This is a genomic window from Nocardiopsis deserti, from assembly GCF_008638355.1.
GTDB lineage: Bacteria > Actinomycetota > Actinomycetes > Streptosporangiales > Streptosporangiaceae > Nocardiopsis > Nocardiopsis alborubida.
Genome location: NZ_VWVS01000028.1, coordinates 1 through 57671, shown reverse-complemented (window position 1 = coordinate 57671; position 57671 = coordinate 1). Strand labels below are relative to the sequence as shown.

Here is a 57671-nt window from a genome sequence, read left to right as displayed (position 1 = left end):
GCTGGGCGAGGCTGGAGTAGGAGGACAGGATCATCAGCGGCAGGAACAGCTGGACCAGGCCGAGCACGATGGCGGTCTCGGTGTAGAGCAGCTGGACCCGGCCCATGCCCAGGGCCTCGCTGATCCCGCTGATGAGGCCGTTGCCGCCCAGGACCATGATCCAGCCGTAGGTGCGCACGACGGTGTTGAGCAGCAGCGGGAAGATCGCCAGCGCCAGGAGGCGGCCGGGCCAGCGGCCGGGGGCCCGGGAGATGAGGTAGGCCACCGGGAAGCCCATGAGCAGGCACAGTCCGGTGGTCACCACGGCGACGCGGACGGTACGGGCGACCACGGGAAGCAGGTAGGGGTCGCTGAGCAGGCTGCCCGTCTCACGCGCGACCGTGGCGGGATCGCCGTCGGGCGGCCAGGCCAGGGTGGCCACGACCGGGTAGCAGAAGGCGAACAGGACCACGGCCAGCCCCGGGACCAGCAGGACCGTGACGGGTGGTCGTGGAAGGCGGCCGCGGCGCGGAGCGGCCGCGTCGGCGCCGACGGTGGGTGACGGGCGGGGCAATTCCACTCCCGGTCGCTGTCGAGGGGACGGTCTGGATCTGCACGGCGCTTGAGCTGCGCGGCGCTTCGTCTGCGCGGCACTTCATTCGCACAGTGCCTTATCCGCATGGTGATTCATCTGCGGAAATACCTGCAAGCGCTTGCACAAGCGCTTGCACACCGTAGCCTGTGTCGGGGACATGAGCCAACCCCCGGGTCGCGAGTGTGACAGGGGGCACCATCGGGTGTGAGGAGCTGCAATGGCGAGTCTGGACGACGTGGCCAGGGAGGCCGGTGTGTCGGCGTCCACCGTTTCGCGGGCCCTGTCGCGGCCGTCCATGGTCTCCGAGCCCACCCTGCTCAGGGTGCGCGCCGCCGCGGAGAGGCTGGGCTTTCGCGCCAATCCGGCCGCGCGGGCACTGACCACGGGCCGCAGCGGCTTCTTCGCCCTGCTCGTCCCCGACCTGGACAACCCCTTCTACTCCACCACCGCCACGGCCGCGCAGGAGCTGGCGGGCAGGAGCGGGCGCCGGGTGATCATCGCCGTCACCGGGGGCGACGCGGAGCGTGAGGCCGAGGTGCTCGGCGAGCTGGAGAGCCAGGTCGACGGTTTCGCGCTCCAGTCACCGGTGGGCTCGGCAGCCGACCTGAAGCAGGCGCACCGGCGCAAGCCGCTGGTGGTGATCAACCGCCGCGTCCCCGGACTGACCTCGTTCACCGTCGACACCCCCGGCGGCCTGGGCACCGTCTACGACCGCCTGGTGGAGCTCGGGCACCGCGACGTCGCCTACCTGGCGGGACCGCCCAGTTCGTGGATGGACCGGCGCAGGCGCGAGGAGCTGGTGGAACACGCCGCCCGGTCCCGGCTGCGGGTGCGGGTCTTCGGGCCCGTGCGACCGGCCTTCGCCGAGGGGGCCGCCGCCGCGCGGGAGATCGTGGACTCGGGCTGCACGGCGATGCTCGTCTACAACAGCCTGTTGCTGCTGGGAGCCATGTTCGAGTTCGGCCGCATGGGGGTGCGGGTGCCCGAGGACATCAGTGTGGCCGCGGCCGACGACATCGCCCTGGCCGACCTGCCGGGGCCACCGATCTCGGCGGTGCTGGCCCCGGCGGACGAACTGGGCCGCGCGGCGGTGTCCGCGCTGGTCGAGATGGTCGACGGGCCCGCGGGGACCCGCCCCCGGGGGCGCAGGCTGCCCACCGAGGTGCGGATCACCGACTCCCTCGCGCCGCCGCGCGCGGCAGGCGGTTGACAGCCGTCCGGCTGTCCCGCGGCCACCGGTCGGGTTCGGGCCCCGGGGATTCGGCGCCGGGAGCTGGGCACCGGGATCTGGGGCGTCAGTGGCTCAGGAGCCCCACAGCGGTTCGCGACCGGCCCGGGAGCCGAGGTCCGCGGCGGGAGCGGTACAAGGGCCTGGTCCGGTCACCGGAAAACCGGGCGAGAGCGCGCCCCCGTACGGAATCCTGGGCGGGACGGAGCAGTGATCGACCGGAGCGCAGGAGACGACTGTGGACAGATCAGTTCTGGTGACCGGCGGAACCCGGGGCATCGGGCTCGGTATCGCCCGAGGGTTCGCCGAGGCTGGGGACCGGGTGGTGATCGCGGGCCGCGACGAGGCCAGGACGCGCGAGGCCGCCCGGGGCGTGCCGGGGGCGGAGTGGGTGGTCGGCGACGTGGCCAGGGCCGACGACTGCGAACGCGTCGTGGAGCAGGTCGTGCGGCGCACCGGCGGCCTGGACGTGGTCTGCGCCAACGCCGGGGTCTTCCCCTCGTCCCCGTTGGTGTCGATGGACCCCGACGAACTCGACCGGGTCGTCGACACCAACCTCAAGGGCACCGTGCTGACGGTGCGGGCCGCGGTGGAGGCCCTGACGGCCTCCGGGCGCGGACGCGTGGTGATCACCTCCTCCATCACCGGACCCGTGACCGGATACGCGGGCTGGTCGCACTACGGAGCCACCAAGGCCGCCCAGCTGGGGTTCATGCGCAGCGCCGCGCTGGAGCTCGCTCCTCGGGGCATCACGGTCAACGCGGTGCTGCCCGGGAACGTGCGCACCGAGGGCCTGGAGGAGTTGGGGCCGGACTACCTGGAGCGCATGCGCGCGGCGATCCCGCTCGGACGCGTCGGCGAGGTCGAGGACATCGCCGCGGCCTGCCTGTTCCTGGCCGGTCCCGGCGCCTCCTTCATCACCGGGCAGACCATCGTCGTCGACGGGGGCCAGGTGCTGCCCGAGGACGGCCAGGCATTCATCACCGGGCCGGGGTGAGGATGCGGGTCCTGGTGATGCGGGGTTCGGATGTTGTCGGTGTGCGCTGTGGAAGGTGAATGCCAGAGACCACTACCTTTACGGTGTAGATTCTCATCGTCGTCCGTGGACACGGAACGGCGGCGCGGTCCCCACACGCTTCGGCACCGCTGTCGCCATGCCCCCTCCCCGCCGTTCCGCTTCGATGACGTGACAGTAGGGGCCCGAGCACCAGCGAACCGACGCAGTGCCCGGAAGGGGACCAAGGAACTTTTCTTCTCCGGCGGAGGGAAGTATCCCTGGCCTCTATGAACGACAGCAGACAGATCGCCTGGGACGGATTCTTCAACACCCGAGACCTCGGCGGCCTCCCGAGCCGGGACGGACGGACCACCCGGCCCGGGGCCTTCGTCCGGTCCGCCGACCCGCGCTTCGTCACCGACAGGGGTTGGCGGGCCGCCTACGACGCGGGTGTGCGCACCGTCGTGGACCTGCGCAATCCCGACGAGATCCGACCGACTCCGGGTGAGGGCCTGACGGGCCGGGGCGGGTCCGCCGCGTTCCCCGCGGAAGCGGCCCCGACTCCCCTCCCCGCGGGGATGACACGCCTGGAGGTGCCCCTGGACGATGTCGAGGACGTCGGGTTCTGGCAGCACGTCAACCGTCGGCGGCTGAACGGGAGCCTGCTCTACTACCGCCCCTTCCTCGAACGCAAGGGTGAGCGGTGCGCCGCGGTGGTCACCACCCTGGCCCAGGCCGGGCCCGGCGGCGTCCTGTTCCACTGCGGAGCCGGACGCGACCGCACAGGCCTGGTCGCCCTGCTGCTGCTCGCCCTGGCCGAGGTCGAGGTTGCCGCGATCGCCGACGACTACGAGCTGTCCACGGCCGAGCTCGTCCCGCTCTTCGCCGCGATGGGACTCAAGGACCAGGGCCCCGTGATCGAGGCCCTGCTGTCCGAGCGCGGCCTGACCCTGCGCGACACCGTCCTGAACGCCCTCCACGGGCTGGACACGCACGCCTACCTGTTGGATGCGGGAGTCCGGGAGGAGGACCTGGACACCATCTGGAAGCGGCTCCTGGACTGACCACCGCCTTCGCACGGCACCCCGCCGGTCGGCCGACCGGCGGGGTGAGCGGGCCTCCCCCGCCCGGTCGGTGCACGCCCGCCGCCCTCAAAAGGCGCGTTCAGCCGCGCAGCCGCGCGTTGAGCCGTGCGGCCTGCCGCGTGAGGTGGTCGCGTTCGGGCAGGTTGGGCGCTGAGCGGGCGGCCTCGGCGTAGAGCCGCGCCGCGGTGGCCGGGTCGCCGTCGCGCTCGTGCAGGTACGCGGCGGCGGCGCTGTGGCGGGGCACGGAGGGGTCCAGCTCCGCCAGGGCGGCCAGACCCGCCCGCGGACCGTCGGCCTCACCGACCGCGACGGCCCGGTTGAGGCGGACCACGGGGCTGCCGGTGAGGCGCACCAGTTCGTCGTACCACTCGACGATCTGCACCCAGTCGGTCTCCGCGGCCGTCCGGGCGTCGGCGTGGAGCGCGGCGACGGCGGCCTGGGCCTGGAACTCGCCCAGGCGGTCGCGGGCGAGGGCTGCCTGGAGCACGTCGACGCCCTCGGCGATCATGCGGGTGTTCCACAGACCGCGGTCCTGCTCGGCGAGGGGCACGAGCCTGCCGTCGGGACCGGTCCGTGCCGGGCGCCGCGCGTGGTGGAGCAGCATGAGCGCGAGCAGCCCCGCGACCTCCTCGTGGTCGATTCCAGCCGCCAGCTGGCGGGTGAGCCGGATCGCCTCACCGGCGAGGTCGACGTCTCCGGAGTAGCCCTCGTTGAAGACCAGGTAGAGCACTCGCAGCACCGTGGCGACGTCACCGGGCTGGTTGAACCGGACGCCCGAGACGGTCCGCTTGGCCCTGCTGATGCGCTGGGCCATGGTCGCCTCCGGCACGAGGTAGGCCTGCGCGATCTGGCGCGTGGTCAGGCCGCCGACCGCGCGCAGGGTGAGTGCGACGGCCGAGGCCGGTGTCAGGGACGGGTGCGCGCACAGGAAGTACAGCTGGAGCGTGTCGTCCACCGCCTCGCCCGGGCCGGGCGCGGGTTCGGCCTCGACGTGTACCTCGCGGTGTCGCCGTGAGGTGTCGGCGCGGGCGGTGTCGAGGAACTTACGCCAGGCCACGGTGACCAGCCAGCCCCGGGGGTTCTGCGGCGGGTCGTCCGGCCACACGCGCACGGCCTCGACCAGGGCTTCCTGCACGGCGTCCTCGGCCGCGGCGAAGTCGGCTCCGCGGCGGCCGAGGATCCCGATCACGGTGGGGGTGAGGGTCCGCAACAGGGCCTCATCCATGGTGTGTCACTCCGTGATGGTCGGGGGCGCGGTCAGGAACGGGCGCACCTCGAGCCACTCGTGGATCGGCTTCCCGCCCGCCCCGGGCGCGGCCGACAGCTCCCCGGCCAGTTCGATGGCCCGCTCGTAGGTCTCGACGTCGATCACCATCCAGCCGGCGATCAGGTCCTTGGTCTCGGCGAACGGGCCGTCGGTGACCGGCGGCCGTCCCTCGCCGTCGTAGCGGACGAACGCGCCCTCCGGGGAGAGCGCCTGGCCGTCGACGAACTCGCCGGTGCTCTCCAGCCGATCGGCGAAGTCCTGCATGTACCGCATGTGGGCCGAGACCTCCTCCGGCGTCCACTGGTCCATGGGCACGTCGTTGACCGGTGCCGGTGCGCCGCGGTAGTGCTTGAGCAGCAGGTACTTGGCCATGATGTCCTCCGTGGGTCGCTTTCGTGGCCCGTGCGGGCCGGGTGCGGTGCGGCCCGTTGCGGGCCGTGTTCACTCCGGGGACGGAGCCGCACGTGGGTTCTCGACATCCCACGGCGACATTTTCTGACGGATTTCACGGTGTCCGCTTCTTCCATGGTGCCTGTCGGCGCGTTTCGCGGTGCCGCAGAGCCACCGACGGGTACGGGAAGCACTTCGCGCCGAATGCGCCGGACGAAGCCGGCCTCACCCCCGGCAGGAGCCGCCCGCACCCGCCGGACGGGGCGCCCCGGCTGCGGAACCCCTCCGCGCCCGCCCCTCCCCCGCACAGACACCAGACGGGAAACGCTGTAAGTCGGGGCACCCGAACGAACACCCGAAACCGGACCTGACCTGCCCTGTCAGCCCCGCCCACCCTGTTCGCACGCTTAGCCGAACACCCTGGCGAACACCCGACGCCCCCTTGAACGCGGCGAACAGCCGTCCTCCCCCTGGCTGACACAGTCCCTCCCGGGGCAGCGCGCCACGGCTGTCAGCACCGCGTCGGCCATGCTGTCAGCCGCGGTCAGGAGCGCTTCGGAGGTCTCGCCGCCTCGGGGGACGGTACGCGACGGCGGGAGGACGGGTGGCGGGGGGACGGGGCGGTCTCACGCCAGGACCGCGACCGACCCCCGCTCCACCAGGCGCACGGGCAGCCGCACGGCGGTGCCGGGGCCCTCCACGAGCAGGTCCATGATCCGCTCCCCCAGGGCCTCGCGCTCCACGGCGATCGTGGTCAGGCCCGGGTCCAGCAGGGCGGAGGTGGGCAGGTCGTCGTGGCCCACCACACTGACGTCCCGCCCCACGCGCAGGCCCAGGGAGCGGGCGGCGTCGTAGACGGCGGCGCTCAGGTGGTCGGAGTTGACGACCAGGGCGCGGTGCCCGGGATGCGTCATCATCTCCGCGGACCTGCGGGCCACCGCGTCGTAGTCCAGGGGGCCGCGCGCCACCGAAGCGGTCACTCCGTGCTCGGCGCAGCGGCGGTGGAAGGCCTCCTCGCGCCCCCAGTCGGCGGCCAGGGACTCGGGGGCCATCAAAAGCGTGGCCTCGCGGTGGCCCCGCTCCGCCAGGTGCGCCACGGCCCGGGCGACGGCCTCCTCGTCGTCGGGGCCGACCGTGGACAGGCGGCTGGCGGCGCCCTCCCGGTCGGGTTCGGGTGTGCAGTTGAAGGCCACCACCGGAACGTGGGAGTGGCGGTCCATCCACTCCAGGAGGCGGCCGCGCCGTCCGATGGGCGCGATGGCGATCCCCGCGACCGCCTCGGCGGCGAGCCTGCGCAGCGCGGCGCTCTCCCGTTCCTGGTCGTAGTCCGAGCTCATGATCAGCAGGAGCGCCCCCTCGCGGTGCGCGACGGTCTCCATGCCGCGCAGCACGTCCAGGAAGAAGGGGTTGCGCATGTTGCGGATCACCACGCCGTAGGCGGAGCGCCGGCCGGTGCGCAGCGCCCGGGCCCGGCCGTCGGCCTGGTAGTCCAGTTCCGCGGCGACCCGGCGGACCCGCTCCGCGGTCGCGGCGGCCACGCGGCCGGTGCCGTTGAGGGCGAAGCTGGCCTGGGCGACCGAGACTCCCGCCCCGGCCGCGACGTCCCGCAGGGTCGCGCGCTTGGTCGGTTCCGGCATGGCTCTCCTCGGGGGGACTGTGGCCGTGGACTCGAAAGTACCGTGCTCCCGCTCCGGCCGGGCACCGGCGGGACGACGGCGCGGGACGCTGTTCCACCAGCGTTCGGCCTCCGGTCACCGTTTGCGAAACCTCAGGTCACCGCACTGATTAATCGTTTAATCACGCACTTCCGCACAGCGGTGCCCGGCGGGTACCGCAGCCGACCCCGGAGTCCCCATGACCCTCACCCACGGCCGCGGCGTCCTGAGCGCCGCCGCGATCACCTGCGTCCTCGCCCTGACCGCCTGCGGCAACGCCGACCTGCCCCCGGCCTCGGCCACCGGCGACGGCGGCACCGTCATCACCTACAACTCACCCGCCGAGTGGGGCAACTACGGCGAGGTTCTGGCCGCCTTCACCGAGGAGACCGGGATCCAGGCCCCCAACGACCCGAAGAACTCCGGGCAGGCCCTGGCCGCGCTCCAGGCGGAGAAGGGCGCGCCCGTCGCCGACGTCGCCTACACCGGCATCGCCTTCGCCGGACAGCTCGTGGAGGCCGGGGTCCTGGAGTCCTACGTGCCCGAGGGCGCTGAGGAGGTCCCCGAGGACCTGCGCGACCCCGACGGGAACTGGACCGCCGTCCACACCGGCACCATCGCCTTCATCGTCAACGAGGACCACCTGGACGGCGCGCCCGTGCCGAGCAGTTGGGAGGACCTCCTCGACCCCGCCTACGAGGGCAAGGTCGGCTACCTCGACCCCACCCAGGCAGCCGTGGGCTACTCCGCCGCGACGGCGGTCAACCACGCGCTCGGCGGCGACCTGTCCGACTGGCAGCCGGGCCTGGACTACCTGGCCGAACTGAAGGACAACGGCGCCTCCACCTCGGCCCAGACCGCCACCGCCAAGGTCGCCCAGGGCGAGATCCCCATCCTCATCGACACCGACTTCAACGGCTACAAGCTCCGTGACGAGGGCGTCGACGTCAGCGTCGTCATCCCCGAGGAGGGCTCGCTGCAGATCCCCTACATCGTCGGTCTGGTCGAGGGCGCCCCCAACGCCGAGAACGGCAGGGAGCTCCTGGACTTCTACTTCTCCGACCAGGGCCAGGGCCTCTTCGCGGACGGGTACATGCGCCCGGTGGTCGGCCAGATGCCCGAGGAACTCGCCGACCAGGTCCTGCCCGAGTCCGACTACGAGCGCGCGATCACCATCGACTACCTCGAACAGGGCGAGCGGCAGCAGGAGTTCATCGACCTGTACCAGAGCGAGGTCGGCTTCTAGTGCCCCCCGGTACCGCGCGCGTGCGTCGCGGCACACCGCCCCCGTGGTTCGCCGCGCTCCCGGCCCTCATCCTCATCTGCCTGTTCAGCGCCTACCCGGTCGTGGTGCTGGTGGCCAACTCCCTCGGTCTGGGCCGGTCCCCGGCCGACGGGGGCCCCACCCTGGCGCACTACGCCGACGCCCTGGCCTCGGCGGCCGTCCGTGAGTCCCTGGCCGCGTCGGCGCTGGTCGCCGGGGTGGCCGTCCTGGCCACGCTCGTGATCGCCGTCCCCGTCGTCCTGCACCAGGCCCGGCAGGACCGCGCCGGGGGCGGCGGGGCCGCCACCGACGCCCTGCTCACCCTGCCGATCGCCCTGCCCGGCATCATCATCGGGTTCTTCGCGATCGTGCTCAACGGCAGGACCGGGCTGCTCGCGCCGCTGTGGGAGGGCTTCGCGGGGCTCGCCTACACCCTGCCCGGCCTCCTCGTCGCCTACGTCTACTTCTCGCTGCCCCGCGTCCTGGGGCCGCTGCGCGCCGCCGCGGCCGGGCTGGCGCCCTCGCTCACCGAGAGCGCCCGCACCCTGGGCGCGTCCAGGGCGCGGGTGCTGTTCACGGTCACCCTGCCCCTGCTGCTGCCCGCGCTCATCGAGACCGGGGGCACGGCGGCGGCGATCGCCCTGGGCGGCTACGGCACGGTCGCCACGCTCTCGGAGGGGATCCGCCTGCTTCCGCTCAACGTCGCCAACGAACTGACCACCGGCTACCGCCTGGCCGCCTCCTCCACCCTGGCGGTGCTGCTGGCGGCCATGGCCGTCGCCGCGCTGGTCCTCGGCCGCGGCATGGGTCGCCTGGTCGGACGGGCGGTGGCCTCGTGAACCGCGCCGTCACATGGGCCGTGTGCGCCTTCGTCCTCGTCCCGATCCTGGCGACCCTGGTGGTCGCCACCAGCGTCGACTTCTCCCAGGGGCCCTGGGGCGGAGGGGCCACGCTGGACTGGTTCGCCCACGCCTGGCCCCCGCTGGCCCCCGTCATCGGCCGCAGCCTGGCCGTGGCGGCGCTGGTGGTGGTACTCAACCTCGCCCTGGGCGGTCCGATGGCCTGGTGGGTGGCCCGCCACCCCTCGCCGCTGACCCGGCTGACGGGATACCTGGTCAACGTCCCCCTGGCCGTGCCGGGCATCGCGTTGAGCGTCGCCCTGGTGAGCGCCTACGCGGCGCTGCGCCCCAGCGGGCTGCTGCTGGTCATGGGCCACGTGGTGTTCACGCTGCCCTTCACCCTGGCCGCCCTGGTGCCCGCGCTGGCCGACGACGACCTGCGCCTCAACGAGCAGGTCGCCCGCAGCCTGGGTGCCGGCTCGGCCAGGGTGCTGGCCACGGTCACCGTCCCCGGCTGCCTCATCGCCCTCACCCAGGCGATGACGATGGTCTTCGCCCTCTCCTTCGGCGAGTTCAACATCTCCTTCTTCGTCAACCCGCCCGCCACGCCCACCGTGCCGTTCGCCCTGTTCGACTCCTACTCCACCCAGAGGCTCGAACCGGCGTCCGCGCAGTCGATCATCTTCATCGCCTTCGTCGCCCCGGTGCTGACGGCCATCGTGCTGGCCCGGCGGCACGCCCTGAGGAGCACTCCGTGACCGATCTCCGTGAACCCGGGACCCGCGCGTCCGACCCCGCCGCCCGCGCGTCCGGCCTCACCGTGTCCGACCTGACCATCCGCTACGGCGACACCGAGGCCGTCAGCGGGGTGTCCATGGAGGTGCTGCCCGACGAGACCGTGGCCGTCGTGGGCCCCTCCGGCTGCGGCAAGAGCAGCACCCTGCGCGCGGTGGCGGGGCTCACCCCGGTCGCCGCGGGAGGCATCGGCCTGGGCGGGCGCGACATCACGCACCTGGACCCGGCCCGCCGGGGCGTGGGCCTGGTTCCGCAGAACTACGCGGTGTTCCCGCACCTGAGCGTGGCGGGCAACATCGCCTACGGCCTGCGCGCCCGGCGACTCCCGGCCGACCGCAGGCGCCGCCGGGTGGCCGAGATGCTGGAGCTGACCCAGCTCACCGAACTCGCGGGGCGACGTCCCGACCAGCTCTCCGGCGGCCAGCGCCAGCGCGTGGCCCTGGCGCGGGCCCTGGCCGTCGAACCGGACGTCCTGCTCCTGGACGAACCCCTGGCGGCGCTGGACCCGCAGTTGCGGGGCGGCCTGCGCAGGGAGCTGTCCACCATGCTCTCCTCCTCGGGGTGCGCCACGCTGATCGTCACGCACGACCAGCGCGAGGCCCTGTCCCTGGGGTCGCGGATCGCCCTGATGCGCGAGGGTGCCCTGGTGCAGTTCGGGACGCCCCGGGAACTCTGGGAGGACCCCGCCGACCCCTTCGTCGCGGACTTCCTGTCCAACGCGGTCCTGCTGGACGCCGAGCGCTCCCAGGGCGAGGCCGCGGTGCTCGACGGCCGGTGGAGGATCCCCGTGGCGGACCTGCGGACGGGGCCGACCGAACACGGCCGCACCCGCCTGCTCCTGCGCGACGACAGCCTCACCGTCACCGACCGCGACGACGCCTCCGCCGTGACCGCTCAGGTCACACACGCCGAGTTCGTCGGCGACGCCGTCCGCCTCACGGTCGACGCGCACGGCCACGTGTTCGGCGTGCGGGTTCCACCCGACGCCCGGATCGGCCGTTCCGTGTCGCTGGCGGTCGTTCCCGGCCGTGCCACCCTGCTGGTCCCCACCCCCTGAGACCGCTCCCGGAAGCCGCTCCCCGAGGCCACCGCCCCGGCCCCGCCCTCTGAGATCAGCGCCCCGACCCCCGCTCCCGGGGGCCACCGGACCACCCCACCACGGAGGAACCATGCTCGAACTCGAAATCCTCGGATCCAACGCCACGGCGCCCACCGCGGAGGGCCCCGCCTCCTGCTACCTGCTGCACACCGACGAGGGCGTCCTGCTGGTCGACGCCGGACCGGGATCCCTGCTGGCCTACTGCGCGCGCTACGGGCTCGACCGGCTGCGCGGGATCGTGGTGACGCACCTGCACGCCGACCACAGCCTGGACCTCATGGCCTGGGCCTACCGGTGGACCTTCCCCGAGGTCCTGCCGCGCATCCCCCTGTACTACCCCGCCGGGGAGGCCGAGCGCCTGGCCGCCTTCGACGCGGTCTTCGGCATCCCGACGCTGCCCACGATGAACAGACCGATCGCCCAGTCCTTCGAGCCCAGGGAGATGGCCATGGACGGGACCACGCGCTATGAGGTGGCCGGGACGGCCTTCCGCTCCTTCCGGGCCCACCACAGCGTCCCCTCGGCCGCGCTCCGGTTCGAGGGCCCCGACGGCAGGGTGGTCTCCTTCTCCTCCGACACGGGGTACTGCGAGGCCGTCGTGCGCGCGGCCGAGGGGGCCGACCTGTTCGTGTGCGAGGCGACCTACCTGGAGGCCGACGACCAGGCCCTGACCGGCCACGGCCACCTCACCGCCGCGATGGCCGGGGACCTGGCCGCCGAGGCCGGGGTCGACCACCTGGTCCTCACCCACTTCGCCGACCCCGGCATGTGGGAGGAGGGCGCCCGGGCCGCGGCCCGCGGTTTCTCCGGCACGGTGAGCGTGGCCAGGCCCGGCAGCCGCTTCTGAGGGGACGACCGGGCCGGGCCGGACCGCGGGACGCCCGGGCGGCCCGCGGGCTGCCCGGGGACTGCCCGGGGGCACAGCGGCACCGTCCTCGGGGCGTCCCGTCGTTCCGGTACTCATCCCGCTCGCCGCATGGTCGGCCGACCATACCCAGGGCCTGCGTTGTTCCCATCGAGCTCATCTGCGTGCCGAGGAAAGGAGGGCACCGGATCCGGCCTTCCAGCTCCTCTGCGGGAAGCCGCCATGGTGGGGATCTTCTAATCCGATGGTCGCAGGTTCGAATCCTGCCGGGTGCGCCACAAAACCCCAGGTCATACGGGGTGCACGAGGATCTCGAAGGAGGTCCTCGACGCGTTTCGGGCCCTGAAATGCTCCCCGTGTGCTCCCCAGTGCAGGGTCCAGTACAGGTGGGCACCCACCTCGCGGAGCACTTTGCCGTTCCGTGACCCAACGACCCCACTCTTGATGCGTCCCTGTGGCGCCACACAGCCCCGCAGGACACACCACTCGGACACGCCCGGGAAGATTCAGTTCCTCCTGGGTGTTGACTGCCAGCACCTCAAAGGGTCTCGGGCGATCGCGGCCCGGCCGGGTCTGTCGCGTTATCCGCAAGTGCGCGTATCTCCACGGCGACGGTGTGCCACATCGCTGCGGGGATCTCGTGCCCGACACCCGGCAGCGTGACCAGGCGCGTGCCGGGGATACGGGCGGCGATCACGGTGGCCGCGCGCGGTCGGATTAGAGGGTCGCCCTGGCCGTGCAGCACCAGGGTGGGAGCCGTGATCGTGCTGATCGCCGAGCCGTGCCACTGAGCCCCGATCTGACGGCTCTGCGCCGGGGTGTCGCGGGCACCAGCGTCGGCGAGGCGTTCGGCCCTCGCTCGCTCCTCATTCTCGTCGAAGGGGTAACCGGGCGAGGCGCAGAACCGGCTGACAGCGAAGGCGGCCTGGACGGCGCCCTCCCTGGTGTCGGGGTAACGCATCCGACTGAGGCGGGCGAGGGACCGGAGGTTGATGTAGCGCAGGGTACGCAGCCCCGCCGTGTCTCCGGGCACCGCCGACATGGAGGTCAGAGTGCGGACACGGCCCGGATGCCGAACCGCGACGCGCTGGGCCACGGCCCCACCGAGGGACATTCCGAACAGGTGCGCCGAGCCCCACCCGAGTTCGTCCAGCACAGCGACGGCGTCGTCGGCCATGTCCTCGGCCGTGTAGGCCGTGGCCCGTCTGCTCAACAGGGCGGTGACCGGCAAGCGGGTCCTCGTCGGCGGTAGGTGCGTGGACTCGCCGGCGTCGCGCTGGTCGTAGCGGGCCACCGCGAAACGCTGATCTGCCAGGGCCTGGCACAGGCCGTCCGGCCACCACTGTCGGCTGACGCCCAGGCCCATGATGAGCAGGAGCGGCTCCCCGCTGTCCGCCCCGGTGAACGTGTCGAAGGCCAGCCGAACGTCACCGTTGCGCGCCCACCTGGTCGGGGTCCACTGTCGTCGGTCCACTCTCCCACTCCTTCCAATACTGCGATCAGCGTTCTCAGTATTAGGATAGGCGACACGTCCCAACATGGAACAGGGGGGTCGGTGGCCGAGGAACCGAGGACCGTGTGGAATCGCCCAGAACGGGGGGCACGGGGCCCCGCACCGTTGCGCGACCGGGCGCAGATCACTGCCGCCGCGATTGAACTGGCGGACGGGGGCGGGCTCGCCGCGGTATCCATGCGGCAAGTGGCCGAACGACTGGGCACCGGTCCGGCCTCGCTGTACCGCTACGTCTCCACCAGAGGGGACCTGCTCGATCTGATGGCCGATGCCGCTGCTGGGGAGATGGAGCTCGGCGACCCGCTGAGCGGGGATCCGGTCGAGGACCTCGCCGGGCTCGCAAGCCGAGCGAAGCAGGTGTACCTGTCCCATCCGTGGCTGCTCGACCTGCCTACGGAACCCGTCCTCGGACCTCGTGGCATGGATTACCTGGAGTGCGCGCTGCGTGCGCTGGCCCCGACTTCGCTGTCCTACACCGCCCAGTTGGAAACCATCGGGTTGGTGAACGGTCTGGTGGCCCTGTTCGCCCGAACCGAACTCAGCCGCCGGAACCCGGCCACCGATCCCCCACACGCGCACGCGTCCCACCTGGCCGCCGCCGCAACCGAGGAGCGGCACCCGCTCATCACCGCCGCGTTGGCGTACAGCCCCGAAGCCAAGGCGCCCCAGGACGCACACGTGCTGTTCGAACGGATGGTGCGCCGGGTGCTCACCGGCCTCGTCGACACCCCCTGACCCGGCCACGGCCGCAGTCGGCTCGCCAGGTGCCTGTCCCCGGCGGCACGTCTCCTCGAGAGTACGTCCTGGACCAGGGGACCTTTGATCCGGTGGGTGACTGGACCCGGGCATGAGGAAAACCCAGGCCAGTCGGGGTGAACCCGTGCACTGGCCTGGGGTCGGTGGTGCCGTGTGGCTCCTGGTGTGCTCGCCGGTTCGGCTACCCAGCCCTCACCGGAGCCGGGCCACGCAGCAGCGCGGCGGTGGCCTCGGCCGCCGCTTTCGCCACGTCCGGGAACACCGACTGATAGGTGTCCTGCGTGAAATGCGTGGTCGCATGCCCCAGCTCACTGGAGACGATCTTCACGTCCGTTCCTGCGGCCAGCGCGAGCGAGGCGGCTCCGTGGCGGAGTCCATGCAACGTGATCGGCGGCAACCCGGCGGCCCTGGCAATGCGCAGGAACCAGTCACTGACCTGCCCCGGATGCCATCCTGCGCCATTCTCCTTGGTGAAGGCCAAGCCACTGTCCACCCAACCCGTACCGGCCTTGAGCCGGGCCTCGTTCTGGAACCGCCTCCAGGCCCGCAGCACCTTGATGGTGTCCGTATCCAGGGTGATCGTGCGCTGGCCCGCTGCGCTCTTCGGGGTGGAGGTGATCGTCTCCCAGGCCAACTGCACGACCTGGATGCGGATGTCGATCTGCCCGTCCGTCAGCCGGGTGTTGGACCAGGGCAGTCCGACCGCTTCTCCTCGCCGTAGGCCCTTGACCGCGATCAGGTGAAACATCGGGTACAGCCACGGATACTTCTTAGCGTGCACCAGGAAGGCGCGGGTCTGTTCCGGGGTCCACACCATGACCTCCCCCGGCACCGTGCCGTCCTTGGTCCAGTGGCGTACCCGGTCCGGTGTCCATACCAGCGGACGCTTTCTGGGGCAGGAGGGCAGCCGTACGTGTGAGGCGATGTTCACCGACACCGGTAGGTCCGGACGCCTGACGGCTTCGGACAACGCGCTCCGAAGAGTCGCGCGGATGCGGTGTTTGGTGGACAGCGAGATCACTCGCCGACCGCGCACGGAGGCCCGCACTTGGGGGTTGTCGGACTCGCGGCATTCCAGGATGTGGTTGTTGGTTTCCTCGATGGCCGCGAACATGGTCTCGACGTGGCGGGCCTGGAGCTTGTCCACCCGCAGCCGGCCCAGGTGTGGGGCGAGGTAGGTGCGGATGTGCCCGGCGTAGGAGGCCCTGGTCCCCGCGGCCAGATCGGGCTTGCCCGCCAACCACTCCCCCAACCACACCTCGACCGTGGGTGGTTCGGCGCGCACGTCCACCGCCATCGCCACCCGCTTGCGCACCTCCTCCAGATCGGGGAGTGGGCGGCGCTGCTTCAACGCCGCCTGGACCAAGTCAGCGATCTGTATCTCGACCGTGGGATCCTTCTCCGCCAAGCCGATCAACGCCTTGACGCGCGCCAACCCTTTCCGTGCCTGCTCCTGGGAGGCCAGGCCGACCCTGCGGGCTTGGCGGCGCCCACCCTCACCGGTCGGGGGAAGCTCGTACTGAAACGCCCACGCCCCATGGGCCGGGTTCCAGCCCCCGGTCCGGCGCTTGAGCTGCGGACACCTTGCCCCCAACGCCCTACCGGTGCTCTCGTCGCGGCATCCACACCGTTTGAACGTGGACCCCTCACGCGCGGCCATGCACGGCCTCACCTTCGTCTCGCTCCCCACGCACACCACACCCACCACACCTGCCGGTCATCAGCACTCCGAGGGGGTCTAGGACTCCGGTGATGGACACCACCGGCAGCGAACCAATCTCGGCCACCGCGACCGGAGTACTCACACCCACACGACCCACCTCGCTACCACCTCTGAACTGGACGAATACGGCGTACGGCCCCGCATGTGGCGGGGCACCACGCATCCACGCTCGACCTCGTAAAGGTGGTCAAGCGGATTCGACACAACCGCCGTCCGATGGGCGCACACCCCCGCCCGACCGTCCGATACGCCCGGCTTCGCCCTGTTCCTGCCATGGCCCTGACCAGGGCCGTTCCAGGGGCCAGCGACGCGGGCCCTACCGCGCCCACCACGCGGCCCGTCCGCCCCTACCAGCCCGCCTTAGGCCCCTTGGGACATCACGGCACGGTGGGGCCGACGTCGGGGCGCTGACAGCCCCACGCCCCCGGGGCCACACCATGAGCCTGGAACCCGCCCCGGATCGCCCCGTCCTAGAGCAGTGCTTCTCCTCGCCACCACGCCACAGCCCTCCCCCGACGTCGTCTTGGGCCTCTTCGCCCCGATGAACCCCTATGAAGACGCACCCAACGAAGATGCGACACCCAACCTCAGGGCCTCACACGGCTCAGCATCCGCCACCTCTCACCGCTGACAGACGAGGTCACGCGAAGCGCGGACCGGGACAACAAAAAACACGTGGCAGGAATCAACAGGGAACGCTGTGATGCAGCGCCTGGAGCTGGGCGATCTTGGGATCTGCACAGGAACAAGGGATCAGCTTTATCTCTCACTATGAAGCCGAAAGACTTTCACTGAGAAAAAGGCGAAGAAAGAAGGGACGCCACACGAGCAGAGCACCCGTGAAGGCGGGCGGGGCGGGCGCACTCACGCCTGAGCGAGGGCGCCCGCCCGCCTACGTGACGAGAACTATCCACTTGGGTACAAGTCTGGACGGCCGTTGGCCCACCCACAGGGGCTTTGACCTGCACAGCAGCACGATTAAGGGTGGGCCAGCTAAGAGTGGCCCACCCGCTGGCCCAGTCGGTGGCCCATGCACTGGCCCGGGGTTCACTTCGGGTTCAGTGGAGGTTCACACCCCACCTTCCCACTTCCAAGGAAGCCGCAGGGAAAGCGCGCATGCGCTTCTCACAGGCACAGGAAATCGCGCTTTGCCACTCGATAGGCGAGAGCGCTCCGACCACCTCGATCGCACCAGAGCGACTCTTCATGGGAAGGGATCGCGATTGCCATCCGGGAGGAGAAGATCCTTTTTCCATGGCTTCTCGGCCAGGGGAAGCCTGCGCGTGGCAGGTGACAGAACTCGCGTGCCCCTGGTCTGGTGAGAGGAAGAGAGGGCAGACCAGGCCGTCAGGAAGGAGGCGCAGCGGAAGAGGGGGCAGGCGCAGGTGAGCTGAGGCCACGGTAGACGTAGGCGGGCGGGTCCGCCCCCGCTTGTCGGGGCGGGCCCGCCCGCCTACGTGAAGAGGACTACCCACTGGGTATAAGTCTGGCTTTCCAACGGCCCACCCACAGGGCCTTTGACCTGCACTGATAACGCGCACGAGGTGGGCCGATCAAAGCGGCCCACCCACGGGCGGAGGCACAGGCGGAGTCACAGGCCCCCGGAAAGGCCCCGTCACCGGCGGAGTCACAGGCCCCTCAACGGCCCACGCCCTGACACGACGTACGGGCGAGGCCACCTGCCCGGCTCTGGTGTCGAGGTCACAGGCGCAGGTGTTGACGACTACCCGAGAGGTTCTTCTGGTCTCCGCCACGTGAGGCCGGGGCGGCGCCAATCCGTGATCACGGTCAGCACCACCCCGGCGTGGGTTCTTCCTTCTCAGGTGGAGATCGCCTGCCAGCGCCGCACCAGGTGGACCAGCTCAGCGAACTCACCCTCGCCACCGCCCCCAGGAGCAAAAGGCGGTGATGCCGCCGGGCCTCGAACACCCGCCGTTTCCTCACCTCGGTTCGCCTGCACGCCTCCCCTGCTGTGGGCACGGACGACGCGGTCCTCGTGCCGAGCGAGGTAGGGACGCACCCCGCGCACCCCCTCGTCGTCCTCACACCACCCACGCGGCCCCGTATACGGAGTCCGCTGCGGCGGCACCCGCACCGGAGCCTCCCTCGGCTGCTCCTCTCCGGGCCGGGACCGAGGAACATCCGTACGTTCCTTGGCCGCAGCCAGTACCGAGGCTGGTTCGCGGTCCTTTCGCGCACTCCGCGAGCGCAGCGGTGGGCGGACCTCGGTCGCCGGTCGCGTACTCGTGCCGGTGGGGCCGCAGAACAACGCGGCGAGCACCACCCCGAGAACCCAGCGCACCTGTTCGCCCCAACCCTGACGGCGCCTGCGGTGCCGCCCGCTATGCTTCTCCACGGTTTCCTCCTGGTGTACTCAGGTGGGAATCACGCCCCGGGCCGGTGTTCACAGCACCAGCTCGGGGCTCCCTTTTCTCTTGTCAGCGACCCCGCGAACGAGGCCGGTTCTTCCTGTGTGCTCGCGGATGAGTGTCAATAGCCCCGGGGCTGTACGCTCCCGAAACCGCGCTTCTCACCCACTCTGCACAATTAGTCACAAAGCACCCCAAAGCCCAGCGAATAGGTGCCCTTTTCGCTGAGGGTGGTCGATGTTCCCTTGGGTGGGCGAGCACCTTCAACCCCAGCCACGAAATACGCCCCGCCCCTGTTCGCTGGCCATTCGTCACTGCTGGCTACGCGTGCGTCCGGACCGGTCGAAGGCCGCGCGAACGGTCAATCCACCGCTGCAGCTCACGGAGAAGTCCCAGTACAGGGCCATCGCGTCGACCAGGGCCAAGCCGTAGCCGCTCTCGGCCAACATTGGCCCCGCGCCCTCCGGTGAGGAAGGAGGAGCCGATCGGGGCACGGTTGCCGCCGCACTGGGGCGAGGCCCGTCGTCGGTCACGCGCAGGATGAAGAGGAGACGGCGCCGCTCGATCTCGATCCGCACCTGCCCGCCCGGCAGACCGGAGGCGGTGTGCCGTAGAGCATTCGTGTGCAGCTCGACCAAGGACACGACCAAGGGATGCGCGGCGGACGGTGTGGTCCGGGTGGCCTGAGCCGCCCATCGGCGGGCTTGGGAGAGGTGAGTGGTGTCGGAACCGCACAGCAGTCCCGAGGTGTTCGGGTCATCGAAGCTGATGCGCCGAGGCAACAACACCGTTTCGTCCCGAGATGAGCGGGGGGAAGGAAGACGTCGCATCAGCCCTCCGCCGGAAAGCAGTAACCCGAAGGAAGCGAGCTATGCGTTGAGATACTCATGTACTCACTGTCTGGAGAAACACCTGACATCGCTATGACGGAGCAGGCATGGTGGTTATGACAGGCCGGTCATGGTTCCAAGATCCGGTGTCACCGTAGGATTCGGTGCCACTCCACTCCCCCTCCGGCGAAGCGATTCGGAAGGTATGCCGTGTTCTGCGGAAACTGCGGTCGTGCACGAAAGCCCGGTGACTGCTCGTGCGTTCCAAGCCGGTTCTGGAGCATCCCCGAGGTGCGGCGAGCGGTCGCTGACCGGGACCCCAACGCGCTGATCCGGCTGCTGCTGCGGCACACCGACCTGGCGCAGGACGCCATCGCCCGCATGTGCGACCTGTCCCAGGCCATGGTCTCCCGAGTCCTGAAAGGCAGCCGCGAGATCCGCAAGCCCGAGTCCAGAATCCGTGCGTTCGACGGGATCACGCACGGACACGACATCCCGACGCCCGAGATGGCGCGGGTGCCCGCCGAGCTCGCTCTGAGGTTGAACGACTCGGGTGAGGAGGCCGCCTCGGTCCTGCGACGGCTGGCCCAGGCGGACGTCGAGCACACACCGGGTATGGAGGAGGGAACCGGGACCTCAGCGACCAGCCCGGCCGTGCTCTCCTGGCTCGTACGGAACACGGCCTCCTCCGAGGAGACCCCTCTGGTCGAGGAGGGCCCGGTGGCCGCGGTTCGCGCCGCGACCGCGGCGTTCGGCGCCCTGGACAACCGGTTCGGTGGCGAGAATGCCAGGACCACAGCGGTGCACTACCTCAACGACACGGTCGTCCCTCTCCTACGGCGGTCGCACGCGGAAGCGGTACGGCGGTCGTTGTTCACGGTGGCGGCCGAGTTCGTCCTCTCCATCGCCTGGATGTCCTACGACGCCCAGCGCAACGGCGCCGCCCGCCGCTACTTCGTCCAGGCCCTGGACTTGGCCGCACACGCCGAGGACCGGCTGCTGGGGGCGAGCGTGTTGTCCGCGATGAGCCACCAGGCCAACTACCTGGGGGCGCACGCCGAGGCCCGCGACTTGGCGCGTGCCGCCCTCACCGGAGCTGGAACTCGCGCGACGGCGACGATGCGCTCCCAGTTCCTGATGATGGAGGCCCGTGCCCACGCCGCCCGCAAGGACAGGGGTGACTGCTTCCGGGCTATGGGCGAGGCCGAGCGGGCGTTCGGAAGCCGCGAACCCGCCACGGACCCGGAGTGGATCAGGTACTTCGACCACTCGGAGTACTCCGACGAGGTCGCGCACTGTCACCGGGACCTCGGACACGCACACGTCGCCCGCCGCCTGGCCGAGCAGAGCCTCGCCGCCTCCACCGGTGAGGAGTACGCGCGCAGCCGGGTGTTCACCCGCCTGGTGTTGGCCGCGGCCGTCCTCGGCCAGGGTGAGGTGGAGGAGGCCAGCCACATCGGCGAACAGGTAATTCCTCTGGTCCGGGCAACCTCGTCGGCGCGGTGCGCCGGGTACCTGGACGACTTCGCGAGGCGGGTACTACCCCACCGGGACCAGCCCGGGGCGGCGCGGTTCCTGCGGCAGGCGCGCGCCATGGTGGCCGCCGGTCAGTAGGGGTGCCAGGACCGGGGGCGCTCGGGATCGCCCAGGTCGGTGACGCGCCGGTCGATCTCGGCGTCGATCTCCGGGCTCTCGCCGCCCTTCTGTGCGAGCCAGGTGGTCATGCGCAGCTCGCGGATCGCCTTGTGGAGCGGGTAGCCCTCCCATGCGGTGACGTCGAATCCGTAGGCGTCGCAGAAGTCGGCGTACTCGGCGTCGGTGTGCCAGCCCAGGTCCCGGTACAGGGCGGTCAGGACCAGGTCCCATTCGGGCGGACCCCAGCAGATGCCGTCCAGGTCGAAGAGCACGACCCCGTGGTCGGTGGCCAGCACGTTCCCGATGTTGGCGTCGCCGTGGATGACACGCCGTCCCAGGACGGAGCGCACCGTGGGAAGGCGCTGGGCCAGGTCGTGGTGGACCTGGTGCAGTTGGTCGCGCTGGGGACCGGTGAGCCGGGGCACGGTGTCGATGCGCTCGCGGATCCGGTCGAGGGGGTCGAGGTCGGGCAGGTCCAGGTCTGGCGGCGGAGTGAGCCGGTGCAGGGAGCGCAGGAGCACGGCCAGTTCCCGGGGGACGGTCCACTCCCCGTCCACGGCCTCCCAGAGGGTGACGACGGTGTCCTCGGCCGGAACGGGCTGCTCTCCGGGGAGGGGGCGGCTCACCGGTAGGCCCTGGTCGGCAAGCCAGCGTGCGGCGCGCACCTCGCGGGCTGCCTCCGGGGACCGGTCGGCGGAGCGCTCGACGCGGGCGATCACCCTGCCGCTGTCGAGGCGGAACACGGCCCGCTCCCCCGCCCGGATCAGCTCGGGTTCCTGGGATGGGGTGAGGCCCATGGAGTCGGCGGCGGTGTGGACGGCGCGGGTCGCGCGCCGCACGAAGTCCTCGGTGTGAACCACGCGCCCCAGCCTACGCCGGGGCGCCGGTTCCTCCTTCGTGGGCGGGGATTGGGTGTCAGCCCGCGGCAAGGAGGCTGCTCATGCGGTGGACCCGGTCGGTCTGGGGGAAGGTGAGCCAGTCCCATTCGCCTTCCTCGGCGCCCATCCAGGAGGCCAGGCAGCGGCGGAAGAACTGCGAGGGCGCTCCGGTGGCGGTGCCGATCCAGTCCTGTCCGGGTGTGCCCAGGGCGAGGTAGGAGCGTTGTCGGTCCTCCACCAGGTGGCGGGCGGCAGCGATCCAGTCCGGGCAGGGGCGCATGGTGACGGGTGCGGGGATCTGGTCGAGGAAGGCTTGGGGGGCGCGGTCGGTGGCCACGACGTGGATGTGGGTGTGGTCGTAGCAGGCGCCGCCCTTGTCGCGGAAGTCGAGGCTGCCGTGTTCGAAGACGAGGCTGTCCAGGCCGCTGCGCCTGCGGACGAGGTCGGTGACCTGCGGGATGAGGGCGCGCAGGTCGGCGCGTTCGGTGTCGTCGAGCCAGCCCACGGACAGGGTGTGGCGCTTGGAGACGATGAGCAGGTACCAGTCGGTCAGGGCGCCGATGCAGGGCATGACGGCGAAGTGGTCGCTCTCGTGGATCACGTAGTCGGAGCGGGCGTGTGCCAGGCCCAGGTCGTAGAAGAGGTTGGAGTCGTCGCCGCCTTCGACTTCGCAGCAGAAGGTGCAGATCTCGCTCAGCGTGTCGTCCACGGTTCTCCTTTTCGCAGGCAGGGGCGGGTTCAGAACAGGGTCGGGGCGCTGCTGGGCGCGTCCTCGGGGGTGGCGGGGACGAGTCGGCGGCCGATGAGCGCGGTGAGGTCGGCGCAGTAGCGGGCGGCGTCGGAGTCGGGTTCGGTGGTGAACAGGGCGACGGGTCCGCTGGCTCCGGTAACGCGCAGGTGGTGGGTGCCCTCGGTGAGGGCGGCGGGGTAGGCCAGGACCGGGACGGCGTCGAAGACGGTGGTGGCGCACGCGGGGCGGACCCACGGTTCCGGGTCGGGGAACACCTCGGTGCCCGGCTGGTCCGCGGTGATCGTGGCCAGGTAGGCGGTGGCCTCGGCGGCGATTTCGGTGAGCCGCATCGTGAGCGCGGCGGTGTCCACCCGGTCCTGGAGGCCGAGGACCTTGCGGCGGGTCGGTACCTGCTGGGGCAGGCCGAGGCGCTGGGAGACGGCGGCCTCCAGGGTTCGGACGGCGATGCCGTCGCAGGTGCGTGCGATGTAGACGGCGGCGACGGGGCCCTGTTCGGCCAGACGGCTGCGTCGGCGGGATGCGGCGGCGGTGCCGACCTTGGTCATCCCCTTGGCGAAGACGTCGAGGTAGAGCCAGTGCGGCTGCTGGAGGTAGTCGCGGATGTTGTCCGGCAGGGCGTGCGGGTTGTGGTGGGCCTGGTGGGCGGTGACGAAGCCTTCCTTGTACTGGCAGCGTCGGCACTGCCGTCCCCTGGTGACGGTCTCGTCGGTGCGGCACCGCACGTGCCTGCCCTCGGGGACGGTGAGGTCGAACCAGCCGACGCAGTAACGCTCGTCGCCGTCCACGCGGAAGGTGTGTTCTCCCAGGAGGGGGAGGAGGTGGCTGCCGTCAGGGGCGGCGGTGTCAGTGGTGCGCAGGCGCGGTGTGTCCGGTGTGCTCCAGTCCAGGCCGAGGACGGTGACGGGTGCGGTGATGGTCATGCCAGGCTCCGGTGCAGGATGGTCTCGATGTCGTGCAGGCAGCGGCGGCGCCCGGTGGCCACGGGTGCGGCGCGCTCGCGGTAGAGGCCGTGTTCGTAGGTGCCGCACAGGTTGTCGGTGACGATGTGCAGGTAGCCGAAGGAGACGCCTGCGGTGGTGGCGGCGCGGGCCATGTGGCCGATCTCGGGGTCCACGACGTCGAAGTCCGCCCTGTGGGCATCGAACCAGGTGCGGGTTTCGTCCAGCACGCTGGGGATGGTGGCGTGCCGTACTCCGGAGCGGAGGGTGGCGGGCGCCTGGGTGAGGTCCAGGGCGCTGTTCCAGGTGACGCGGCGGCCCTCGATGCGGGTGGTGGTGCCGGTGACGACGAGGGTGTTGGGGGCCATGTCCGGCTGGAGCCCGCCGAGTTTGCCGACGTAGACCACTCCCCCGGTGTGCCCGCGTGCGGCCAGGGCGGTGACCAGGTCTCCGGCGAGGTCGCCCCAGAAGCTGAACTCGCAGCCCAGGAGGAGGACGGTGGTGTTGCCGACGCGGGCGGTGCACCAGCCGAACCCGGGCCGGTGGGTCCAGTCGGTGCTGTGGTCGCGGAGGAGGGGTTCGACGTAGCCGAGGATCACCCGGTCGCTCGCGGGCAGGCGTGCGGGGAGCCAGTGGTCCATGAACTCCAGGCCCTGCCCCGGTGCCGGGGGTTCCGTGGTGACGTCGGCGGGGAGCCCGGTGAGTGCGCAGGCCGCGCGGATGAGCTGGGTGTAGTGGTGGGCGTAGTCGCGGCCCGGCGGCACCACGCAGTGCAGGACCCGGTCGGCGACGGTGAAGTAGGGACGGCGCCAGTTGAACCGTTTCCCCTCTCGTTTGTCCCCGCCGAGGAGGAAGGACAGGGAGCGGTTGGGGTAGACCCAGGCCCGGCCGTTGGTGGCGGCGAGCAGGTCGATCGGGACCTTGGGAAGCACGTAGTCAGCCAGCCGCTCCCCCATCGTGTGACCGGTGGGAACGGCCGCGGGCGCGGTGAGGTTCATGGCGCGGCCTTCTTACGGAGGATGGACAGAAGGTGCTCGGCACCGGATCCGCTGTCCACGGTGTGGACGGGAGCCGGGTGGGCGGCGAGGAGCGAGCCCAGGGCGAGGTCGGTGCGGGTCTGGTAGTCGGTGAAGCTCCGCGCGGACGTGGTCGCCTCACCGGTGACGAAGGCTCCGTGTTCGGAGGGCTTGGAGTTTCCGTCGCGGCGGGTCGCGGCCAGGTCCGCTGGTGTGGACAGCTTGCCGATGTGGTCCGGCTGGGGAAGGGCCGAGAACACCCGCGCGGCCAGGTCCTCCAGTCGTTCGTCGCCGGAGAGCGCCATCCGGGCCTGGTACTTGAAGTACCAGCCGTCGACCACGACGGAACGGCCGGAGGAGAACGCAGGTGCCACGTGGACGTGGTGGAACAGCTCGTACCAGGCGGCGAGGGTGTGCAGCCAGTAACGGGTCGGGTAGTGCCACACGGGTTCGGCGTGGTCGTAGCCCCAGGTGAGGCGGTGCATCGCTGACAGGCGTTCGTCCGCCCAGGGGTTGCCTGACATGGGGAAGGCGTCCTTGCGGAGAACGACCGCTTCGCGGGTGCTGTCGGCGAGGCAGGACAGGAGGTGGCTTTTACCCGCTCCGTCGATGCCTTCGAGCACCCAGAACTCACCCATGAGCGCTCATCACGGTGATTCCGGCCTCGCGGAGGTTGATGGCCAGGTGGGAGAGCAGCCCGGAACGCAGGTATACCTCGCTGGTACCCGCCTTCCGCAGGCGGTCAAGAAAGCGGGTGAGCTGGGCGTACTGCTCACGGGCGAGGGACACGTCGAGCAGCAGCGGACCGCTGGGGATCGGTTCGTTCGTGGAGGCCAGGACCGCGACCGCGGGGCGGGGTGAGTTGTGGGTCCCCGTCCAGGTCTCGCGGTGGGGCACTGTGCTGCGGAGGTTCTGCGGGGAGAGTCCGAAGCGGGTGGAGTAGTGCAGCTTGAGCCCGAAGGAGTGGCCGAGGTCCTGGAGCAGAGCAGTCAGGTCGCGGCGATGGCCGCGGATCCACTCCACGACCGTGGCGATCTGCCAGTCGTCCACCTGGGCGGGGCTCTCGTAGTGGCCACGGGTGAGGTCGTGGAACCTCGCCGTCTGAGCGGTTCCGGTGTCGAGAGCCGTGAGGTCGACTCGATCACCTTGGACACCGACCACGATTGGGGTGAGCTGGTTGTCCAGCTCCCAGATACCGGGGATGATCTCGGCTGCCTCCAGACCGTCGTAGACGGCCAGCTCGACGGAGAACAGCACCTGGTCGTAGGGCTGGACCAACGCCGACAACGACGGCGGCAGTTCGTTGATCCACGCCGCCGCGGTTTCGGCGTCCGCGCCGACCAGGCGCGGCAGGTTCCGCTCCTCGGTCTCGGATCCGGTCCGGACGACAAGGGCCTCGTCGGTGCCCACGCCGCTACGGACCATTCGGGCCGTCACCCTCCCCGGACGGCGGTAGACCTGGACGGGCATGCGCAGCAGTCCGTGGTTGCCCAGGGCTGTCATGGTGTCGAGCTTGCTCATCGCGCTCATGCGGCGCGCTCCAGGAGGCTCCTGGTGATCGGACGGACCTGGAGCACGACGACCGCAGCGCCGGTCCACGCCCACTCCACGTCGACTCCGAAGCCGAAGTGCTCGTGCAGGAAGCGGCAGGTCTGGAGCAGACGACGGGTCAGCAGCATCCCCGCGATGGATGACTCCTGGGTCGTAATGTGGAAGCGGTTCCCCTCCACCCGAGCGTGTGCTTGAGGCGAACGCCCTGCGGTGATGCCGTCGGTGTGCCGCGTGGCCTCCACTGTCAGGTGGTCGTCCTCGTAGAAGGCCACGCCGTAGAGGGGCGCCTCGACCTGCTCCTGGACCATGACGCAGGCCCCGCTGCCACCGCCGAGGTTCTCGGTGCTGAGGAGGTCCTGATCGATGGCGCGCAACAGCGCCGAAGCTTCGGGAGGACAGTTCAGCAGGGAGACGGTACGGCCCGCCTGCGCGCTTTCCGCCAGGTCCTCGTGAGCGCTGGTCCGGAGCACCACGCGGCAGGACCTGTACAGGCGGAGCCAGGTCCTGGTCGCGTTCACGGCCTCGGCGGTCGCTCGCGACAGGTCCTCGGCTCGAAGACACAAGGCAGGCGGCACCGGTATCCCGAGTTCGGCGACCTCGCTCAACCGTGCGGCCTTGAACCCCCAGTGGCCAGCGTCCAGCCGTTGAGTCAGCAGGTCAGCCACCATCGGCGCACCCGCCCGAGCCGAGCCGCGTCAGAGCGCGAATTCCTTCTTCGAATCCATCCATGCGCCCACTGTGGCCAGGCCACACGCAGGAGGCCATGACCGGCCAGTCATAGCTTCCATGACGAGCCGGTCATGAGTCGCCACACTTACCGCTCAGCCGAGCGACGGACGGTGAACCCGGCACATGAGAAGCCTTTCTGAAGCGCATACGGCACACGTCTACTCCTCGTCACAGCGCTCCAGAATCAGATGTGCGGAGCCTTTTTCGAGACCGTTGTACTCCTCAAGGTGCAGATGGGTTCCGTCTGAAGTTCCATCTTCGGCAAGCGTCAGCAGATGACCGGCGAGGGTGCGCAGTCCTGCGGCATTCGCCTCAATGACGATCTCACTGCCGAGATTGCGAACCTCGATACGGGCGTCCTCCTCCCATACGAAGCTTCTCGTAACCCCATCGGCCACCACGTTGACATGAGTGCTCGCTGGCGAAGCACCGGAAGAACCATCAGACATGGCTCCATCATGGACCGCTGACCGGGAAGGCTACGCCCCGTCAGACCGGCCATCACAGCCAACTCAGCCATGCCAGCCGCCGGTGCCGCGACGCTGACAGGTGTGTCACTCACTCGACGACCACGGACATCTCCGCAGCATGGAATACGACCAACTTTGATGTCAGGTATTCCTGAACTCCTACGGATAGTCTGTTCGCAGAGACCGATCCTGAGCTGGCCCGGTACAACGCCATGTGGCACGCGGTGCACAACGCGGCTTCCACCCCGGCTCAGTCACGCGAGTTCCTCCAGGGTGTCCTGGCGGCGTTAGAGAGCGAACACTGATGCAGAATCTGTCATGGCGCAAGTCCTCCTACAGCGGAGGTGGAGGCCAGAACTGCGTCGAGGTGGCGGAGCTGCCGACCGGTTCCGCCGTCCGCGACTCCCAGCACCCCGACGACGCGCAGCTGGCCTTCCCCTCTCCCGAGTGGAGCACCTTCCTCCGTCAGGTGAAGGTTCAAGGCCGCTGATCCTCCTGCACCGCATCGGCCCCCGGAACACCCACCGGGGGCCGACGTGTGTCCAGCTCGCTGCCCGAGCGTTCCAGGACAGGTGACGGGAGGCGATCCCGGCACGCGCCAGCACCTCCACCACAACCGACACGAAACAGGTGGGGCCGCCCTCCTGATGGTCACATTGGGCGGGGCTACGCGGCTAAGACGACTGCACAGCCCCGCTGGTCAGGTTAGCTGTCGCCGAGCTCTTCGAGGGCCGCAGCGTGCGCGGCCTCGCTCACGTACCGGACTCGGTACTCGCCGTCGTCTGGGTCCTGGTCGATGCCGGCGTGCTCGGCTTTGACCTCCTGGCTCGGGTCCAGGCCGGAGCGCCGGTCCAGTTCGGTGAGAACCTCAGCGAGCTGGACGTACAGGTCGGCGGTAGCCGCGTTCTGCAGGGTCTGAGGGTCGTGGCCTTCCCCGGTGTCCACGAACCCGTTGATCTGGCCAGCCAGGAGGCGGGCCTCGTCCAATGTCAGGTGGACGGTGCGGTGGGGAGTGTCGCCGCCCTCGGGGTCTACGGACAGCACCACGCGCGGGAACATATGCAGGTGGTGTTGTTCCAGGTAGGTCTCCACCTCGGCGGGCACGAGTTCGTACCGGTTACTCCCGTCCGCTTGCGGGATGGTGGCACGGCGATTTTCCTCGGTGGACAGGGTCATCCGCTCGGCGGTGCCGGAGGAGTGTCGGGCGTCCACGATGGAGTCGTTGGACCCGTGGAAGGCGTGGCACCACTCGGGGCACGGCCGGTCCTGCCAATACGGGCGGTTCGCGGTGCTGGTGTTGGTATTGGTCATCAGGAAGCCGCTTTCTTAGCGTTGTAAATCCTGTAGTGGTCGTGCGGTACGGGTCGAGTAGTGGGCCCGGGAGGTTGAGGCGAGTAGGTCTCCAGCGCACTCAAGCCGCGGGAGCGAGGGTCAGAGCCGCCGGGTCCTGTCGACCCGTGCTTCGTTAATAGCGAAGGTGACCGTGGTGGACGGGGCACATCGCGTCATCGGGACCTCACTGAGACCATGCCCAGCGAACAGAGCCTCGGCGGCGTCAGGACTACTCAGACAGACGATCCCAGCACACTTCGATGCGTCCATCACATCAGGCACGAGACACGAGGCCGCTGAGCTCAGGGTCGGTCAACTCGTAACCCAGTGGTTAATCCTCCCGCACTGCGCTGGCTGCTCTATCCTCGTGATTGTGAGTGAACACTTGGAGCCTCGCGCGACTGTGGAGATCGCGACCGGGGAGCGTGAGACGGCCCTCCAAGGGCTGCAGTCGTTTGAGGAACTGGTCCTCGACATCCTCGCGAAGTCGGGGCTTCCCACGGACGGAATTCTGGTCGGGCTCGAAGAGCGGCATGCTCTGATGGAGAGCAGCGGCTTCGCGCTCACCAAGCTGCCCGTCGACAAGCGGGGGCAGGCCAGCTATATCTCCAAGATGATCATCGCGGGGTCTGTCGGCCTTTTCGACGCAGCGCTGAACTACCTCTGGGACGAGACCGTCCTCGAGCTCCGCAAACGTGTCGTGAACTTCGACCTCCAGTACTTCTATGAAGTCGCAGAGAAGTCCGACAACAAGCGCAAGGACCTCAAGGACGAGGACGACCTGCCCAAACTCGACGATCAGAAGCTTCTCAATGGCTGTCGAGAGATCGGGCTGATCAGCGACATCGGCTTCCAGGAGCTCGACCTCATCCGCTACATGCGGAACTGGGCGAGCGCGGCCCATCCCAACCAGGTCCAGCTGGATGGTCTCCAACTGGCACACTGGCTGGGCGCCTGCATCAAGCATGCGATCACGCTGCCCTACGACCAGATCACTGCACAGGTGAAGAAGCTCCTCACGAAGGTCAAGGAAAAGCGGCTCACTGACGGCGCAATCAACGAGATCAGCTCTTTCTTCGTGAACCTCCCGCCGGTTCAAGCCGACCCACTTGCCTCCGGATTTTTCGGTCGCTACACCGACCCCACCACCGGACCGGAGACCCTGGACAACATCCGCCGCCTCTGGCCTGACCTCTGGAGACAGGTTTCCGACGAGACGCGGTACAACTTCGGATTCCGGCTTGGCCGGTTCCGAGCCAACGGCGACCAGGAACAGGCAGGCCTTGCCCGTCAGCTCATCGATCTAGTCAACGGCGCGACCTATCTCCCATCCGAGGAGCGGGCTTGGGAAATCGACGCCGCCTTGAACGAGCTAATCGACGCGCACAACAATTGGAACAACTTCTACACCGAGCCGCCAATCGCACGCCGACTCCAGGAACTCGTCGGTCAGCACGGCGACGTCCCGGAGGGGTTGAGCCGGAAGTACGTCCTCGGAGTTATCGAGGTCTTTTTGACTAACGGCAACGGTGTCGCTGCCAGCGCCGATCCAATCTATCAAGACCTGATCACCAGGTTCAATCCGAACCAGGCATCACTTTCTCTGAGGGCCTTCACAGACACCGTGATCGCCAGCAAACTACAGTGGCAACTTCCGCAAGAGAAGTGGGCTGACCTTCTCGGACTGATCAGAGGCAAGTTGACCGTCCGCAGGGATCGCGAACTGTTCGATGCCGTTCAATCCTTCCCGGGCCAGCCGCATCTCCTGTCGAAAGACCCCAATATTAAGATCCAGGTCCAGCGTTTCGAAAACTGACAGGCAGGAAACAGCAGCTCGATTGTCTTGTGTCACCACGGCCGCGCCATACGCTATCAACCACGGCCCAGAGGTGGACAACGCGTGGGAGTGCCTCGTCGGTGTCCGAAACCCCGCGCGAAGTCGCCAAATTCTCGCGGCAGTTGAACACCCTTCCTTGCCGTCCACTCCAAGGCGAGGCGGAACTTACCGCTGGCGCTCTATCAATTCAGCGAAGAACTTGTGAAGCATCGCTGGAGCGCTGCGGAGGCCGAGCTCGTGCCCGCCGAACCTGTACACCTCGTACCCCTTGAGCCGTAGCGCCCGGTCTTCGGCGACCATCTTCGAGTACAGCCGCGGGGACGCCTCTTTGCCCTCGGCATAATGGTGCTGGCCGTCCACTTCCACCACGATGCGGACTCCTTGGGGAAGCAGCAGCAGGAAGTCCATGCGCTCGCGGCCGAGGACGCTGTCTTTGCCTCCGCGCGTCTTGCGGGTCGTCGGGTCCATGTGCAGGTACACCTGCGGCAGCAGCGCCGGATGGCCGACTCCTGTCTCGTTGATCGGGTACAGCTTGCAGTAGGCGCGGAACACCCTCTGCTCGGGTGAGAGCCACTCGGGCCGCTCGGGATCGCTGTGCAGGGACGCCCACAGCCGTTTGTAGAGGGCGCGTCCGACCTCGCTGTCCGTCATGGTCTCGGGGAAGGACTCTCGGGTCCGCCACCAGGTGATCATCTCGCCCCAGGTCAGGCCGGAAGCGCCGAGCGGCTGGCTGTACACGAGGCAGAACTGCTCGTTCTTCACTATCTGAACATCGTTGTTGATGGCGTCACTGAGCACGAACTCTGGTTTCGGACCGTCCGCAGCGAAGATCAGATTCTTTAAAGCGCCGGGCACTCCAGCACCGATCGTGCGAGCGGCGAAGATCGGTGCGCCGCTGATGGTGTTCGCTTCGATGAGCTCGTAACCGTCGTGTGCCAGCGTCTCGTTGAAGAAGGCATGCAGGCGCTCGACCTCGGCAGGATCGGTACGCACCACCGGGTGCAACATCTCGACCAGGAACCGCAGGAGGGCTTCGTCGTTGCCGACCAGGCCGAACCGCTCGTCGTGCCAGATCCAGTCATCTTCCCAGTCAGCTGGGTTGTTGATGCAGTGCTGCCAGATGTCCTGGGCGGCCGTCGCGTACCGGGAGTCGTGGCTGGGCAGGTTGTCGAGGTCGTACAGGCGGCTCAGGAACTCCTCCGCGTCAAGCGTCCCGCCCCACCACACGCCTGCGAGGCCGTCGCGAAGTCGGCGGCGAGTGACATCGGTGATACGGCTCGTTTGGTCTCGGCCCTGGCGGAGGTGGGGGTGGTACTCGTCCAACTGGCTCAGGACCGGCCCGAAGACACTGTTGATGTAGCGTCGGCGTGCGTCGTAACTGCCGCTCATCCCCTGGTCTGTCCAGTAGCGCTTGAAGCTTTTGAAGTCCCGGAAGGGCAGGTCGAAGGCTACGCCGAGACGCTTCAGCACCGCGCGCAGGGACCTGAGGAGAACTGCGGCCTCCTGGTCATCGAGGGTCTCGCTTCCGCCCGTGCCGAAAGCTTCAAGATCATTCAACGCAATTCTGGCCAGCTCGTACGCCGCGTCCAGGTCGCTCACGTCGTCCAATGCGGCGTTGCGGAGGCGCTCGACGCGCGCCACGTCTAGGTAGGTCCTCGTGAGGACGAATGGTTCCGTTCCAACCCGTTGAACAACCAGAAAGCGATACTTCGTCACACTTCGATTGTCCATCCAGAAAGCGATGGTGAGTACCGGTTAGTGCCGCGTCAGGCAGCGTTCGCTCTGTCGACGATGGCACGTAGGTACCGGTCCTCGACTTGTCGGTTGCGCCAGATGATGTAGCAGCAGAGTGGCGCCGGGCTTTTGACCCGGTCTTGGTCCTCACAGCGCTCCAGGACTCGCAACCTGGACTGTAAGGGGGATGAGTCCGACGTGCCCGCCACCCTGGTAGTGGCACGGGCGACCGGCCTGGTCAAGGGGTTCGATGTCGAGGTCAAGGCCACCGAGAACGGCCGTGCCGAGGGCTGGATCCCACGCCTGGGATAAGGCAGCGTTCTCGGACGACCCGGCGCACGCGCCACAATAGACGACCGACTCCTCGAGAACCTCGTGAGGTGCCATCGGACGCCATCAAGGGTCGGTGTGTGCTCCGTTCGTGCTCCGCAGTTCCGGACTGGCACGACACCGGGCGGCACCTCTTGACACGAAACGATGGCGGTGATCGGACGGATAGGGACGAAACGGCACCCGGTGGCACGTAGGGACACGAAAGCGCCGGACTTCTAATCCGATGGTCGCAGGTTCGAATCCTGCCGGGTGCGCCACAAAACCCCAGGCCAGACAGGGTGCGCGAGTCGAACAGGCGAGGCGCCGGGCCTGGTTCGGGGCCTGAAATGCTCCCCGTGTGCTCCGCAGTGCAGGGTCCAGTACAGGTGGAGGGCCACCTCGCGGAGCACTTTGCCGTCCCGTGACCCTGGCGGCCCACCCCGGGACGGCCCGGCGTGCGCCCCGCGGGGCGCCACCAAACGCCCGTAGCCGCGCCATCCGCCCTGTTCCCGCCCAGGAACCGGCACGCACTGACGAGGCCGCCTGCGGCCACAAACAGCCGCATCCCGGTTACGACGCGAACCCAGCGCTCACTGTCAACGGCAGGGCTGTTTCACCTAGAAAGCCGTTTGCCTTTCCGGAGCGTCGACAGGTTGGCCTTGATCGACACGATCCGCAACCTGGCCTCCCGAGAGTGGAAGGCGTGCCACTGCGATGCGAGCTTCCTGCTCTTGAGACGTTGCCCGATCTCCTCCCCGGCGGGCGGGGAGTACAGCTCGAAAGCGCTCCAGCCCCCGTGCTGATCTACGAACCGCTGTACCAGCTCCTGGAACCCGAGACTCTCATGGTCGACATGGCAGTCTCCGGGGTGTGTGATCTCGGTGCCCTCGATCGGGCATACACGAGGTCCGGGCTTGGCGAACTCGGCTGCGTGGAACTCCTCGATCTGCTCTCGGACCTCATGACGCATCGCTGCCGCAACCCGCCGGGAGGCGGTTTGGCCCTCGATCAGCTTCGTGTAACCGAAGTCGTCCTCCGTACCGTCGCTCCGGACGATGAAGAAAGAATGGTTGCGCCGATGTTGAGGATTGACCCGGACCTCGAACCGTTCGATTCCCAGGCCGATCTTCTGCAGCGGATTCTGGTGCGTCTGCACGAGGTCCAATAGGAGCTGCTCATCCCGGGGGTCGGTGACTGCGGCACCGATGTCGTAGCTGCGCAAGATGCACTGGAACTCCTTGGTCGCCGCGCCCTTGGAAGGGAACCATCGATCTCCGACAGAGATAGGTTGGGATGTCATAGGCTCATCATGCCAGCCGGGCTCTGGTAGATAAAACCAGCAGAGGAAGTTCCTCGACAAGGAAGGGAAAATCCACACCCCGCCTCGTCAGCCCAGAAAAGCACTCTGTCAGGTTCGAATCATGCGCTGCGCTGCCCGAGACGGTCCCGCACAACCAGGCGTTGCGCGGGACCGTCGTGAGGCGGCCGTGACCTGAGGCGGACCCCGGTTCCAGACCCCGGAGCGATCCTCCCTACCCCGGGGTCATGCCGTACCCGCAGTACGGTGTAGGTACGGCACCATCCGACGACAGAAATAACGGAACGAGAACCCGCGCCAGGGATTACCGATCGGCCATCTTACAGCTCACCGGGCATTCGGTAGCCCCGAGGCCCGCTACAACGAAGGTCAGCCCCCGTCGACAGCGGCCCTCCCGCTCAGTCGGAGTTCTTTTTAAGAAAATGCATTATTATGAAATAAATTCCGATCACCCCAAAGGCGAAGAAAAAGAGACCCATCACATCAGGCTCCCTGGGGCCAATAAGTCTTTCACCCAAAAGGGCGAACATGACAGCTGTCCCCATCAAAAGAGAGATCAGAGTGAGACGGTCAGATGTTTTCTTTTTCACCAGACGAACCTAACAGCTGGTTGCCATTCCATCGATTCCTCCAACGACCCCGTAGACCCCGAGGGCAACACCCGCCATGGCCCCAGGTGTCGCCGCCCCAGCCGAAAAAAGAATTGACTGCACACTCAGAACCAAACCCGCATATCCAGCTACGAAGTAACTGGCCGATCGGACACACTGCCACGAGGGCATGGTATTCAACCCGGTGGGGTCGGTGTTGTTGACAGGGTCACAGGCTGCGTAGGCGTAGTTGTTCAACTCCTGCCGGGACGGGTCCGGCTGGGTGAAGCCCAGGGTGAACGTGCTGTGGAAGCGGTGGTTCAGGTGCACCATGCCGTCCTGGAACTGGTAGGCGCCGGTAAACCCGAACGGGCTCAACGCCGCCGCCTCGGTCCCCTCCAGGCTCTCAGAGGTGCGCTCGCCGTAGGGGCTGTAGTCGTAGACCACGTCCGGGGACTCGGCCTCCGACCCCTCAGAGGTGAGAGCCAGGACAGTGTTCTGGTGGTCGAGGGTGTAGTGGAACCGCTCATCACCGTCCCAGGCCACCATGGACACCAGACGCCCCTCGGGGTCGCGCACGAAGCTGGTGCGCTCGCCCTCGGAGGCGATGTTGGTGACCCCCAGGGCGGTGTTGGACAACTGCCGCTCCACCCGGGTGCCCTCGTGCACGTCGGTGACGCCGCGCATCTGGGTCTGGTCGGTGGTGTCATAGCTCAGCCACGAGGCCAGCTCGCCCTCACCGTCGTGGGAGCGCAGCGTCTGGTTGGTCACCGAGTACTCGTAGACGTACTCACCCCGCGAGGTCATGTTCCCGGCCTCGTCGTGACCCACCTCGGCCCCGCGTGCGCTGGTGGGCTGGTCGGCGTCGTTGTAGGCGAACTCCTCGCCCCCGGCGGTGAGCAGGTTGCCGACGTCGTCGTAGGTGTAGTCGGTGGTGCCGTCGCTGGTGAGCCGGTCCAGGCCGTCGTAGGTGAAGGTCTCCGTGTCCCCTTGGATGGTGCGCGACTGCAACTGGTCGCTGTCGGCGCCGCCATTGTCGTAGGAATAGGAGGCCTCCACCAGGGCCTGGTCGGCGGCGCCGGTGGTGGTGATGGACGTCAGGCGCCCGGAGTCGTCGTAGGTGCGCTCCTCCACGGCCCCGTCGGGGTGTTCGATGCTGGTACGGCGGTTGTTGGCGTCGTTGGTGAAGGTGGTCTCGGCGCCGGTGTGGTCGGTCAGCGAGGTGAGGCGGAACGCGGCGTCGTAGCCGTAGGTCGTGGTCTTACCGTGTTCGACCATCTCGGTGACGTTGCCCGCGGCATCATAGGCGTAGGTGGTCGTCTCGCTCCCGGCCGAGTCGGTGCGCACGGTTTCGAGCAGGTCACCGCGGCCGTTGTAGGCGTGCTCCACGCTCGCCTGGTCGGTGTGCGTCGCTGTCTGGCGGCCGTTGCCGTCGTAGTCGATGGCCTGGAGCAGGTCGCCGCCCTGGGAGATGGACACGATCCGGTCGAGGCGGTCGTAGCCGTACTCCAGCCTCACACCGTTGCCGTCGGTGACCGAGGTGACCCGTGACAGGGCGTCGTAGCCGTACTCGGTGGTGCCCATCGGCCCCGGTTCGTCCATCGCCGTCATGTTCCCGGCGCGGTCGTAGGAGTAGTCGGTGGTGTTGCCGTTGGCGTCGATGACCTCGTCGACCAAACCGTTGGAGTGGTAGGCGATGTCGGCCACCTCGATGTCCATCTCCTCCTGGACCGCCGAGGTAAGGTTGCCCGCGTCGTTGTAGGACATCTCCAACGTGTCCCCGTCCGGGGTGGTGACGCTGGTGGGCTTGGCCGGGTTGGCGGTGTCGGCGAACCCGACCGAGGTGGCTGCCCCTGTGGGCAGTTCGATGCCGATGAGGTTGTTGAACTCATCGTGGGTGTAGGTCACCGAGGCTTGCAGGGCGTCGGTGGTGGTGGCCACGTCGGAGTTGGCTGTCCAGGTCTGGGAGCGGGTGTTGCCGACCTGGTCGGTGGCCGAGGTCTGGCGCCCCCGGTTGTCGAACTCCAGGGTGGACTCGCCGCCTTCGGGGTCGGTGACCGTGGTCTGTCCGTCGCCGTAGGAGTAGGTGGTGGTGGCCCCGTCCTCGCTGCCGTCGGGTACCGTCAGGCTGGCCACGTCACCGTTGTCGTTGTAGGCGATCGTCCACACCGCGCCGGTGGCGTCGGTGATCGAGGTCAGCAGGCCGTCGTCGTAGCCGAACTCGATGTCCTGGCCCGCGCGGTCGGTCAGCGTGACCATGTCGCCGTCACCGTTCCAGGTGAACTCGGCTGCGGCCTGACCGACCGGGTCGGTGATGCCCGCGAGTTCGTCGCCGTCCCAGTCGAAGGTGGTCACCCGGTCCTGGGTGTCCACGACCGAGGCCAGGTTCCCTTCGGTGTCGTAGCGCATCCTGTGGGTGTTGCCGCTGCGGTCGGCTTGGGAGTACAACCACCCCTCGGAGGTGAAGTGCCAGACCTGGTCGGCGTACTCGCCCCGGTGCCAGCGCAGGTCGAAGGAGCCGTCGGAGTTCTCCTCCAGTTCGGCGTTGAGCCCGGAGGGCTGGTCGTACTCGCCTCCCTCGCCGTCGCCGAAGTTGACGCAGTACCCGGAGGGGCCGTGGAAGATGACGCCGGTGGCGTTGTCCACGTCCAGGCCGACGTTGTGCCCGTGCGAGAGCAGCCAGGGGTTACCGTGCCACAGGTCCCAGGCGTTGGAGTCGTAGAAGCTGGAGACCGACAGGTCCAGCCCGGTTCCGGCCATGGTGAGGTTGCGGTGGCGCAGGACGGCGTTGCCCGCGCTGAGGTTGACCGTCAGTTCCATGCGGTCGCTGATCTGGTGGCGTTCCAGGGGGTAGTGCTCGCGCAGACCTCGGCCAGGTTCGCTCGTGCAGCCCAGAACCCGGGCCTCGGGACCGTCGGTGCGGGCCTCGGGGGCGGCTTCGTCCTCGGCTCCGGGCGGGGCCCAGGGCTCGTTGGGCGGCTCGCCGCCCACGGGTTCGGTGTTGGCCTCGCCCGGCTCCCAGGTGTCGGGGACCGGAACGGTGCGATCGGCGGGTGAGTGAGGGTCGGTCTCGGCCAGGGCCAGGGGCGCGGACAGCAGCCCCAGTACGAGGGTGGAGGCGGCCGTCGCGGCCGTCAGGGACCAGGGGATGTGCCTTCTCACGAGGGGGATCGCTCCCAGGGTAGGGATGTGCACGGGGAACACCCGGACATGACGACCCTGGTCTGAGGGTCCGTCTCCGGGCGGCTCAGGCACCCGGTACGTTACGGAACGCCACCCCGCGAGCACCATGAGCCCAGAGTGAAGAGCGTGACCCTGGGTGAGAGGGACCTTCGGGAAGTTTGGTAGCGGGAGAAACGGAGAATGACCGCGTTCGCGCACGTGAGCGCGAACGTCTGGGCAAACACGGTGCCGCCCGCGCCGGATGATGCCTCCGCGCCCCGCTGGAATAGGTGACCGAAACCGGCCCTGATGACAACAGTTGCTACGCGACAACAGGACGCGAAAGGCACGATGCTCACCGGAGTGGACACTTCCCTGAAGCCACCTCCAGAGGACCTTTGATCCGATGGGGAACACGCACCGGGCACGAGGAAACCCCAGGCCAGTGGGGGTGAGCCCGGGGACTGACCTGGGGCTGGGGACGCTGTGTGGCTCCTGGTGTGCTCGCCGGTTCGCCTACCCGGCCGTCACCGGAGCCGGGCCTCGCAGGAGCGCGGCGGTGGCCTCGGCCGCCGCCTTGGCCACGTCCGGGAACACCGACTGGTAGGTGTCCTGGGTGAAGTGCGTGGTCGCATGCCCCAGCTCGCTGGACACGACCTTCACGTCCGTCCCGGCCGCCAACGCCAGCGAGGCGGCTCCGTGGCGCAACCCGTGCAACGTGATCGGCGGCAACCCGGCAGCCCTGGCGACGCGGAGAAACCAGTCACTGACCTGCCCCGGATGCCACCCTGAACCGTCCTGACGGGTGAAGACGAGGCCGCTGTCCACCCAGCCCGTACCGGCTTTGAGGCGGGCCTCGTTCTGGAACCGCCTCCAGGCCCGCAACACCTTGATGGTGTCCGCGTCCAGAGTGATCGTGCGCTGCCCGGCCGCGCTCTTCGGGGTGAAGTGATCGTCTCCCACGCCAACTGCACCACCTGAACACGGATGTCGATCTGCCCATCGGTCAACCTCGTGTTGGACCAGGGCAGTCCGACCGCTTCTCCTCGGCGTAGGCCCTTGACCGCGATCAGGTGGAACATTGGGTAGAGCCACGGGTACTTCCTCGCGTGCACCAGAAAAGCGCGGGTCTGCTCCGGGGTCCACACCATCACCTCTCCCGGCACCGTGCCGTCCTTGGCCCACTGGCGCACCCGATCCGGTGTCCACACCAACGGACGCTTCCGCGGACACGAGGGCAACCGCACGTGTGAGGCGATGTTCACCGACACCGGCAGGTCCGGACGCCTGACCGCTTCGGACAACGCGCTGCGCAAGGTAGCGCGTATCCGGTGCTTGGTGGACAGCGAGATCACCCGCCGCCCGCGCACCGAGGCCCGCACCCTCACGTCGTCGGACTCGCGGCACTCCAGGATGTGGCTGTTGGTTTCTTCGATGGCCGCGAACATCGCTTCGACGTGGCGGGCCTGGAGCTTGTCCACCCGCAGCCGGCCCAGACGAAGACCGCCCGCCGTCGGAGACGGGCCCCCCGTCCCGGGAGCCGGGGAAGCCGCGCGGCGCTCCCGGCCGGATCAGGCCTCCGGGGCGCCTGGTAGCACCGGCAGCCAGACCCGCATGGCGGTCGGCCCGCGCTCGGCCCACCGGTGGTAGGGGGAGAGCGTGAACTCGACGGCGCCGCCGTCGCGTCCCGCCCGGGCCCGCCCGCCGTAGGGCCAGGCCTGCCCGGGTCCCTCCCCGGTGCCGCAGGTGCCGAGGACCGTGACCCGTCCGTCCCGCTCGACGGGTTCGGAGGAGGTGTCGACCAGGAAGTCGGCGAGGTCGAGGCCCGGCGGCAGGTCGATCGACTCCGCGCAGTACACCAGCGGCCCCCGCTCCACGGCCACGCAGCCGCGGACGGCATCGATGCGGGGGTCGGGCCAGGTGAAGCGCGGCCGCAGCGGCAGGAGGAGGCGGACCTCCTCTCCGGGAACGAGTTCGCGTTCCACGACCGCCAGCCCGGGTTCCACCGGGCGGCGCCGTCCCCCCTCCTCCAGTACCGCGCCTCGGGCCCAGGAGGGCACGCGCATCCGCAGGGCCGTCGGACCCGACGGCGGATCGGTGACCCGGACGGTGACGAGCCCGTCGTCGGGATAGGCGGTCTCGACCTCCGCCCCGAGCACCCGGCCCCCTCCCAGATCCGCCGTGATCCGCATGCTGGCGTACTGCAGCAGGGTCAGTCCGCCGCCGTCGGCACTGGCGGCGTAGGCCTGCCAGGTGGCCAGTGTGCGGGCGAGGTTGGTGGGGCAACAGGACACGTCGAACCACGGTGCCCGGACTCCGCTCTCCGCCCGGGGGCTCGGGACACCGTCCTGCGACGTGTCCCCCACGACCCGTTGGTGCAGGGGGTTGGCGTAGAAGAAGGCCCTCCCGTCGGCGCTCGGCGCGGTCGCCACCACGTTGAACAGGGTCCGCTCCATCAGGTCGGCGTACCGTGTCTCCCCGGTGGCCAGGTACAGGCGCCAGGAGACCATGACCGAGGCGATACCCGCGCAGCTCTCGCAGTAGGCCCGGTCCGGGGGCAGCTCCCAGTCCTCGCCGAAGCCCTCGTCCTGGTGGCGCGAGCCCATGCCGCCGGTGAGGTGGGTGCGCCGGGCCACCGCGTTCTCCCACTGGCGCTCCACCGCCGCGAACAGCTCCGCGTCCCCGTGTTCGGCGGCCACGTCCAGGGCCGCCGCGGACAGGTAGAGCGCCCGCACCGCGTGGCCGCGCCAGGTGCGCGCGTCGCGGATCGGCACGTCGTCCTGGAAGTAGGCGCCGCCCCCGGGCACGCGGTCGCCGCGCAGGGTCGCGTGGCCGCGCCGGTCCAGGAACAGGCGGGCCTGCTCCACGTAGCGCTCCTCGCCCAGGGCCCGGCCCAGTTCCACCAGGCCCACCTCGATCTCGGGGTGGCCGCACACGGCCTCCCTCCCCCCGGGGCCGAACGCGGCGCAGACGTGGTCGGCGGCCCGGCGGGCGATCTCCACCAGCGTGTCCGGTCCCGGCCCGGTCGTACGAACCCGGGCCACGGCCGCCTGCAGCAGGTGTCCCGCGCAGTACAGCTCGTGTCCCATCTCCAGGTCGCTGTAGCGGGGCGGCCGTCCGCCGTGCCCGTAGTAGGTGTTGAGGTAGCCGTCCCCGTCCTGGGCCCGGCCCACCCGCGCGGTCAGGCGGCGCACGGCCGCGTCCGCCCCCGGGTCGCGGGTACGGCCGTACTCCCAGCACAGGGCCTCGATCAGCTTGTAGACCTCCGAGTCGGAGAACCACAGACCCGGTCTGTCCGGTCCGGTGGTGCCGTCGGCCACCCGGTCGAAGTTGGCCAGCCACCCCACCCGCTCCAACCACTCCTCGCAGTGTCCCAGCGTCGCGGAGGCGTTGGTCTCCTGCATCCCTCCCCAGAAACCGGAGCCCAGAGCGACCTCACCGAGTCCGAGCGGACGGACCCGGCTCCGGGAGGGGAGGACCGGGCAACCGCCGGCGGGCTCGGTCGCGGCGGCGGCTTCGTGGACGGTCACTTGTGCTCCTCGTGGTTGTGCGGTCGGCGGGGGCCGGTGTCTTCGGCGCGGGTCGTCCGGAGGCTCACTTGACCGCTCCGGCGGTCACGCCCCCGGCGACGTACCGCTGCGCCAGGACGAGCAGGACGGCCGCGGGGACGGAGGCCACGACGGCGGTCGCCATGATGGCGTTCCACTGGGTGGTGTTGTTGCCGATGTAGTTGTAGATACCGAGGGTGATCGGGATCATCTCGCTGTTGCGGCTGAGCGTCGAAGCGAAGACGAAGTCCGACCAGGCCCACAGGAAGGCGAAGAGGGAGACGGTCAGGATCGAGTTCCGGCTGACCGGGAGGATGATCGAACGGAAGGTGCGCCAGGTTCCCGCGCCGTCCACCTTCGCGGCCTGGAGGATCTCCTTGGGGATCCCGGACATGAACGCGGTGAACAGCATGACGCCGAACGGGACGGCGATCGTCGAGTCGGCGAGGATCAGCCCCCAGACCGTGTTGAGCCAGCCGAGGCGGACGTAGACGGCGTAGAAGCCCATGACCATGACGACGCTCGGGACCATCTGGGCCACCAGGAGCAGGAAGCCGATCGTTCCCGTACCTGGGGGGCGGAGCTTGGCCAGTGCGTATCCGGCGGGCGCGGAGACCACGAGGGTCACCGCCACGCACCCGAGTCCCACGACCATGCTGGTTGCCAGGTTCGGCAGCTGCTGTTCGAACACGGCCGCGTACCCCTCGAGGGTGGGGGCGTGGGGGAACCAGTGCGGAGGGTCGGCCCTCAGGTCGCTCGTCGGGGTCAGGGAGACGTTGAACATCCAGTAGACGGGGAAGAGCATGACCGCGGTGAGAAGGACGCCCAGCGCGGTCTTCCACCAGGCCCGGCCTCGGTTCATGACCATTCCTCCCGTCGTCTCAGGTACAGGTGGACGAAGCCGAACACCAGGGCCATGAGGATCAGCAGGTTGCCCACCGCGGCGGCCTCGGAGAAGTCGGGCTGTCCCGTGCCGAAGGCCCTGCGGTAGGACCAGATCGCCAGGGTCGTCGAGGTGTTGCCGGGGCCGCCGAGCGTCATGATCCAGATGACGTCGACCACCTTCAGGGTGTAGACGAGGCCGAGGAGCAGGGTGATGACGGACACGGGCCGCAGAAGCGGCATCGTGATGTGCCGGAACCGCTGCCAGGGTCCCGCCCCGTCGAGCTCCGCCGCCTCGTAGAGGTCTCTGGGGATGTTCTGCAGGCCGGAGTACAGGATCACCAGGTTGAACGGGATGCCGAGCCAGACGTTGGCGATGATGACCGAGGCCAGGGCCGTTTCGGGTGAGGTCAACCAGTTGACCTGGCCGACTCCGAACGCTCCGAGCACCGAGTTGACGATCCCGTTCTCGCTGTTGAGCATCCACGACCAGGTGGAGGCCGAGACGATCATCGGGAGCAGCCACGGGACGAGGAACATCGCGCGCAGCAGGGGTGAGAGCGGGAAGTTGTCGCGGAAGAAGACGGCGAGCGCGAGTCCGATGGCGTACTGCGCCGCGATGGAGACCAGGGTGAAGACGGCCGTGTTCCACAGCGCCGCTCCGAAGGCGTCGGAGGCGAGCACACCGGTGAGGTTGGCGAGGCCGGTGAAGTCGGCGTCGCCCTGGACGAAGGCCCTCGGTGTGTAGTCGTGGATGCTGAGGTCGATGTTGCGGTAGAGCGGATAGGCGTAGAAGAGCGCCAGGTAGGCGACCAGGGGCGCGACGAAGGCGAGCGCGGTCCACCTGTGTCCGGCGAAGGAGCGCCGTCCCGGCCCCGGGCCGGGACGGCCGGGTCCGGCCGTCGCCTCCGGCCCGGCCGGCGGTCCTCCGTACCCCGGCGCCGACCTCACGACGTACTGTCCTGGGGTTCGCGGTACTGACTCCGGTTCGCGGTTCAACTGGTCTCCGACTCCGCTCGGGCCTGGGCCTGCCCGAGCGCTTCCTCAACGTCCATGGCACCGCTCAGGGCGTTCTGCACCGCGCTCCAGAGGGCCTCGGAGATGATCGGATAGTCCGTGCCCAGGCCGTCGCTGGTACGTCCCTTGGCATTGCGCACCGCCTCCACCCACGGCCGGAGGTCCTCGTGCTCCTCCAGGAACGCCTCCTGCCCGGCGGCGGTGGGCGGGACGTAGTACGCGAAGGTGGTGGCCGTCTCCACGAGGCCCTCCGGCGTGGTCATGCACTCGACGACCCGCGCCGTGACCTCGTATCGCGACTCCTCTCCCTGCACCGGGGCGACGATGAACTCGCCTCCGGTGGGCGTCGGCGCGACACCACCGTCCATGCCGGGCAGAGCGATGACCCCCACCGGGAAGTCGGCCCCCTCCGCGCTGTTGACCTGCCAGGTCCCGTTCTCCGCGAAGGCGAAATCGCCGGTCAGGAACTGCTCCCAGACCGTGTTCTGCGAGTTGGTGATGACGGAGTTGGGGGCGTACCCGGCGTCCAGCCACCCCTTCCACAGCTCCAGGGCCCGAACCGCCTCGGGGGAGTCGAGTTCGCCGAGGTCGGCCCCAGCTCCCCAGAACCAGGGCAGGAACTGGAAGGACCCCTCCTCCGTGCCGATACCGGAGAAGGTGATGCCCTGGTGGCCCATCTCGGCGACCCTCTCCAGGGCGTCGGTGAGCGAGGCCCAGTCCGTGACCGAGTCCGGGTCCACACCGGCTTCGTCGAGGATCTCCTCGTTGTAGTAGAGCGCCAGGGTGTTCGCACCGATCGGGACGCCGTAGGCCTCACCGTCGACGACCCCGGCGGCGAGGAGGTTCTCGTCGATCTCCGACGTGTCGAGCCCGAACTCCTCCATCGTGGTCAGCATCCCGGTGTCGGCCAGCGTGGAGACCGCGGGGTTGTCCAGCAGGATGACGTCCGGCGAGGTCCCCTCCTGCGCGGCGAGCAGTGCCTGGTTGGTCAGGGCCGTCGTGTCGAAGGCGGTCCGCTCGATGGTGACCCCGGCCTCCTCGCCGCAGGCGGCGACCCGGTGTGCCCAGTCGGAGGAGTCGTCGTGCTGGGGGTAGGGATCCCACCACGTGTAGGCGTCGTCCGCCTCGGACGTGCCCTGGCCGGACGACGTGCAGCCCGCGATCACCGTCACGCACACCGCGGCGGCTACCGTCGCGCGCAGCAAACGCGCGGAGTCGGTTGGACGCATCATGATTCCTCACCTCTGTTCGGGGGGTTGTGGGGGCGAGAAGTGCTAGGGGAGTCCGGCGGACCGGCGGGCCCGGCCGACGGGGGCCGGACCCCTTGGAGCGCCCGTGCTCGACCTGTCGGTGAACTCCGGGGAGAGGAACCGCACGACGTACGGTTCGTTCCGCCGCTCGGCCGACCCGATCCGGCGCACCAGCTGGCGTACGGCCATGTTCCCGAGCCGGTCGGGCGCGCTCTCGATGGAGGAGTAGGGCAGGGAGAAGGTGCGCGCGAACTCGTCGGAGTAGCGGCCGACGACGGAGAGGTCGTCGGGCACGGTGAGACCGCGCGCGTGCAGGACGGACGGCAGCGCCGCTGCCGCCGCCTCGTTGTTGAGCAGGATGCCGGTGGCCCCGGGGTGGGCGTCCAGCAGATCGTGGAGTATGGCCCCGACCTCGGGTTGCCTGGACTCGCCGAAGACGGCGTGGAGCCGGATCCCGCGGACCCTCGCCTGTTCGATGGCGGCGTCCCGCAGCCGCCACACGTACGCGCCGCCGCGCCGCGCGACGTGCTCGGGCTGGGACACGAGGACGAGCTCGTGGTGTCCGAGCCGGTGCATGTGCTCCACCATCAACCGCCCGGCCTCCTCGAAGTCGAGATCGAAGACGTCCAGGCCGGAGCAGTCCCCGGGCAGGCCGACCAGGGCGCCGGGTTGCGGGGCGGCGCGCAGGACCGGCAGCCGGACGTCGTCGTGGGCGACGTTGAGCAGCACCACCCCGTCAACCATCCGCGAGTCGGTGATCCGGCGCAGGGCACGGGCCCCGTCGGCCTCGGTGACCAGCAGGATGTCGTAGCCGAGCTCGCGGGCGGTGTCCGAGACCCCGGTGATGTACTGCAGCATGGCCGGCGCGAACTCGTCCTCGAGGAAGCGGGCGAGCAGGCCGATCACCATCGTCTGCGAGGTGGCCAGTGCCCTGGCCCCGGCGTTGGGTGTGTAGCCCAGCTGGCGTACGGCCTCGGCCACCTGCCTCCGCACCTCCGGGGAGACGGATCTCTTGCCGGAAAGCGCGTACGACGCGGTGCTTCGGGAGACTCCGGCCGTCCTGGCCACGTCACCGATGGTGACCATCGTCCCTCCAGGGGATCGTTTCGGGGGCGACCGGACTCCGCCTTCCGGGGTCCGGCCACGGGGTGTCGTCAGGATGCGGCCGTCCCGCGTGGTCGCTGTCGGGCTTCCGTGAGAGCGGCCCCGCCGAGCGCCGGGGCGTGCCGGGAGCGCGGCGGGACGTCCGGCCGGGCGCCCGGAGCACCCTGTCCCTGACCTGGAGGGACGCGTTGGCGGGCGTCGCCGGGACCGCGCCGCTGCGCGGGTGTCCCGATCCCGGTGAAGACATCCTTGCGCTCCTGACTCGTCGTTCGCGGTGGATCCCGTGCCGTTCCCCCCGCCGGTGCGGGGTGCGCCCCCACCCGGTCAGGGTTGTCGAACCGGTTCGCTACACGGTCGGCCCCTCCGCTTCCAGGACGACCCTGCGACCAGGAAGTGGAGTATGCGTGCGTGGCGAACAGTGTTAGCGCTCACAAAGCACGGGTCAACCCTGGCCGGGTGACTCTTTACACATTCGCGACCTTCGTTCGCGGAAGGGGAGCCAACGGCGGGCGGCCGACCGGTTCGACCGGGCAGGCGCCCCACGCGCCATCCCCGCCCCGCGCGGAACCACCTTTGACCAGCACGGACACAGCTTCCGAGTCCGAGACGTCCACACCGGTCCGCGCGTCCTGGCGGACACCGCCCGGACGGAGGCGGAGAACACGGCGGAGGCCGCCCGTCCACACCTCGCAAGGTCACGAACGGGTAAAGAGTCTCCGACCCGGGGTTGCCCCGTTCTTTGTGAGCGCTAACTCTGACTCCACGGACTCGGGCTTCACGCGCCGGACACCTGGCCGCAATGACGGGACACCATCGGTCCACGCGTCGAACCGGTTCGACAACCCCGAGGGAGACGTATGCACCGCACCACAACCCAACGAGGCCTGTCAGGCCTCGGCGCCCTCGTCCTCGCCGCCAGCGTGGTCGTCGCGGGACCCGCCGCTCCGGCCAGTGCCGCCGGCCTGACCCTCACCGTCGATGTCGGGCAGGTCGTACGCCCGGCGACGCAGGTCGCCGCCGGCGGCCTCTACGGGGTCGCCTCCGACTCCCAGCCCACCACCGACATGCTGTTGCCGCTGAACCCGACGAGCTTCACCCAGCCCCCACCCGGCACCACACACCTGGGCAACGGGGCGACCGAACCGTGCTGCGACGCGCTCGATGTCGGACACAACGTCACCAGGTCCGGAGCCCAGCAGTTCATCCGCCTACCCGACATCTATCCGACCTTCCCCTACGAGTGGCAGGGCTGGGACGACTGGGAGCGGAAGGTCACGACCATGGTCAACGACCGCCTCGCCGCGACGGACGTGACCAACATCCACGGCTGGGAACTGTGGAACGAAGCCGACTGGACGTGGGACACAGCGGCCGCCGGTTCCTTCCACGACGGCTGGAGCCGCACCTACGACCTCGTGCGTTCCCTGGACCCGGTCACCCCGATCGTCGGTCCGAGTCCGTCGAGGTACGTCCACGACGAGATGCTCGCCTTCATGACCCATGCCCGTGACACCGACACGCTGCCGGACGTGGTCGTGTGGCACGAGCTCGACGACATGAACTGGAACGCCTTCGAGGAGCACGTCGCCGACTACCGTGCCATCGAGAGGTCCCTCGGCGTCTCTCCCCGGCCGATCGTCATCAACGAGTACAACAGCTTCAACCAGATGGACGTCCCCAGCGTGGCCCTGCACTGGATGAGTGTGTTCGAGCGCCACGGCGCGCGCGAGGCCCACCGGGCCTACTGGTTCGAGGCCGGTACCTTCAACGGACTGTTCACCTTGGACAACCGGCCGACCGCGTCGTACTGGCTCTACCGCTGGTATGGAGCGATGACCGGGAACATCGTGGAGACGGCACCGGACGGCTGGTTGGATGGTGTGGCCTCCTACGACTCCAGCCGGCAGGTCGTCAACGTCGTCTTCGGCGGCGACTGGGGCGACAACGCGGTGAACGTCACCGGACTGGACTCGTTCGGCCCGTCTGTCGACGTGCGGCTCCTGTCCACCCCCGGGTCAGGACGTCACAGCCACGTCGCCGCGCCCACCGTCGTGCGGGAGACGGGCCTGCCCGTCACCGGCGGACAGATCTCGGTCCCGGTGGACGGGATGAACGCCGAGGGCGCCTACCAGCTCCTGATCACCCCGGCGGGTGGTCCGACCACCTCCTGGCAGCAGGTCTACGAAGCCGAGAACGCCACGGTCGTCAACGCCCAGACACGGTCCTCGGACCAGGCGTCGAACAGGTTCTACGTCGGCGGGATCGACGGGGACACCGACATGCGGTCGGACTCCTTCGTCGACTTCACCGTGAACGTCCCCGAGGCCCGCTCCTACACGATGACGGTTCGGTACGCCAACGGCACCGGCGCGACCTCGACCCACGGTCTGGCCTACAACGGCGGGGCCTGGTCCACCGTCTCGTATCCGCCCACGCCGGGATGGGCGCGGTTCGGGACCATCCGCGTGACCGTCGACCTCGACGCCGGGTACAACGTCATCCGCCTGGCCAAGGGCTCGCCCGGCTTCGAGGGGGGCACCGGATACGCCGAGCTCGACAGCATCACCCTGTCCTGACCGCGTCCGCCGCACGCCGCCCGGTCCGCGCCGCGGGCCGGGCGGCGTGCGGGGAGGGTTCGCAGTCCTCCCCACGGGAAGGGGACGACGGGACGGCCCGGCGCACGCGGTCACAGGCGATCGGGGCCCTCCCGGAACTTGGGTTCTAGTGGTGGTTGCAACACCCCAACTCAAGGGGTGTCATGCACTTTCAGATCCGCAAGGACCGAACACCACGGGGCCACAGGAAGCTCACCGGTGAGCGAGCGGCATACTTGCAGCTCATGCAGCAGGGCCACAGCAACGCCGAAGTCTGCCGGATCGTCGGCGTCGATGAACGCACTGGCCGGGTATCCACGATGTCCTCCTTGAGGTCACGTGGTCCCAGAATCCAGAAATCCGACTCCGAAAAACGCAGGACACACCAGTGGAGCAGCGTTCTTGCGAGGACCTCGCGAGGTGCCATCGAATGCCACCAGGGGCGGTGTGTGCTCCGTTTGTGCTCCGCAGTTCCGGACTGGCACGGCGCGGGGCGACACCCCTTGGCACGAAACGATGGCGGCGATCGGGTGGATAGGGACGAAACGGCACCCTGTGGCACGTAGAGGCACGAAAGCACCGGACTTCTCATCCGATGGTCGCAGGTTCGAATCCTGCCGGGTGCGCCACAAAACCCCAGTTCAGACGGGGTTTGCGAGTCGAACAGACGAGGCGCCGGGCCCGGATCGGGGCCTGACATCCTCCATGTGTGCTCCCCAGTGCAGGGTCCAGTACAGGTGGAGGGCCACCTCGCGGAGCACTTTGCCATCCCGTGACCGTGGCGACGGCGCCCCGTGTCCGTCCACCAGCTCCCCACAGCCGCCCCGGCACCGCCACGCAACGCTACGCCCCTGGACACGCCCCGTCGCCCCACCGTCCGCATATGGCTGCTCCAGCCGAAACCCCTCACCCCATGGGACATTCCGCGCCATAACCTGATGGCATCAACCCTGGACCCAGGGCTCCGGCAAAGTCGGGCAGCGGTGCGGGCGTGTCCGACCCGGTTGGATGGAAGTCCTTCACACCGTCATCCGTCCGAGGAACACGCCCGCGCATGCCATCGTCCAGCCCCAGTGCTCTCACCGTCGAACCCGTCTCACGCCAAGAGCGCCTGCTCCAGGTCATCGACATCGACGGTGCCATCGTCACCCTCGACGCGGTGCACACCCAGGTCGACACCGCGGCCACGATCCGCGCCGGGGGCGCCCACTACGTCTTGACCGTCAAGGCCAACAACAAGCACCTGTACGCCCAGCTCAAGGACCTGCCCTGGAAGTACGTGCCCACGCGCACGATGCGCGACACGGGCCATGGCCGCCGCGAAACCCGCACGACCAAGACCGCTGACATCCCGGCGTGAATCACTTTCAAGGGCGCCGCTCACGCGGGTGGGTCATTACCGTAACTGACACGGGAACGTCATCGTGGGCTTGGCCTCGCGAGCCGTCTGGGTCGAATCGGGCACCATCACCCGAGGTCACCGGCCTTCAGCAGTGCAAGCTCAACGATACGGTCGCAAAATTCACCGAAAGAAATCCCGGCGGGCTCCAACGCCTTCGGCAAGAGGCTCTGAGATGTAAGTCCCGGGAGCGTGTTGACCTCCATGAACCAGACAACACCTTCGTCGTCTACGAGGAAGTCGCTGCGGCTGTATCCGTCGAGTTTGAACAAATGATGGATTTTCAACGCTGACGCCTGCAGCTCAGCAGCCAGGTCCGCGCTAATCTGCGCCGGGAAGACTTCAGCAGCCCCCGCCGCCTGGTACTTCGACTCGTAGTCGAAGAGCCGTCCACTATCCGTGATGATCTCTCCTACTGGGAGCGGAGTGTCATCCAGGACGCTGACTGTGAACTCCCGACCGGAAACATACGTTTCGATCATGACCTCGCCGTACCGAGCCGCATTCGCGATCGCCGATGAGAAGCCTTTTTCTTCCCGCGCAATCTGCAGACCGACGCTGGAACCCTGGGAGTTAGGCTTCACGATCACCGGGAGGCCCAGTGAGGCCGCGACGGTCGGAAAGTGCGTCTCGTTCATGAGCCATTTCGGCGTTCGAACCCCGCCCTGCTCCGCGAGACGCTTAGAGATATCCTTGTCCATCGCCAGCCCGCTAGAGATACTCGATGAGCCCGTGAATGGCACACCCAGGAGCTCAAGCAGAGCCTGCACGTGACCGTCCTCACCCGAACCTCCGTGCAACGCGATGAACACGACATCGAACTCCCCGATTACGTTCCCGAACGCTATCACGTTCGAGCGTGAACGAAGGGACAGGAGGCTGCTTTCGGTGGGCTGTTCACGCACGCCGGAGAGCGCGGTCAGCTCGCGATCCTGCGCGGATGTCAGACGCCCGGTCGCGCTATCTATGGCGGTTACATTGTACCCCTTATCCCGAAGCGCTCGCACCACTTTCGACGCAGAAGCGATCGATACCTCTCGCTCTTCACTGGCACCTCCGAACAGGACGGCAATATTCATGAGTATCCCTCCGACAGAAGTATGCGTAATTTATCGATGCTGTCGACGAGGAGACCGCCCGCCGCCAAAGCGCGAGAGTCCACGAGGCCAGACAGCAAAGCCACAGCCTTGGCGCCGACTGGAACAGCTGCTTCAACGCCCTGCGGACTGTCTTCTGCGAAAAACAGTCGCTGGACGACACCGAGTAGCTGCCCATGATCGCGAGAGCGCATCACGGCCCTGCTTCCGCAAATATTTGCAACTCATGGGCGACCACAGCAAGGAAACCGTGCCGTGTCGAACTCACGCCGAGCCTAGCAGTTCGCCGACTCGCTCACGAACTTCGATAGGCGGCAGTGCTCAACGCGAATGATTTTCTGTATGCGCTCGGATTTGAGGTTCAGGTAATCAGACAGAGTTGCGGGTCCAACATGCCCGTAGTTGTTGAGCGAGCGGATAATGAACGGCTGCTCCAGCAGCTCGCTGACAGTCAACGGGTCTGAGTTCAGGCACCTCATACTGGTATGCGCGCGGCTACCGCCGCAGCGAACGCCGTCCGCATCTGTGGGAGCTCCAAAGGAATGACCCTCCCTGCTTAAATAAAGACAGGGAGGATCATTCTAGCGCGTTCATTGCTATTCAATTTAGCACTTATAACCGCGGGGCATCTACTTCTTTTTCCGACTTGCCAGTAGCAAGAATCGAAGACTGAAGACTACTGTCGCCGCGACCATTAGGAAAAAAAGCGAAACCGATGTCATGTGCAACAGGCCTCCCGACGCCTCTTCAATGCTCAAGCCACCCAGAGAGAGCGATGTGGCCAGAAACACGAGCATCATTATGAAACAGAAGGCTCCCGATTTAGCTGCCGCTGGATATTTCGACATCGCACCCCTCGCCTTTCCTTACTGATTAATTTCTACGGATATCGCAAGTTCCAGAAGCGCTTTGAATCAGCATACTCGGTCAGCAGATTCAAGCGAGGTACCGATACCTATGCCTGAAGCTACTACCCCTCCTACGGCAGCACCCCCTGATACAACTGTTCCGGAAGCTGTTACGACGATGCCCACAGCACTGCCAGCGAACCCCAACCATGCCAACTGGCAGTCAGTGAGGAGCCCGGTGGGGTCGGTGTTGTTGTTGGGGTCGCACTGGGCGTAGTTGTAGTTGTTGAGTTCCTGCCGGGACGGGCCCGGCTGGGTGAAGCCCAGGGTGAACGTGCTGTGGAAGCGGTGGGACAGGTGCACCGTGCCGCCCTGGAACGCTGTCGGACGCGCATCGCCGAGAAACTGGCAGATGGGCGCCCCGGCCGAGTGATCGCTGAATAATTACGACGACCAAAAGTCGAGGCGCCCCGCCCACAACCAGAAATCTAGATTAGATCCACAGAGTCCAGCAATCTCCTACTAATCCCAGAAAAGCAGGAGGCCTGCTATCATCAGAAGAATCAAAGCAGCCAAGGAATCAACGTTCCCAATCGGCCTTGAAGTCTTCACCCTGGCCACCATGTAGATTAGAACGGCACAAATTATGATTGACGCAAGAAGCTCAAAAAAGGGAGATCACCTGCTTTCTCTAGAGATCCTTGTAAAAGGCATGAGCTCCGCACAGAAACGAAGGGATAGCGGCTGCCGAAGCGACTGACGTCGCGGTCATACCAACTCCAGCAGTAAGTGTGCCAGCTGTAACGGCTGACATACCGGCTCCCACTAGAGGGCGTCTGAAAAGGGTCAGGGCGGTGTTCGGGCCAGGCGGTGCAGCAGGGTCATACTCATTGCGAGGTAGATGACATTCTCGGAGTTCGCGGCCAGGTACTCGTAGTCCTTCGAGGTGCGCCGGTACTTGCCCAACCAGGCGAACGTGCGCTTGACGACCCAACGGCGCGGCACCACCGCGAACCGGGTCACCTCACGTGCAGGAGCATCCTGCGGAGCCCAGGTGCTCCGGAAGCCGCCGTCATGCCGCTGGACGATCTGGACGGTGACGTCCACCGCCCGGCGCGCCCACTTCGCCAGGGCCTGCCCGCGATACCCCTGGTCAACCCAGACATGCCGCAGCCGCGGGAACAGGTCCGCCGCCAGGGACAACAGCACCATCGCGCCCTGGCGATCCCCCGCGTTCGCGGGGCTGACACAAGCTGTGAGCACGTTGCCCATCGTGTCGACCAGCAGGTGATGCTTGATCCCGTTGACCTTCTTGCCTCCGTCGTAGCCGTGGGATCCGCCGCGGTCGGTGGCCTTGACGCTTGGGGAGTCGATGATTCCCGCACTGGGGGTGGGATGGCGGCCATTCCGGGTCCGTTCGTGTCGGCGCAGGTGGTCCAGGATCTGCTCCCAGCGGCCCTCGATGCGCCACAGCCTCCATGCGCCACAGTCTCCAGTAGTGGTAGACCGTCTGCCAGGGTGGAAAGTCGTGGGGCAGCAGCCTCCACGCGCACCCGGCTCTCATCCAGTAGGCCAGTGCGTTGATGATTTCGCGCCGTTCGTGCAGGACGGGGCGTCCACCCGGCTTGGGCGCGGGGATGACAGGGGCGAGGAGCTCCCACTCGGTGTCGGACAGGTCAGTGGGGTACGGGGGATGTCCGGGCACCATCGGCCTCCGAACGCAGGAGATTCACTCCTCCAGTCTGCACTGCTCTGACCCTTTTCAGACGCCCTCTAGTGGTGTCCGGATGCCGTCCGCCAGGCGCTCCGGTCGCACTACCGCTGCATGACCGCAGCGATGAGGAGCTGCTTCAGGGCATCATCGATCTTGGTGGCACACCAGCGGAGATCCTCGGGCACCGTGAATTGCTGGACATGCTGCTGCCCGTGATTCGGGCGGACCTCGGCCTGCTGGCCCGTTACATGGAGGCCGTGCGACCGACCGTCCTGCCGTGCCCAGTGGTGGCGCTGGGTGGCGCCGACGATCAGCTCTCCGGCCCGGAGTGGATCACCGGCTGGCGTTCGGTGACGGCCGTCGGGTTCCGGCCTCGCGTCTTCCCCGGCGAGCACTTCTTCCTGCACGAGGAGGTGGCCGGCGTGATGGCCGAGATCGCCACCGCCGCGGAAGGGGCCCGGACCTGCAACCGCTGACGCGCTGCCAGTGGCATCCGGCTCGCGGCGTCCTGCGGCGTGGGCGCCGAAACGACGAAGACCCGACCCGGCGATGCGCCTCCGTACCGCAGCGGCGATGGCGTCAGCGAGTGGCGGTCCAGTGGTACGTCATGTCCGGCTCCTTCTCCTCGTTGCGGCTGCCATCGTTGAGCTCCTCGGCGGTGAAGCCGTGCCACTCGTAGAAGGCGCGGGCCCCGTCATTGCGCTGGAAGACGTGGAGCGACAGCTCCTTCGGGGAGGCTTCCTTGACCTTGGCGAGCAATGCGGAGCCGATGCCCCGTCGGCGAACGTCCGGACGCAGGTAGAGGTGGTCGAGGACGGTTCCGTTGAGCGCCGCGAACCCTATGACCTGCGCGGACTCCCCCATCTCCGCCACCCACACCGTACTGTTCGGGAGGACGGCTGCTTCGATCCATGCCCGCGTCCGCTCATCGCTGTGGAGCCTCGGCAGGTACGGCATGGCCTCGGCCCTTGAGGCCAGGAAGACCGCCGTGATCGCCTCAGCGTCGGTTGGCTCGGCCCGCCGCAGGCACGGTCGCTCGTACTCGGATTCCGGCAGGTCGGTGCGGTCGTCCTGGGTCGAAGACATCGCAATGTCCCCTTCTGCCGATTCCATGAGGAGCGAAAGGCGCGGGCATGGTGCTCAGATACTGATAGGAGCGGATCGCGAACGGAATAGCCTCGCAAAATGGATGCCATCCCTGGCCCGTTATCTAGATCACCTTCGTCGAAAATATGGCGCCCTGCGAGCGGTGCCGAAGTGAAATCTAGCAGTAACGTTCAGGCCACGCAAGGGGTTCCCAACCACCACAATCTGCGGTTGCATGGACACCCACGATCGTACTGACGCCACCGCGCACCGGCCGCGAACCGGTTTTGAGAGGGGAATCCAAGGATGCAGGTGCCTGCTATCCTTTTTCGGGATGTAGTAAAGAACTACGGCGTGACGACTGCTGTCGACGGATTGGACCTCAACGTCTCCCCAGGCACGTTCTTCGGCCTCTTGGACCGAACGGCGCGGGAAAAACCACCACCATGCGCCTGATCACCGGGCAGAGCCGAGCAACGAGCGGCACGGTCGAGATATTCGGACACGACATGCCGCAGCAGTCGCGGCATGTCCGCTCACTACTTGGAGCCGTGCCGCAAGAGGACAACCTCGACACCAAATTGACGGTCCGTCAGAATCTGGATGTGTTCGCCCGTTTCAGCGCCCTGCCGGCTCTCCAGTACAGGTCGGCGGTGGAAGAGGCACTCGCCGCGGTCCGGCTCACCGAACGAGCCGACCACCAGGTGGAGACACTTTCCGGAGATATGCGTCGCAGGCTACTGCTTGCCCGGGGCATCCTCACGGCCCCCCGTCTGCTGCTGCTCGACGAGCCGACTGTCGGACTCGATCCCCAGATCCGCCAGGACCTGTGGGATGTGATGGAGACACTGCGCGCGTCGGGCACGACCGTGCTGATGTCCACGCACTACATCGAAGAGGCCGAGCGTCTCGCGGACGAGGTCGTGGAATCGCGCTGTTTGGCTGGTTCCGGTGGCGAAGGCCGTGAGAGCGACTCGATCACCTTGGACACCGACCACGATCGGTGTGAGCTGGTTGTCCAGCTCCCAGATACCGGGGATGATCTCGGCCGTCTTCAGGCCATCGTAGACGGCCAGCTCGACGGAGAACACCACCTGGTCGTAGGGCTCTGGACCAACGCCGACAACGACGGCGGCAGTTCGTTGATCCACGCCGCCGCGGCTTCGGCGTCCGCGCCGACCAGACGCGGCAGGTTCCGCTCTTCGGTCTCGGATCCGGTCCGGACGACAAGGGCCTCGTCGGTGCCCGCGCCGCTACGGATCATCCGGGCCGTCACCCTCCCCGGACGGCGGTAGACCTGGACGGGCATGCGCAGCAGTCCGTGGTTGCCCAGGGCTGTCATGGTGTCGAGCTTGCTCATCGCGCTCATGCGGCGCGCTCCAGGAGGCTCCTGGTGATCGGGCGGACTTGGAGCACGACGACCGCAGCGCCGGTCCACGCCCACTCCACGTCGACTCCGAAACCGGAGTGCTCGTGCAGGAAGCGGCAGGTCTGGAGCAGACGACGGGTCAGCAGCATCCCCGCGATGGATGACTCCTGGGTCGTGATGTGGAAGCGGTTCCCCTCCACCCGAGCGCGCGCTTGGGGCGGACGGCCGGCAGTGATGCCGTCAGCCTGCCGGGTGGCCTCCACCCTCAGGTGGCCGTCCTCGTAGAAGGCCACGCCGTAGAGGGGCGCCTCGATCTGTTCTTGCACCATGACGCAGGCCCCGCTGTCACCGCCGAGGTTCTCGGTGCTGAGGAGGTCCTGGTCGATGGTGCGCAGCAGCGCCGAGGCGTCGGGAGGACAGTTCAGCGGGGAGACGGTACGGCCCGCCTGTGCGCTTTTCGCCAGGTCCTCGTGAGCGCTGGTCCGGAGCACCACGCGGCAGGACCTGTACAGGCGGAGCCAGGTCCTGGCCGCGTTCACCGCTTCGGCGGTCGCTCGCGACAGGTCCTCGGCCCGAAGGCACAACGCGAGCGGCATCGGGATCCTGAGTTGGGCGACCTCGCTCAGTCGGGCGGCTTTGAAGCCCCAATGGTCGGCGCCCAGCCGTTGAGTCAGCAGGTCAGCCACCATCGGCGCACCCGCCCAAGCCGAACCGTGTCAGAGCGCGGGGTTCTTCTTCGAGTCCATCCATGCGCCCACTGTGGCCAGGCCACACGCAGGAGGCCATGACCGGCCAGTCATAGCTTCCATGACGAGCCGGTCATGAGTCGCCGCGCTCACTGCTCAGCCAAGTGACAGGAGGTGATCCCGGCACACACCAACGGCTCTACCGAAGCCGGTACATGCCACAGCCTCCACCAGACCCGGTACGAAACACCTTGGGGTTGGCCAAAGAGAAGGAGACCACCGCCCCGTCGGTGGTGGTGATGAGCAACAACTTGGATCCCCAGTAGAAGCGGTGGTGGGAGGCATCACGCCCGTAACCGCACACCTGGCCCAGGTCGGAGCGCTCCACGGTGGTGCGCGAGGCCCCGCACGGGACGGGAGTGCCATCCATCAACCGCAGCCTCTCGTGCCAGGTGGGGGTGCGTCGGGCCAACCAGCCCACGGCGGTGAACAGCACCGGAGCCAGGCGGGTCAGGTGGCGGTTGTACTCGGACTGGCCGGGCAGGCGGCCAAAGAGGTGACCGATGCGGGTCGGGGCCATCCGTAGCCAGCGGCGTTGGTCGTCGCAGCGCAGGAGCACCTAGGCGATGGCGACGCAGAGGAGTTCGGCGTCGGTGAGCAGGCGGGGTCTGCCCGGGCCGGTGCGTTGTTTCTCCGAAGGGATCACGTCATCGTCCAAGTGGACGTAGAGTGCTGCCAGAAGGGCGTCAAGGTCATTGGTCACACTCTGATCCTCGACGCCCTTCGCCGTGCCCGCAGGCGTTTCAGGGATTTCCCATCAACGATCTAGACCCGAAAAGCGAAAGAAAAATAACTATTTTGACCTTGAAATAGATCGAAAAAGACCTCCCATTCCCGCTCAACACTCCGGACTTTCCCGCTGTGCCAACTTTCCTGCCCGAACACAAAACCCCCATCAATTCTCTTCCACAAATCACCACCCAAGATTGAACATCCCGCAAGAACAAGTTCATCGAAAACATCACGAGCAATAATTGAAGGGAAAGCAAACTCGTGCGCACCTTCATCGGAGAGATCCACTGCGCAAGCAAATAGCTCCTTCGAGACGAACTGACTCATGGAAACCCGCCCCTCACGAGTGGAGCTCATCCCATCCTCCTGTCAAAAAACCTGTGGTTAATAGTCATGTCCGACTCGACAATCCAATGAAATGTTCCACTTCTCCCATTCACTACCCCAGGAAGCTTCACATGCAACCTATCAACACCGTCTCCGCCTGTGACACGAGACGTGTCATCCATAGTGGGCATAGAGTCAATCAAGGCAGGAAAGGCATGATCGTCACCTTTCTCAATCTGGCTCTCGACTTTTTCAGTGTACCTAGTCCCATCAAGGGGGTTCTTAGATGAGCCTGCGCCACCGCAGTTGTGATTGAGAAGGTCTAAGAGCTCATCTCATTTGGGTTTTCGGTAGCCTGCCTCTGTGTCGATGGTGGAACGGCTGGTGCCGGACGAGCTATGGGAACTGTTCCAGCGGGTGGTGCCCGAGGCGCCCACCCGCCCGCAAGGCGGCGGG

Annotated in this window: 44 protein-coding genes, 2 tRNA genes and 4 pseudogenes (1 of these 50 running past the window's edge); 19 read left to right on the top strand and 31 right to left on the bottom strand. The window is 68.0% G+C overall.

Annotation, left to right across the window (positions count from 1 at the left end; translation table 11 throughout):
* On the bottom strand, positions 1–553 hold the 5' portion of the coding sequence (locus FYW99_RS29470) for an ABC transporter permease (RefSeq protein ID WP_150255454.1). 326 nt of this gene lie to the left of the window's left edge; 553 of the gene's 879 nt are visible here — the first part of the coding sequence; it begins with the start codon at positions 551–553; the stop codon falls past the left edge of the window.
* A gap of 238 nt (positions 554–791) precedes the next feature.
* Between FYW99_RS29470 and FYW99_RS29465 the strand changes: the two genes are divergently transcribed.
* The 3 genes from FYW99_RS29465 to FYW99_RS29455 all read left to right on the top strand — a co-directional run bounded on the left by FYW99_RS29465 (position 792) and on the right by FYW99_RS29455 (position 3863).
* Positions 792–1784 (top strand): LacI family DNA-binding transcriptional regulator, encoded by a 993-nt coding sequence (locus FYW99_RS29465; protein ID WP_150255452.1) that lies wholly within the window; start codon positions 792–794, stop codon positions 1782–1784.
* A 256-nt stretch (positions 1785–2040) separates the two neighbouring features.
* Entirely contained in the window at positions 2041–2799 is a 759-nt protein-coding gene (fabG, locus tag FYW99_RS29460) for a 3-oxoacyl-ACP reductase FabG (protein ID WP_150255450.1), read from the top strand.
* Between the two features lie 287 nt (positions 2800–3086).
* Positions 3087–3863: a tyrosine-protein phosphatase gene (locus tag FYW99_RS29455; protein WP_150255448.1), complete on the top strand. Its 777-nt coding sequence runs from the start codon at positions 3087–3089 to the stop codon at positions 3861–3863.
* Positions 3864–3963: 100 nt separating this feature from the next.
* Here the strand turns inward: FYW99_RS29455 and FYW99_RS29450 are convergent, their stop codons facing one another.
* The 3 genes from FYW99_RS29450 to FYW99_RS29440 all read right to left on the bottom strand — a co-directional run bounded on the left by FYW99_RS29450 (position 3964) and on the right by FYW99_RS29440 (position 7178).
* On the bottom strand, positions 3964–5109 hold the full coding sequence (locus FYW99_RS29450) for an RNA polymerase sigma factor (RefSeq protein ID WP_150255446.1): 1146 nt from the start codon (positions 5107–5109) through the stop codon (positions 3964–3966).
* Between the two features lie 6 nt (positions 5110–5115).
* Entirely contained in the window at positions 5116–5523 is a 408-nt protein-coding gene (locus FYW99_RS29445) for a YciI family protein (protein WP_150255444.1), read from the bottom strand.
* 644 nt (positions 5524–6167) lie between these two features.
* Entirely contained in the window at positions 6168–7178 is a 1011-nt protein-coding gene (locus FYW99_RS29440) for a LacI family DNA-binding transcriptional regulator (RefSeq protein ID WP_150255442.1), read from the bottom strand.
* 217 nt (positions 7179–7395) lie between these two features.
* On the opposite strand from FYW99_RS29440, the gene FYW99_RS29435 reads away from it, so the two are divergent.
* The 5 genes from FYW99_RS29435 (at position 7396) to FYW99_RS29415 (ending at position 12040) form a co-directional block, all read left to right on the top strand.
* Positions 7396–8442 (top strand): ABC transporter substrate-binding protein, encoded by a 1047-nt coding sequence (locus FYW99_RS29435; RefSeq protein ID WP_150255440.1) that lies wholly within the window; start codon positions 7396–7398, stop codon positions 8440–8442.
* On the top strand, positions 8442–9299 hold the full coding sequence (locus FYW99_RS29430) for an ABC transporter permease subunit (protein WP_150255438.1): 858 nt from the start codon (positions 8442–8444) through the stop codon (positions 9297–9299). The genes FYW99_RS29435 and FYW99_RS29430 overlap by 1 nt, the downstream gene beginning before the upstream one ends.
* On the top strand, positions 9296–10057 hold the full coding sequence (locus FYW99_RS29425) for an ABC transporter permease (RefSeq protein WP_150255436.1): 762 nt from the start codon (positions 9296–9298) through the stop codon (positions 10055–10057). Before FYW99_RS29430 ends, FYW99_RS29425 begins: the two co-directional genes overlap by 4 nt.
* Positions 10054–11151, top strand: a complete 1098-nt coding sequence (locus tag FYW99_RS29420; RefSeq protein ID WP_150255434.1) for an ABC transporter ATP-binding protein — start codon at positions 10054–10056, stop codon at positions 11149–11151. The genes FYW99_RS29425 and FYW99_RS29420 overlap by 4 nt, the downstream gene beginning before the upstream one ends.
* A 112-nt stretch (positions 11152–11263) precedes the next feature.
* Complete coding sequence (locus FYW99_RS29415; protein ID WP_150255432.1) at positions 11264–12040, top strand: MBL fold metallo-hydrolase; 777 nt, start codon at positions 11264–11266, stop codon at positions 12038–12040.
* Between the two features lie 556 nt (positions 12041–12596).
* Here FYW99_RS29415 and FYW99_RS29410 read toward each other — a convergent pair.
* Positions 12597–13532, bottom strand: a complete 936-nt coding sequence (locus tag FYW99_RS29410; protein WP_150255430.1) for an alpha/beta fold hydrolase — start codon at positions 13530–13532, stop codon at positions 12597–12599.
* 81 nt (positions 13533–13613) lie between these two features.
* Between FYW99_RS29410 and FYW99_RS29405 the strand changes: the two genes are divergently transcribed.
* The gene (locus FYW99_RS29405) at positions 13614–14306 is read left to right on the top strand and encodes a TetR/AcrR family transcriptional regulator (RefSeq protein WP_150255428.1); all 693 of its coding nucleotides are present in this window, start codon (positions 13614–13616) and stop codon (positions 14304–14306) included.
* 202 nt (positions 14307–14508) lie between these two features.
* On the opposite strand, the gene FYW99_RS29400 is transcribed toward FYW99_RS29405, so the two are convergent.
* Together FYW99_RS29400 and FYW99_RS29390 are read right to left on the bottom strand one after the other, a co-directional pair.
* Positions 14509–15987, bottom strand: coding sequence for a tyrosine-type recombinase/integrase (locus tag FYW99_RS29400; RefSeq protein WP_150255425.1), 1479 nt, complete (start codon positions 15985–15987; stop codon positions 14509–14511).
* 2743 nt (positions 15988–18730) lie between these two features.
* Positions 18731–19249, bottom strand: coding sequence for an ATP-binding protein (locus FYW99_RS29390; protein ID WP_150255421.1), 519 nt, complete (start codon positions 19247–19249; stop codon positions 18731–18733).
* Positions 19250–19540: 291 nt separating this feature from the next.
* Between FYW99_RS29390 and FYW99_RS29385 the strand changes: the two genes are divergently transcribed.
* Positions 19541–20863, top strand: coding sequence for a hypothetical protein (locus tag FYW99_RS29385; protein ID WP_150255418.1), 1323 nt, complete (start codon positions 19541–19543; stop codon positions 20861–20863).
* On the opposite strand, the gene FYW99_RS29380 is transcribed toward FYW99_RS29385, so the two are convergent.
* The 8 genes from FYW99_RS29380 to FYW99_RS29345 all read right to left on the bottom strand — a co-directional run bounded on the left by FYW99_RS29380 (position 20857) and on the right by FYW99_RS29345 (position 27196).
* On the bottom strand, positions 20857–21744 hold the full coding sequence (locus tag FYW99_RS29380; protein WP_150255416.1) for a phosphotransferase enzyme family protein: 888 nt from the start codon (positions 21742–21744) through the stop codon (positions 20857–20859). The two genes, FYW99_RS29385 and FYW99_RS29380, sit on opposite strands and share 7 nt — an antisense overlap.
* Positions 21745–21799: 55 nt before the next feature.
* A complete protein-coding gene (locus FYW99_RS29375; RefSeq protein ID WP_150255415.1) occupies positions 21800–22471 on the bottom strand; it encodes an HIT domain protein in 672 nt (223 codons plus the stop codon).
* Positions 22472–22500: 29 nt separating this feature from the next.
* Entirely contained in the window at positions 22501–23433 is a 933-nt protein-coding gene (locus FYW99_RS29370; protein ID WP_150255413.1) for a DUF2797 domain-containing protein, read from the bottom strand.
* Positions 23430–24449, bottom strand: a complete 1020-nt coding sequence (locus FYW99_RS29365; RefSeq protein WP_150255411.1) for a nucleoside phosphorylase-I family protein — start codon at positions 24447–24449, stop codon at positions 23430–23432. The genes FYW99_RS29370 and FYW99_RS29365 overlap by 4 nt, the downstream gene beginning before the upstream one ends.
* Positions 24446–25105, bottom strand: a complete 660-nt coding sequence (locus tag FYW99_RS29360) for a thymidylate kinase (protein ID WP_150255409.1) — start codon at positions 25103–25105, stop codon at positions 24446–24448. The genes FYW99_RS29365 and FYW99_RS29360 overlap by 4 nt, the downstream gene beginning before the upstream one ends.
* Entirely contained in the window at positions 25098–25997 is a 900-nt protein-coding gene (locus tag FYW99_RS29355; protein ID WP_150255407.1) for a hypothetical protein, read from the bottom strand. Before FYW99_RS29355 ends, FYW99_RS29360 begins: the two co-directional genes overlap by 8 nt.
* On the bottom strand, positions 25994–26686 hold the full coding sequence (locus tag FYW99_RS29350; protein ID WP_150255405.1) for a pyruvate phosphate dikinase: 693 nt from the start codon (positions 26684–26686) through the stop codon (positions 25994–25996). Before FYW99_RS29350 ends, FYW99_RS29355 begins: the two co-directional genes overlap by 4 nt.
* A gap of 219 nt (positions 26687–26905) precedes the next feature.
* Positions 26906–27196, bottom strand: coding sequence for an Imm32 family immunity protein (locus FYW99_RS29345; RefSeq protein ID WP_223839772.1), 291 nt, complete (start codon positions 27194–27196; stop codon positions 26906–26908).
* Positions 27197–27521: 325 nt separating this feature from the next.
* Here FYW99_RS29345 and FYW99_RS29340 point away from each other — a divergent pair, with 325 nt between their 5' ends.
* A complete protein-coding gene (locus FYW99_RS29340; protein WP_150255402.1) occupies positions 27522–27707 on the top strand; it encodes a DUF397 domain-containing protein in 186 nt (61 codons plus the stop codon).
* Positions 27708–27922: 215 nt separating this feature from the next.
* Here the strand turns inward: FYW99_RS29340 and FYW99_RS29335 are convergent, their stop codons facing one another.
* Positions 27923–28528 carry a DUF6907 domain-containing protein gene (locus FYW99_RS29335; RefSeq protein WP_150255400.1) on the bottom strand — a complete coding sequence of 202 codons (606 nt, stop codon included), beginning with the start codon at positions 28526–28528 and terminating at the stop codon, positions 27923–27925.
* 394 nt (positions 28529–28922) lie between these two features.
* On the opposite strand from FYW99_RS29335, the gene FYW99_RS29330 reads away from it, so the two are divergent.
* Positions 28923–30365, top strand: coding sequence for a hypothetical protein (locus FYW99_RS29330; protein WP_150255397.1), 1443 nt, complete (start codon positions 28923–28925; stop codon positions 30363–30365).
* Between the two features lie 186 nt (positions 30366–30551).
* Here FYW99_RS29330 and FYW99_RS29325 read toward each other — a convergent pair whose 3' ends face one another.
* Complete coding sequence (locus tag FYW99_RS29325) at positions 30552–32102, bottom strand: AbiJ-related protein (protein WP_223839770.1); 1551 nt, start codon at positions 32100–32102, stop codon at positions 30552–30554.
* A 527-nt stretch (positions 32103–32629) separates the two neighbouring features.
* Here FYW99_RS29325 and FYW99_RS29320 point away from each other — a divergent pair.
* Positions 32630–32710: transfer RNA gene (locus FYW99_RS29320), tRNA-Arg, on the top strand.
* A gap of 335 nt (positions 32711–33045) precedes the next feature.
* Here the strand turns inward: FYW99_RS29320 and FYW99_RS29315 are convergent.
* The 8 genes and pseudogenes from FYW99_RS29315 to FYW99_RS29280 all read right to left on the bottom strand — a co-directional run bounded on the left by FYW99_RS29315 (position 33046) and on the right by FYW99_RS29280 (position 45285).
* The gene (locus tag FYW99_RS29315; protein WP_190394858.1) at positions 33046–33654 is read right to left on the bottom strand and encodes a DCL family protein; all 609 of its coding nucleotides are present in this window, start codon (positions 33652–33654) and stop codon (positions 33046–33048) included.
* Between the two features lie 695 nt (positions 33655–34349).
* The gene (locus FYW99_RS29310) at positions 34350–37502 is read right to left on the bottom strand and encodes an RHS repeat-associated core domain-containing protein (RefSeq protein ID WP_150255390.1); all 3153 of its coding nucleotides are present in this window, start codon (positions 37500–37502) and stop codon (positions 34350–34352) included.
* Between the two features lie 516 nt (positions 37503–38018).
* Positions 38019–38998, bottom strand: a pseudogene (locus FYW99_RS29305) (tyrosine-type recombinase/integrase); the annotation flags it as partial.
* A gap of 75 nt (positions 38999–39073) precedes the next feature.
* Complete coding sequence (locus FYW99_RS29300) at positions 39074–41032, bottom strand: glycoside hydrolase family 127 protein (protein ID WP_150255388.1); 1959 nt, start codon at positions 41030–41032, stop codon at positions 39074–39076.
* 64 nt (positions 41033–41096) lie between these two features.
* Positions 41097–41912, bottom strand: coding sequence for a carbohydrate ABC transporter permease (locus tag FYW99_RS29295; protein ID WP_150255385.1), 816 nt, complete (start codon positions 41910–41912; stop codon positions 41097–41099).
* On the bottom strand, positions 41909–42883 hold the full coding sequence (locus FYW99_RS29290) for a carbohydrate ABC transporter permease (RefSeq protein ID WP_150255383.1): 975 nt from the start codon (positions 42881–42883) through the stop codon (positions 41909–41911). The genes FYW99_RS29295 and FYW99_RS29290 overlap by 4 nt, the downstream gene beginning before the upstream one ends.
* Positions 42884–42927: 44 nt before the next feature.
* Positions 42928–44181: a sugar ABC transporter substrate-binding protein gene (locus FYW99_RS29285; RefSeq protein WP_223839761.1), complete on the bottom strand. Its 1254-nt coding sequence runs from the start codon at positions 44179–44181 to the stop codon at positions 42928–42930.
* Positions 44182–44223: 42 nt separating this feature from the next.
* Positions 44224–45285 carry a LacI family DNA-binding transcriptional regulator gene (locus FYW99_RS29280; RefSeq protein WP_150255381.1) on the bottom strand — a complete coding sequence of 354 codons (1062 nt, stop codon included), beginning with the start codon at positions 45283–45285 and terminating at the stop codon, positions 44224–44226.
* An 875-nt stretch (positions 45286–46160) separates the two neighbouring features.
* Between FYW99_RS29280 and FYW99_RS29275 the strand changes: the two genes are divergently transcribed.
* From FYW99_RS29275 to FYW99_RS33135, 3 genes are all read left to right on the top strand, one after another.
* A complete protein-coding gene (locus FYW99_RS29275; RefSeq protein ID WP_150255379.1) occupies positions 46161–47879 on the top strand; it encodes a CBM35 domain-containing protein in 1719 nt (572 codons plus the stop codon).
* A 566-nt stretch (positions 47880–48445) separates the two neighbouring features.
* A tRNA-Arg gene (locus tag FYW99_RS29270) sits at positions 48446–48526 on the top strand.
* 425 nt (positions 48527–48951) lie between these two features.
* On the top strand, positions 48952–49257 hold the full coding sequence (locus tag FYW99_RS33135; RefSeq protein WP_150255376.1) for a transposase: 306 nt from the start codon (positions 48952–48954) through the stop codon (positions 49255–49257).
* A 107-nt stretch (positions 49258–49364) separates the two neighbouring features.
* Here the strand turns inward: FYW99_RS33135 and FYW99_RS29260 are convergent, their stop codons facing one another.
* Together FYW99_RS29260 and FYW99_RS29250 are read right to left on the bottom strand one after the other, a co-directional pair.
* Positions 49365–50375, bottom strand: a complete 1011-nt coding sequence (locus tag FYW99_RS29260) for a D-alanine--D-alanine ligase family protein (protein WP_150255374.1) — start codon at positions 50373–50375, stop codon at positions 49365–49367.
* Between the two features lie 1712 nt (positions 50376–52087).
* A pseudogene (locus tag FYW99_RS29250) lies at positions 52088–52949 on the bottom strand (IS5 family transposase).
* 68 nt (positions 52950–53017) lie between these two features.
* On the opposite strand from FYW99_RS29250, the gene FYW99_RS29245 reads away from it, so the two are divergent.
* Positions 53018–53431 (top strand): thioesterase II family protein, encoded by a 414-nt coding sequence (locus FYW99_RS29245; RefSeq protein ID WP_223839759.1) that lies wholly within the window; start codon positions 53018–53020, stop codon positions 53429–53431.
* 103 nt (positions 53432–53534) lie between these two features.
* Here FYW99_RS29245 and FYW99_RS29240 read toward each other — a convergent pair whose 3' ends face one another.
* Positions 53535–54041, bottom strand: a complete 507-nt coding sequence (locus FYW99_RS29240; RefSeq protein ID WP_150255370.1) for a GNAT family N-acetyltransferase — start codon at positions 54039–54041, stop codon at positions 53535–53537.
* A gap of 287 nt (positions 54042–54328) precedes the next feature.
* Between FYW99_RS29240 and FYW99_RS29235 the strand changes: the two genes are divergently transcribed.
* Complete coding sequence (locus FYW99_RS29235; protein ID WP_223839757.1) at positions 54329–55336, top strand: ABC transporter ATP-binding protein; 1008 nt, start codon at positions 54329–54331, stop codon at positions 55334–55336.
* Positions 55337–55406: 70 nt separating this feature from the next.
* On the opposite strand, the gene FYW99_RS29230 is transcribed toward FYW99_RS29235, so the two are convergent.
* The 3 genes and pseudogenes from FYW99_RS29230 to FYW99_RS29215 all read right to left on the bottom strand — a co-directional run bounded on the left by FYW99_RS29230 (position 55407) and on the right by FYW99_RS29215 (position 57245).
* Positions 55407–56099 (bottom strand): pyruvate phosphate dikinase, encoded by a 693-nt coding sequence (locus tag FYW99_RS29230; RefSeq protein ID WP_150255366.1) that lies wholly within the window; start codon positions 56097–56099, stop codon positions 55407–55409.
* Positions 56100–56346: 247 nt separating this feature from the next.
* Positions 56347–56859, bottom strand: a pseudogene (locus FYW99_RS32025) (IS982 family transposase); the annotation flags it as partial.
* 62 nt (positions 56860–56921) lie between these two features.
* Entirely contained in the window at positions 56922–57245 is a 324-nt protein-coding gene (locus tag FYW99_RS29215; RefSeq protein ID WP_150255360.1) for a hypothetical protein, read from the bottom strand.
* A 333-nt stretch (positions 57246–57578) separates the two neighbouring features.
* Between FYW99_RS29215 and FYW99_RS29210 the strand changes: the two are divergent.
* Positions 57579–57671 (top strand): annotated as a pseudogene (locus tag FYW99_RS29210) (IS5/IS1182 family transposase); the annotation flags it as partial.

Coding starts and splice junctions, on each gene's coding strand:
- FYW99_RS29465 (WP_150255452.1), top strand. CDS start 792: ATGGCGAGTCTGGACGACGTGGCCAGGGAGGCCGGTGTGTCGGCGTCC.
- FYW99_RS29455 (WP_150255448.1), top strand. CDS start 3,087: ATGAACGACAGCAGACAGATCGCCTGGGACGGATTCTTCAACACCCGA.
- FYW99_RS29450 (WP_150255446.1), bottom strand. CDS start 5,109: ATGGATGAGGCCCTGTTGCGGACCCTCACCCCCACCGTGATCGGGATC.
- FYW99_RS29445 (WP_150255444.1), bottom strand. CDS start 5,523: ATGGCCAAGTACCTGCTGCTCAAGCACTACCGCGGCGCACCGGCACCG.
- FYW99_RS29440 (WP_150255442.1), bottom strand. CDS start 7,178: ATGCCGGAACCGACCAAGCGCGCGACCCTGCGGGACGTCGCGGCCGGG.
- FYW99_RS29435 (WP_150255440.1), top strand. CDS start 7,396: ATGACCCTCACCCACGGCCGCGGCGTCCTGAGCGCCGCCGCGATCACC.
- FYW99_RS29415 (WP_150255432.1), top strand. CDS start 11,264: ATGCTCGAACTCGAAATCCTCGGATCCAACGCCACGGCGCCCACCGCG.
- FYW99_RS29400 (WP_150255425.1), bottom strand. CDS start 15,987: ATGGCCGCGCGTGAGGGGTCCACGTTCAAACGGTGTGGATGCCGCGAC.
- FYW99_RS29390 (WP_150255421.1), bottom strand. CDS start 19,249: ATGCGACGTCTTCCTTCCCCCCGCTCATCTCGGGACGAAACGGTGTTG.
- FYW99_RS29370 (WP_150255413.1), bottom strand. CDS start 23,433: ATGACCATCACCGCACCCGTCACCGTCCTCGGCCTGGACTGGAGCACA.
- FYW99_RS29365 (WP_150255411.1), bottom strand. CDS start 24,449: ATGAACCTCACCGCGCCCGCGGCCGTTCCCACCGGTCACACGATGGGG.
- FYW99_RS29360 (WP_150255409.1), bottom strand. CDS start 25,105: ATGGGTGAGTTCTGGGTGCTCGAAGGCATCGACGGAGCGGGTAAAAGC.
- FYW99_RS29355 (WP_150255407.1), bottom strand. CDS start 25,997: ATGAGCGCGATGAGCAAGCTCGACACCATGACAGCCCTGGGCAACCAC.
- FYW99_RS29350 (WP_150255405.1), bottom strand. CDS start 26,686: ATGGTGGCTGACCTGCTGACTCAACGGCTGGACGCTGGCCACTGGGGG.
- FYW99_RS29345 (WP_223839772.1), bottom strand. CDS start 27,196: ATGTCTGATGGTTCTTCCGGTGCTTCGCCAGCGAGCACTCATGTCAAC.
- FYW99_RS29340 (WP_150255402.1), top strand. CDS start 27,522: ATGCAGAATCTGTCATGGCGCAAGTCCTCCTACAGCGGAGGTGGAGGC.
- FYW99_RS29335 (WP_150255400.1), bottom strand. CDS start 28,528: ATGACCAATACCAACACCAGCACCGCGAACCGCCCGTATTGGCAGGAC.
- FYW99_RS29295 (WP_150255385.1), bottom strand. CDS start 41,912: ATGAACCGAGGCCGGGCCTGGTGGAAGACCGCGCTGGGCGTCCTTCTC.
- FYW99_RS29285 (WP_223839761.1), bottom strand. CDS start 44,181: ATGATGCGTCCAACCGACTCCGCGCGTTTGCTGCGCGCGACGGTAGCC.
- FYW99_RS29280 (WP_150255381.1), bottom strand. CDS start 45,285: ATGGTCACCATCGGTGACGTGGCCAGGACGGCCGGAGTCTCCCGAAGC.
- FYW99_RS29275 (WP_150255379.1), top strand. CDS start 46,161: ATGCACCGCACCACAACCCAACGAGGCCTGTCAGGCCTCGGCGCCCTC.
- FYW99_RS33135 (WP_150255376.1), top strand. CDS start 48,952: ATGCCATCGTCCAGCCCCAGTGCTCTCACCGTCGAACCCGTCTCACGC.
- FYW99_RS29260 (WP_150255374.1), bottom strand. CDS start 50,375: ATGAATATTGCCGTCCTGTTCGGAGGTGCCAGTGAAGAGCGAGAGGTA.
- FYW99_RS29240 (WP_150255370.1), bottom strand. CDS start 54,041: ATGTCTTCGACCCAGGACGACCGCACCGACCTGCCGGAATCCGAGTAC.
- FYW99_RS29230 (WP_150255366.1), bottom strand. CDS start 56,099: ATGGTGGCTGACCTGCTGACTCAACGGCTGGGCGCCGACCATTGGGGC.
- FYW99_RS29215 (WP_150255360.1), bottom strand. CDS start 57,245: ATGAGCTCCACTCGTGAGGGGCGGGTTTCCATGAGTCAGTTCGTCTCG.